Below are 55,694 nucleotides of genomic sequence, written 5' to 3' on the forward strand. Positions count from 1 at the left end.
TCGGTCTGGAAGCGCTTCGACCGGCTGAGCAAGGCCGGCGTGTTCGAGGCCTTTTTGAAACCTTGGCCTCCATGAGCGCATCGGCGCACCTGATCCAGATGTTCGATTCGACCATCGTTCGCGCGCATGTCTCGGCGGCCGGCGCAAAAGGGGCAAAAAGGTCAGGCGCTCGGACGCTCACGCGGCGGTTTCACAACCAAAATCCACGCCAAATCGGATCGTTCCGGGGACATCATCGCCTTCGACCTGACCGGCGGCGAAGCATCAGATGCACCCATTTCCAGACCCTGCTCGACATCGGGCCGGACATCACACCGCGCGTTGCGATTGGCGACAAGGGCTATTCCAGCAAGGCGAAGCGAAGCGGTAAACAATGCCACCGAAGGTCAGGAACACCATGCCGGCTGAGAATACCCGAATCCAGGGGTGCGCTCCTGCGAGCGCCATTGATGTCCAGGCCGACGATGCGCGACAGACCCATACAGACCATCAATTTGCCAAGGGTAGTTCGGCGGCGACCAGGTGCTGTGGAGATGGGACACGAAGTCGAAATGAAATGGCCGATCTGGGTCAAGTGGCGGGCATCCTCACTGGTGGCAAGAGCCGGCAGAGATCGAAAAGGGCGGTGGTGCCCGCTATTGCGGCGCGTAGACAGCCGTGCGGCCCGGGCGCAGCGCAGGGATATTGACGCGGGAGTTCCCGCCCCACCGATGCGAGAAATCATAGAACAAGCGAAACCCGGCCGCAGGACGACCGGGTTCGGGGAGCTGGTTGTGGTCGGCGGCTCAGTAGCCGTAGCTGTTATAGCTGTTGTAGCTCTTCTTGACGAAGTAGTGCTTCTTGTGGCCGTAGCCATGGCTCTTGTAGCCGTACTGCTTGTGACCGTAGCTCTGCTTGTAGCCGTAGGACTTGTGGCCGTAGCTCTTGGAGTAGCCGTAGGACTTGTAGCCATAACCACCAGCTTGCGAAGGGGCGGCGAACGAGACGGCGGCGACAGCGGCGACGATGGCGGAGATGATGAACTTGCGCATGGTGTTTATCCTTTGATCCGGGTTGCGGATGAGTTCGTCTCATCCAGTGACCCGACAATGCCATGTGCTTCACAACCGCGCTGTTTCCCATGGAACAGGCTGCATTTTATCCAGGAGCTGAGAGAGCGGCCGCCCCCGCTCTCTTAGCGGTTTAAGCAATGAAACGTTTTATCGCCTCGACTTCAGTCGGGCGGATGTCGTGTCCGCCGCTGTGCCATTCGAGATCGACGTTTGCCTTCTGTGCCGTGAAATAGTCGGCCAGGCTCTGCGTCAGCGGCGCCGGGCAGATCGGGTCGCGCTGGCCGGCGGTGATCAGGATTTTCCGGCCGGCAAGCGCCGGATTGCCCTTCGGTCGAAAAGGAATGAGCGGATGCAGCAGCATGGCCTTGTCGAACAGCCCTTTCTCGATCAGTAGATTGGCGAGGATGTTGGCGCCGTTCGAAAAGCCTAGACCGATTATCTCGGAAGCCTTGTGTGCCGACGCGAGCGCCTCGACGAAGCCTGCCATCTTGTCCGTCGCCCGGGCGAGATCGGCCATATCGTAAACCCCTCCCCAGTGCGGCGGAAGAAACGCGCCGCTCCATGTTCGGAAACATCGCCCCGCGGCGAGACGATCGTCGCGTCAGGCAACAGGTCGCCGGCGAAATCGAAGAACTGCCGCTCGTCGCCGCCCGTTCCGTGAAACACGAAGAAGATCGGGCGGGTCGGCGCACCGGCCTTCAATCGATGCACATATCCCTTGTCGATAGTGTTATTGGTCATTGTCGTGCTCCCTCAGCCATCCAGCTTCTGCAGGTTCTGTTCGAGGATCGGCCGCAGATGCTTGTGCTGCTGCGGCAGTTTCAGGGCCTCGCCGAGATGTGCGGTGTCTTCGTCGCGGTCGAAACCAGGCTCGTTGGTGGCAATTTCGAACAACACGCCGCCCGGCGTGCGGAAGTAGATCGCCCAGAAATAATCGCGGTCGATCACTGGCGTCACCTGATAACCCGTATCCATGAGCGCCCTGCGCACTTCGAGTTGCTTTTCGCGATTTTCTACGGCGAAGGCGACGTGATGTACCGAGCCTGCACCCTGCTGGCCGCGGGCGATATTCGGCATGGTTTCGAGATCGATCACACCAGCATTCCCCGGAACGAGAAGACGGGTGGTGCCGTCGCGGATCTCCATTATTTCATAGCCCATGAAGGCCAGAAGCTCGCGTGTTGCCCCTTCATCGCGCAATCGCATGGCGACTGAATGGAAGCCACGGATCGCATGGTCGGCATCGACGCCGTTGCCGGTCCAGGGCGCGCGGGGATCGTCCTTGACGCCCACGAGTGCGAAACCATCACCATCAGGACCGGCAAAATTCAGCCGGCTTTCCCCAAATGTGGTGTCAGCCTTCAGCCCCGTGACACCCCGCGTGGAAAGCCGGTCGGACCAGTAGCCGAGTGCGCTTTCCGGAACCGAAAAGACCGTCGTGCCGACTTCGCCGGTGCCTGGACGGCCGCGGCCGATATTCGGGAACGGAAAGTAGGTCATGACCGAGCCCGGCGCCCCGGTCTCGTCGCCATAATAGAGGTGGTAAACATCAGGTGCGTCGAAATTGACTGTCTTCTTGACGCGCCGCAGGCCGAGCGTATCCGTAAAGAAACGGTTGTTGGTGCGGGCATCAGCCGCCATCGAGGTGACGTGGTGCAGCCCCTTGATCTGGGTGAGCATGTTTTTGACCTTTCGTGCCCGCTTGGCGCGGGCTGTTATCGATGGAGCTTAGATGAACCTGCTGTGGCGTTTTCGATAGATCATGCTTGCAAAACGGACTGTCCATCAAAGTTGAACGAAACAGCCATGTCGTTCAGTCAACCGCCGATTTTTCGCGGTAAACCGACACGACCAAAAGTCGATTCAGAGGGCCATGAAAAACTAAAAGTTGACAGGAAGCCAGAGAAGGTCTATTTCTGCGTCATCGATAGTTGTTTGACTGATATTTGTTTTTGCCAGCGCTTTGCGCCTCTGACGAACTTCCCCGTTCAAAAATCGAGATACCACCCACCGTGCGTCGCACGGCGGTAATTTTATTGCTATGAAAGGGTTCGTTATGACCACTGGCACAGTTAAATGGTTCAACGCCACCAAGGGCTTCGGCTTCATTCAGCCTGACGACGGCGGCGCCGACGTTTTCGTTCACATCTCTGCTGTCGAACGCGCTGGCATGCGCGAAATCGTCGAAGGCCAGAAGCTTGGCTTCGAGATGGAGCGCGACAACAAGTCGGGCAAGATGTCTGCTGGCAAGCTTCAGGCTGCCTAATCGGAATTTGTCTCTCCGGTGACCACGGATGTACTGGCACTGTCGATGAGACATTTTCCAAACGGAGGTCAGGCAAATTGCCTGGCCTTTTTTCACGGTCGTTCCCGGCCGTAAGGAGCGCACCCGTCGAATGGACGCGGTGCCCGTCTCCCAAAGAATGTTTCGCATGCGTTTCTAGAGTTCATCGGACCTGGACATGACATGCCCCTGATCCAGGATACGAGATTGACCGAGAATTCCACCAAGACACGCGATCAGGCTGAATCGGCTTTCAGCAAGACGCAGACGCAATTCATGGCCCGCAGCCGTACAATTTCCGAAATCGATGCTGTAACGCTTGAGCGCGATGCAAAGACTTTGAGACTGCGTGAACTTCGCCTCGAAAGAGAGGCCAATGCCGTGCCTGTCACAAGCAAGCCGACAAAACGCAAGTAAGCTCCTGATAGACACAGTCTGTGAAAATGATCGGCAACGCTGGCCGAATTGCTTCTGATCTGTGTATAATAGCTCTATTCCGGCCGGATTCCGCATGGCGGCCCCCGGGAACAAGCGTCACCGAACGACCTGATACCGACCCCGATACCGACAAGGACGACCTAGGTTTGAGACACCCGAACGAAAATGGCTTTGCCGATAGACGCAAAGCAGCGGACGAAGCCAAAAAGCAATTGTTGAAAAAATTTGCGACAGCACCAAAGCCGGATGATCCGGAAATGGTCGCAAAGCGCCTGGAGCGCGAAGCCATCGCGGCTGCCCGCGAAGCGCGCCGTGCTGAACGCGAGCTTTTGAAGCAGCAGGAAAACGAGCGTCAACTTGCCGAAGCCGCAGCTCGCACCGCAGCGGCTGATGCCGAGGCGCGTGCAGACGCCGAAGCCCGCGAAACCGCTGACCGGGATCGCATTTCCCGCGTCATTGCCGACGAAGCAGAGCGCAAGGCTGAACGCGACAGGCGTTATGCCGCCCGCAAGGCACGCCAGCGCTAACCCGTCGTCACACTGTTCAGAACACCCGCTTCGGCGGGTGTTTTGCGTTATGACGCTTTGCGGTTCCCCGGCTCGCCGTTCTACTCTAGATTAGGACCAAGAACATTCGGGGAAGGAGCCCGCGCATCTCGTGAGGAACCGGTTTCTCTTGGCGCTCTGCGTTTTGCCAATCGTTGTGATCGTTTTCGCCTATCAGGGCGGCGTTCTGGCGACGCGCAGCTTTATGGATGAGGCATCGCTTCAGGCGGGAACAACGCTCCGGCTCGCCGTTTCGGCACTGGGCGGCCATCTCAGCCGCTATGAACCGCTTCCTGCCCTGATCTCGGATCACGAGGGCATCGAGACCCTGATCAGCCAACCGGCGGATCAACGTTTGCGTAACGAGGCCAATGTCTACCTGAAGTCGATCAATACGCTGCTGGGCTCTTCCGATATCTACGTGATGACACTGGATGGCAATACGATTGCAGCGAGCAATTTTGACGGAGCCGCAAGCTTTGTCGGCCAGAATTTCAGCTACCGGCCCTATTTCCAGGAAGCAGCCAAGGGTATGCAATCACGCTTCTATGCGCTCGGCACGACGTCCTCGAAACGAGGCTATTATTTCGCTTCACCGATTCGTGTCGGATCGGAGATCAGGGGCGTCATCGTCTTCAAGGTGGATATTGACTCGATAGAGGCCTCCTGGCGCGGCGGCGAATACAAGATTTTTGTGTCTGATCCCGAAGGCATTATCTTCATGACCGGCAGCGCTGAATGGCTCTATTCGGGCATCCTGCCTTTGACGCCTGAGCGGCGGGCACGCACCGAGGCGTCGCGCCGATATTCCGACGCCAGTTTAACGGCATTGCCGATCGAGCGCAGTACCTCCGGTGACCATGAATTGATGACCGTCACGCAAGGGGGCGAGAGGCGGGAATATCTCGTCCTGTCGCAATATGTGCCGCAGGCGGACTGGACAGTGAACGTTCTGCTCGACACGAGTTCGGTGCGGACACAGGCTCGGACGATTGTCGCTGCCGGCATCCTACTGCTTTGCCTGGCCGGTCTTGCCGTTGCCATTCTCGTCCAGCGGCGGGCCCGACTTGCCGAGCGCATGCAGATGCAAATGGAGGCACAGAACGAACTGGAGCACCGCGTCGAGGAGCGCACCGCCGATCTCGCTCGTGTCAACCGGCGCATTGAAGAAGAGATCGCCGAAAAGCGTTTGACGGAACAGCAGTTGCGGCAGACCCAGGCCGATCTCATCCAGGCCGGCAAGCTGGCGGGCCTCGGTCAGATGTCGGCCGCCTTGTCGCACGAACTCAATCAGCCTTTGGCCGCTGCCAAAACCTATGCGGACAGTGCTGCGGTCCTGATCGACCGCAACCGCACCGACGAGGCGCGCGACAACATCCGGCGGATCTCGGCGCTGATCGACCGCATGGCATCGATCAGCCGCCACCTGCGCAATTTCGCACGCAAGCCGAATGAAGAACTCGCGGCCGTGCCACTCGACGAAGCCATCCGCGATACCGCAGAAATTGTTGCCGCGCGACTTGCTGCCGCCGATGCCCATCTGGAACTTGATCTTGGCGAGACGCCGCCGATCGTGCGGGCAGGCCCCGTGCGATTGCAGCAGGTTCTGGTCAATGTCATTTCCAATGCGGCTGACGCGATCGAGGGGCTGCCCGACCGGCGTATCCTCGTCTGGGCCCGGCGGGAAGGCGACAGGGTGGCGATCATTGTCCGTGATCATGGCCCGGGGTTTCACCATCGATAACCGAGCGCATCTTCGATCCCTTCTTCACCACCAAGGGCGTCGGCAAGGGCCTTGGTCTCGGGCTATCGATTTCCTACAATATCATCAAGGACTTCGACGGCAGTCTTTCCGTGACCAATCATCCAGACGGTGGTGCCGTATTTCGCATCGATCTTGACGCGGTCGCGCCTGCGCGCGAGGCCGCGGAATGAGCGAGCCGCGTATCCTGCTTGTCGATGATGAGGAAGAGCTGCGCCGTTCAACTGCGCAGGCACTGGAACTCTCCGGTTTCGAAGTCGATACCTTTGCAAGTGGAGACCAGGTGCTGGAACTGATCGGTTACAGCTTTTCCGGCGTCGTTGTCAGTGACATCCGCATGCCGGGGATGGACGGAATGACGCTTCTGGAGAAAATCCGTGAGATCGATGCGGAAGTGCCTGTCATTTTGGTCACAGGCCACGGCGACGTCCAGCTGGCGGTCAAAGCGATGCGCGAGGGGGCCTATGACTTCCTCGAAAAACCGTTCACCGCCCAACATCTCGCCGGGATCGTGCGACGCGCGATGGACCGGCGCAATCTCGTTCTCGAAAATCGCCGCCTGCGCGCCGTTGCTGGCAAGCGTGATGATATCGAAGCTCGCCTGCCTGGCCGAACGCAGATCATGGTCGATCTGCGCTATCGCCTGCGAGCCATAGGCGCGACCGACGCCGATACGTTGATCATCGGTGAGACAGGTGCCGGCAAGGAGGTGGTTGCCCGCGCCGTGCACGATATCAGCGCCCGCGCCAACCGACCTTTCATCGCCATCAATTGCGCGGCCCTTCCGGAAACGCTGATTGAGAGCGAACTGTTCGGCCACGAGGCGGGCGCTTTCCCAGGTGCCATTCGCTCCCGCTACGGCAAGTTCGAGCATGGCCGTGGAGGCACGATCCTGCTTGATGAAATTGGTTCGATGCCGGTGGACCTTCAGGCGAAGTTCCTGCGGGTGCTGCAGGAACGGGTCATTACCCGACTGGGATCAAACGAAACCGTCGAACTTGACGTGCGCTTTTTGGCTACCAGCAAAGTCGATCTCGGAGCCGAAGTCGCGGCCGGCCGGTTCCGGGCTGATCTTTTCTATCGGCTGAACGTCGCCACGCTCCACGTTCCATCGCTTGCCCAACGGCGCGCCGATATTCCGCTGCTGTTCCTCCAACTGGTACGGGAGGCATCCGCCCGTTATGGACGCGACGATATCGTCGTTCCGCCGGGTCTGACGTCTCAGATCGCGCAGCGCGATTGGCCGGGCAATGTGCGCGAATTGCGCAATGCCGCTGATCGGCTGGTTCTCGGTCTTGACCTCAGGCCGGGCGACGGAGCGGACGGCGTCGAACGGGAAACACCGCGCCTGGCTGACAAGGTGGCCGCTTTCGAGAAAAGCGTGATCGAAAGTATGCTGAATGCCCATGGGGGCAGCCTGCGTCCCGTCTACGAATCCCTGTCGATTTCCCGCAAGACGCTTTACGAGAAGATGCAGAAATACGGGCTGGACCGGAAAATTGCCTCCGGCGAAGCCTTGGACGATATTGAGGACAGCCGCCGCGGATGAGCATCTGTCTTCGTGTTCAGCGATTATGGGTGGATTTCCACCCATCAGTTCAGGGCATTGTTTCTGTATCCACCCATGGTGCAGCGCACGCTTTAAGGAAATCATAACTTCCGGGCCCGGAACGATTGCACGGGTGAATCACAACCGCGCAAATGCGTCATCCACGATCAGTGCGGGAGGAGCCGCGCTGGCTGGCCCATCTTCATCCGGGAGGACTTCGATGAAAATCCTGAACGCCATGCTTGGCATGACAGCACTTGCCGCAATTTCCCTATTCTCCACGACAGCGTCGGCGCAGACCTATCCGGATCGCACCATCACCATGGTCGTCCCCTTCGCCGCCGGTGGCCCCACCGACACAGTGGCCCGTCTCGTCGCCGAATCCATGTCGAAGGATCTCGGCCAGCAGATCGTCGTCGAAAATGTTGGCGGCGCAGGCGGCACGCTGGGTGCCGGCCGTGTTGCCGGCGCTGAAGCAGACGGATACACCGTGCTGCTTCATCATATCGGTATGGCGACCAGCGCCACGCTCTATCGCAAGCTCGCCTATGATACGCTGAACGCCTTCGAATATGTCGGCCTCGTCACCGACGTGCCGATGACCATCGTTGCCCGCAAGGACTTCGAACCGACCGACCTCAAGGGTCTGATCGACTACGTCAAGGCCAACAAGGATAAGGTCACGGTTGCCAATGCCGGCATTGGTGCGGCCTCGCATCTTTGTGGCATGATGTTCATGAGTGCGATCGAAACACCGCTGGTCACCGTTCCGTATAAGGGCACCGGCCCGGCGATGACTGACCTGCTCGGTGCCCAGGTCGATATCATGTGCGACCAGACGACAAACACGACGAAGCAGATCCTCGGCGGCACCATCAAGGCCTATGCCGTAACCTCGGCCACCAAGCTGCCGGTTCTGCCGGATGTACCGACTGCCATGGAAAGCGGACTGGCGGACTTCCAGGTCGGTATCTGGCACGGCATCTACGCCCCGAAGGGCACGCCTGCCGAAGTGACCGAGCGCCTGTCCAAGTCGCTGCAGGGCGCTCTCAAGGACCCGAACATCGTCGCACGTTTCGCCGAACTGGGCACCGTTCCCTCCTCTGAAGCCGATGCGACACCGGCAGCGCTGAAAGCCAAGCTCGAAAGCGAAATCGGCCGGTGGAAACCGGTTATCGAGGCCGCCGGCCAGTACGCCGACTAAGTATGTGCAATCGATCGATGCCGCCGACACCCGTCGGCGGCGTTCGTTGGAGCTTGCACGCGTTCTGCGCTTGCCGCCCTGTCCCTTTGCGGATGTGGGCAATGCGCGGGCAGACCTTTGGGGGTATCATGAAATCCGTTTCCTTCGATTCCACGAACGCAGCCTGCGGTGCGATCTTTGTCGCGCTCGGGCTGTTTTTCGCCTACCAATCCTTCAATCTCGACCTCGGCACGACGTTTCGCATGGGGCCGGGATATTTCCCGCTTGCGCTGGCTGTCGTCTTGACTTTGCTGGGCGTCGTCATCCTGGTTCAATCGACACAGATCGAAGGCGAGCCGATCGGGCCTATCGCCTGGCGGGGCGTACTGTTCATCCTGCCGGCGCCGATCTTCTTCGGCCTCACCGTACGCGGGCTGGGTTTCGTTGTCGCACTGTTCTTCACTGCGCTCATTGCCTGCTTCGCCTCGCAGAAAATGCGCCCGCTGATAGCGGTGGCCCTTTCGTTCGGCATCACCGTCTTTTCGGTCGCCGTGTTCAGCTATGCGCTGGGCCTGCCCTTCCAGCGCTTCGGCCCCTGGCTGCGATTCTAGGAAGACAGATATGGAACTCTATGACAATCTCGCACTCGGCTTCGCAACCGCCGGCAGTCTCGAAAACCTGCTTTTCTGCCTGATCGGCGTGTTGCTCGGTACGTTGATCGGCGTGCTTCCCGGCATCGGCGCCACGGCGACGATCGCCATGCTCCTGCCGATCACCTTTCAACTCGAGCCCGTCTCCTCGCTGATCATGCTGGCCGGTATCTACTACGGCGCGCAGTATGGCGGCTCGACCACGGCCATTCTGATCAACATGCCGGGTGAATCCTCGTCCGCTGTGACCGCGATCGACGGCTACCAGATGGCCCGAAAGGGTCGTGCGGGGGCAGCGCTCGCCATCGCGGCGCTCGGCTCGTTCTTTGCCGGCACGGTCTCGACCTTCCTCGTCGCCATCTTCGCTCTGCCCCTGACCACTATTGCGCTCAAATTTGGTGCGGCGGAGTATTTCTCGTTGATGATCGTCGGTCTCGTGGCCTCAGTCGCGCTGGCCCACGGCTCGATCATCAAGGCGTTGGCCATGCTGGCGCTCGGCCTGCTGCTCGGGCTTGTCGGGACTGATATCTATACCGGCACGCCGCGCTTTACGCTGGGTATTCGCGAATATGCCGACGGGCTGAACTTCGTGGCCGTCGCTGTCGGCGTCTTCGGCGTCGCTGAAATCCTGCGCAACCTAGAAGGCGAAAAGACCCGGACCGTGCTGATGGCCAAGGTCAGCGGCCTGATGCCGACACGACAGGATTTCAAGGAGATGATGTGGCCGGTCATTCGTGGCACGGGCATCGGTTCGGTGCTTGGCATCCTGCCCGGCGGCGGCGCAATCCTGGCGGCCTTTGCCTCCTACACCATCGAAAAGCGTCTATCCAAAACACCGGAAGAATTCGGCCATGGCGCCATCGCGGGGGTCGCCGGTCCGGAATCCGCCAACAATGCCGGCGCCCAGACCTCGTTTATCCCGCTTCTGACGCTGGGCATTCCCGCCAATCCCGTCATGGCACTGATGATCGGAGCGATGATCATCAAGGGCATCGTGCCCGGTCCCAATGTGGCGGTGGAACAGCCGGCCTTGTTCTGGGGCATCATCGCCTCGATGTGGATCGGCAATCTGATGCTTGTCGTGCTCAACCTGCCGCTGATCGGGCTCTGGGTAAAGCTCTTGACCATCCCCTATTACGTGCTTTTCCCGATCATCATGGCCTTCTGCTCGATCGGGGTCTACAGCGTCAACTCCAATGTGTACGACCTCTATGCCGTCGCCTTCTTCGGCCTCATCGGCTATACGCTGGTGAAGCTGCGCTGCGAGCCGGCGCCGCTCCTGCTCGGTTTCGTGCTCGGGCCGCTATTGGAGGAAAATCTGCGGCGGGCGATGATCCTATCGCGCGGCGATCCGTCAACCTTCGTGACACGGCCGATCAGCGCCGGTCTCCTATTCCTCGCAGCCGTCGTCCTCATCGTCGTCTTCCTGCCGAGCGTCAAGAAAAAGCGCGAGGCCGTGTTCACAGAAGAGGATTGAAGCCAGACCTCGTCTGCACCGGCTGAAACGACAAACGCCCGGCGAAAGTGCCGGGCGTTCTTATGAAAAGCAGTCATTGCAACAGTCTGATACTACTTGGCGCTATCCAACCGATTGATGGCCTCGACATTGCCGGCCGACGAACCGTTTGGATCAAATTCCGATTCCAGCCATTTGTCGACGATTGCCTTGGCCAGTTCCGAACCGATCACACGCGCACCCATGGTGATGATCTGGGCATTGTTGGATTTGGCGGCGCGCTCGGCCGAATAGGTGTCATGCGTCAGTGCCGCGCGGATGCCGGGCACCTTGTTGGCGGATATGGAAACGCCGATGCCTGTACCGCAGATCAGGATGCCGCGCTCGTTTTCGCCCGAGACGATCGTCTCTGCCAGTCCCCTGGACAGATCGGCGTAGAAACCCGACTGGCTGAGATTGGAAACTTCGATCCCCGGTTTTGTCGCGAGATGAGCCTCGATGATATCGAGGAGCGGTTTGCCCGCGCTGTCTGCGCCGATTGCGATCTTCATGACGGATGTCCTTTATGTTTGGGATAGTGTGGAGCTAGACGCGGATTGCCGCGGAGACTTTGGAAAGAATGTCGAGATAGCCCGCGACATCCCAGGCGGACCGGCCGATAAACAGGCCGTCGATATGGGGCTTGGTGACCAGTTCCTCGCAATTTCCGGGATTGACGCTCCCGCCGTAGAGTACGGGAACCGAAACGCCGAGCAGGGCTTTCGCCCATTCGGCAATTCGCGCATGGCGTTCATCGGCATAATCGGCCGAGGCCGGAATGCCATTGACGCCGATTGCCCAGACCGGCTCGTAGGCCAAGAGCACGGGTTTCCGCTTCACCTCGTCGTCAAGCAGGCCCAGCGCGCCCTCGACCTGGCGCCTGAGAACGGCATCGGCCTGACCGGCTTCCCGCTCGGCCAGTGTCTCGCCGATGCAGATCAAGGGTACGAGGCCATGTCTGACGGCAGAGGCCGTCTTCAGCCCGACGGTGCGATCCGTCTCGCCGAAATGCTCCCGGCGCTCGCTGTGGCCGAGTTCGACCAGATCGAGATTGCAGTCCTTCAGCATCAACGGAGAGATTTCACCGGTCCAGGCGCCAGCGTCGTCCCAGTGCATGTTCTGCGCACCGACCTTGACGCTGGTGGAGGACAGCGCGTCCTTGACCTGCCGCACAGCTGTAAAAGGCGGGATGACGAAGCGCTGCACGCGGGCATCGCGGGTGGCGTCAGCGCTCGCAAGACCCTCGGCAAAAGCCATGGCCTCAGCCAGCGTCTTGTTCATCTTCCAGCTGGTCCCGACCCAGACCGTATTCTTGCTCATAGAGCTTCCTCCTCGGCATTCGCCGCTACCTTGATGAGATTGATACCGGCTTCCCTCAGGGATGCTTCATGTGCCATGTCGATCTCTGCGCCGGTGAGCACGACATCGAAGCCATCAAGCGCCGTCAGGAAATGCAGTGCGGACTTGCCGAATTTTTGTGGTCGACCAGGAGATGGGTGCGCGCCGCAGACCGCATCATCTGCCGCTTGGTCTGGACCACCTCTTGATCCTGATGGAAGGCGGAAGCTCCGTGGATGGCCGAACTCGACAGGAAGGCGATATCCGCCCGCACCGCCCGCAACGCCTCTTCTGTGATGATGCCGAAGAAGCCGTTGAAGCGTTTGTTGTATTGACCCCCGAGCGAGATTAGCGTGATGCCGTTGACGCCGGAAAGCTTGCCGATGACGCCTAGATTGTTGGTGATGACCGTCAACGGCCGGATGGCGCTCAAATAATCGGCCAACGCCCCTGCCGTCGAGCTATCGTCGATGATGATGATCTGGCCCGGCTCAATGAAGCCTGCCGCGTGGGCAGCGATCCGATGCTTCTCGGCGGTGGCGATCTTTTCGCGGTAACGGAAATCGCTTTCGAATTGCGGGCTCGACTGGATCGACGCGCCGCCATGGGTTTTTCGCAGAAGCCCCGCCTGCTCGAGCTCATCGAGATCGCGATGGATCGTCATCCGGCTGACGTCGAAACGGCTCGCCATATCATCGACCGATGCCGACCCTGCATCCATCAGCAGATCCATGATCGCTTGCCGTCTGGCCTGTGGTTTCATCACGGCACCTTGTCGAACCTGCACAGCACCATAGCGCCGCGTGGAGGTGACTATCACAGATTTGCGATGAAAATAAACATAAATATGAGATAATGTGACTTTCTAGTGTGACATTTGGGCGTAAGTTGCTCGGGTAAGGAGCCCTGTTCAAAGTCGCCAGACCGGCAGTCATCTGTTAGGACGGTTGCACAGCAACTTTTCTCGGGAAATTAGTTGCTCAGGACTTCACAGTCGCCGAATTGCACGTCTTGTTCTTCCCCCATTGGAATACCCTATGCTCCTCGAGATTCTGAAGCCCGGAAAACGCCAAGATCGTTGGAAACGTCCGCGTCGCTTCGATCGTAATCTGATCGTGATTGGGGGCGGTTCCGCAGGTCTGGTTTCAGCCTATATTGCGGCGGCAACGAAAGCCAAAGTGACCTTGGTCGAGGCGCACAAAATGGGTGGCGATTGCCTCAACACCGGTTGTGTCCCGTCCAAGGCGCTGATCCGGAGCGCCAGGCTTGCCCATCAGATGCGCCACGCCGACCAATACGGACTGACGCCGCACCAGCCGCAGGTTCCGTTCGCGGATGTGATCGCCCGCGTGCACCGTGTCATCGCCGAGATCGAGCCCCATGACAGCATTGAGCGCTATACGTCGCTGGGTGTCGAGGTCCTGCAAGGCTATGCCAGGTTGGTCGATCCCTGGACGGTCGAAATTGCCCTTAACAACGGTGTGACACAGCGCCTGACCACGCGCTCGGTCATCATTGCCACGGGCGCGCAACCCTTCGTGCCGCCTCTTCCGGGCATTGAAGACGTCGGCTACCTCACGTCGGATACGCTCTGGGAGCATATGAAGGCCCGCGCGGAAGCGCCACGCCGGCTGATCGTGCTTGGCGGCGGGCCGATCGGCTGTGAGCTGGCACAGAGCTTCGCCCGGCTGGGATCGGCGGTCACTCAGATCGAGATGGCGCCGCGCATCATGATACGCGAGGACGAGGACGCATCCGAACTGGTGCGAAACGCACTGGAAGCGAACGGCGTGCGCGTCCTGACCAACCACAAGGCGCGCGCTTGCGGTGTCACGGACGGTCGGAAATGGATTGAAGTGGAGCAGGCAGGTGAGATGCGTCGGATCGAGTTCGATGATCTGATCGTCGCTGTCGGCCGCGCGCCGCGGCTGAAGGGCTTCGGGCTGGAGGAGATCGGCATCAATGTCGATCGCGTCGTCGAAACGAATGCCTATCTCCAGACAACCCATCCGCATATCCTTGCGGCCGGCGACGTCGCCGGCCCCTATCAGTTCACCCATGTCGCTTCGCATCAGGCCTGGTTTGCAACGGTGAATGCGCTGTTTGGCGATCTCAAGCGCTTTAAGGCGGATTACCGGGTCATTCCCTGGGCGACGTTTACGGATCCCGAGGTGGCGCGCGTCGGGTTGTCCGAAGCCGAGGCGAAAGAGAATAATGTTTCCTATGAAGTAACGCGCTACGGATTGGACGATCTCGACCGGGCGATAACCGACGGCTCTACCCGAGGCTTCGTCAAGGTCCTGACCGTACCGGGCAAGGACAGGATCCTCGGGGTAACCATCGTTGGCGAACATGCCGGCGATCTCATCGCGGAATTCGTGCTGGCGATGAAACAGGGGCTTGGGCTCAACAAGATCCTTGGCACGATCCACATCTACCCGACGCTGACCGAGGCCAACAAGATGGCGGCCGGGCTGTGGCGACGCAACCATATAAGCCCGCGCCTGTTGGCACTCGTCGAACGATTCCACAGCTGGAGACGCGGATGATAGACGCTCGCATCCTCCCCTGCAACGCGCAGCCCTTCAGCCCGTTGCCCGGATGCTCTCGCGCATGGGCATTTCAGCCGATGCGATAAGCCTTACGGGCTTCCTGGTGGGGCTGCTGGCCTTTGCAGCGCTTGCCACTGGCCATTGGACGGCTGGCCTTGCGTTGATCCTGGCAAACAGACTTTTTGATGGGCTCGATGGGGCGGTGGCGCGGCTCAATGGCCCGACGGACAGAGGAGCATTTCTCGATATCACACTCGATTTTGTCTTCTACGCGCTCGTGCCACTCGGCTTTGCCGTGCAGGATCAAGCCGTGTTTGCCCTGCCCGCGGCGGTCCTGATTGTCTCTTTTGTCGGAACCGGATCGTCCTTTCTGGCCTTTGCCGTCATCGCGGCCAAACAGGGAAAGCAGGCGGACGCCTTTCCCATGAAAGGCATTTACTATGCCGGTGGCTTGGCGGAGGGTTTCGAGACGATCGCTGTCTTCGTCTTCATGTGCCTGTTCCCACAGAACTTTCCCGTCATCGCACTTGTTTTCGCAGCAATCTGCGGCATGACCACCCTCCTTCGCTGGCACCAGGGCTGGGTGGTTTTTCCGGACCGTCTGGCCGCTCGTAAACGTCCGACACCTGAGTTCAGCGGCATGACAGCGTACATGGTGGAACTGCAATCGGTCGCGCACGTTGCTGCTCATCTGCGTGGTGAAGCAAGCCTCTCGCTTTGCAGGGAAGAATTTCTAACATCACGCTTGGACAGACATGCCGTTCACCCGGATTTGAGTTGCCGGTGATGCAATTTTTCGTTCTTGCTTGCATTGGCAGGGGTACTGCAATGGGCTCGGCCAAAGGGGATTTATCCATTGAACACGATAGAATTGGCGCTTTCACGGCGTGGCCGGAACGCAGGCAACTGGTATGTGCTCGCATCCCATAAAGACTGGTCGTGGACCATTGTCTGAAAACAACAACCACAGCAGCAGCCTCATTCGGCGCTACGGCCCCGTTGCGCTTGTCGTCCTTGGTCTTTTTCTCGCCTATGCATTTGGTCTCCAGGACTGTTTCAGCCTCGGCTTCCTCACGGACAAGCGTGATGAACTGCGGGCTTTCGTGGATCAGCGCTATGCACTTTCGGCGGCACTCTTCCTTGCAATATACATTCTGGCCGTGGCGGTTTCCTTTCCGGCTGCGTCCATCCTGACGATTTTTGGCGGGTTTCTGTTCGGCTGGATCTTTGGCGGCGCCTTGGTTGCGGTGGGCGCAACCATCGGCTCTGCGATTGTGTTTCTGGCAACCCGATCGGCCTTTGGCGGGTTCTTGCGCAACCGGGTTGACGGCATTGTTAAAAAGCTCGCAGACGGGTTTCGCAAAAATGCCTTCGGATATCTATTTGCCATACGGCTCGCTCCGGTCTTTCCGTTCTTCGTCGTAAATATTGCCGCAGCGCTGTTCGACATAAGCCTTGGCCGCTTCGTTGCCGCGACCTTCTTTGGTATCCTTCCCGGGACATTTGCCTATGCCTATCTCGGTCAAGGCGTCGATAGCGTGCTCGTTGCGGCAAAGGCTGCTGGCCGGGAAGCGACGATCTCCGATCTGGCAACGCAGGACATTACGCTTGCCTTTCTCATGCTCGCCGTCGTCGCCGCAATTCCCCCGATTGTTTCGCAGCTGCGGCAACGAAGCGGCAAAGCGTGAAGTGCGATGCGTAGTGAGAAACAATCTTTGAACCAAAATACAATGACACCTGCAGCGCCCTTTGGCGTTTCGAAATATCCGGGAGAAAGACACTTCATGCGTTCGATCACCAAATTCCTCGCGGCAACCCTTGTCGCCGGTCTGGCAGCCACTGCACAGGCATCCGATCTCGACGTCTCCGACTGGACGAAGATTGAAAAGGCGGCAGCCGGGCAAACGGTCTATTTCAATGCCTGGGGTGGCTCTGAAAACATCAATGCCTACCTGGAATGGGTCGGCGAGGAAATGAAGGCACGCTACGACGTGACAGTCACCCAGGTGAAGCTGGAGGATACGGCAAGCGCCGTCAGCAAGGTGGTTGCGGAAAAGGCAGCCGGCAAGACCGAAGGCGGCTCCGTCGATCTGATCTGGATCAATGGCGAAAACTTCGCTTCGATGAAGCGCCAGGGCCTGCTGTTGACGCCGGGATGGGCGACATCACTGCCCAACTGGGCGTATGTCGATACGGAGAACCAGCCGACAACCCTGACCGACTTCACCGAGCCCACCGACGGGCTCGAAAGCCCTTGGGGCGGCGCAAAGATGGTGTTTTTCTACGACGGCGCGCGGACCGACAAGGCTGGTTTGCCGGACAATGCAGCGCAGCTTTTGGACTGGGCAAAGCGCAACCCAGGACGTTTTTCCTACCCTGCACCGCCGGATTTCATCGGCTCGTCCTTCCTCAAGCAGGTCTTGAGCGAAACCATCGATGACCGCGCAAAACTGCGGGAGCCTGTTGACGAAGCGAGTTTTGAACGGACTGTCGAACCGCTCTTTGCCTATCTGGATCAACTCCACAAGGTCGCCTGGCGGTCTGGCAAGGCCTTTCCGCAAAACTATCCCGACATGAAGCAGAAGCTCGGGGATGGCGAGTTGGACATCATCTTTGCCTTCAACCCGGCGGAGGCGTCTTCGGCGATTGCGGCCGGCGAGCTGTCCGATACTGTCAGATCCTTCACCTTCTCCGGCGGCACGCTTGGCAATACCCATTTTGTTGCCATCCCCTACAATGCCAATGCAAGGGAGGGCGCACTTCTCACAGCCAATTTCCTGCTTTCGCCCGAGGCGCAGCTGCGCAAGCAGAATCCGCAATACTGGGGAGATCCGACGGTGCTTTCGATGTCGAAGCTTGCCGATGCGGACCGCGCAGCCTTCCAGGCGCTCGATCTCGGTGTTGCAACCCTGACGCCCGATAAGCTCGGCCCCGTCATTGCCGAACCACATGCAAGCTGGATGGAGCGCATCGAGACCGAATGGCGCCGGCGTTATGCCAGCGGAAATTGATCGGTGACCCACGTCCGGCCGAGTGCGCTCAAGGAAGCCGTGCCGTTGCGGTCTATGCGAGATCCGCGACCCTGTTGACGGTGGCATTGCTGACCTTGCCGTTGTCGTTCGGCCTGCTGGGCACGGTGCTTCCCGCACTCGGCTACCTGCCGGCGCTTGGCGGGCATGAATTTGGCCTGGCTCATTTCAAGGCGCTGCTTGCCGTTCCGGGGTTAGAGGCTTCCGTTCTGCTCAGCCTGGCAAGCGGCTTTGCAGCGACAGCCCTCTCAGTCGTGGTGACAGCCGTGTTCCTGGCAGCCTTTGCCGGAACACGCATGCTCAGCCGTCTGCAGCACGCGCTTTCTCCGCTGCTTGCCATTCCGCACGCCGCCGCCGCCTTCGGTCTGGCTTTCCTGATCGCCCCATCCGGCTACCTGATCCGGCTTGCCGCACCCTTTGCGGGGATCGACCGGCCGCCGGACCTCTTGATCCTGCACGATCCGCTTGGGCTATCCATGACGGCGGGTCTTGTCTTGAAGGAAATGCCGTTTCTCTTCCTTGTGTCGCTCGCAGCCTTGCCGCAGGTCGACCTTTTGCTTCGCGGCAGCTTTCTGCCTCGCTCGGCTATGGCCGCATCGCCGGCTTCCTCTTTCTGGTGTGGCCTGGCATCTACCGCCAGATCCGTTTTGCCGTCTATGCCGTCCTTGCCTATTCCAGTTCCGTGGTCGATGTCGCCCTGATCCTTGGTCCGAATCTTCCCGGAACGCTCGCCACCCGGCTGCTGGAATGGATGAACGACCCCGACCTTTCCAATCGCTTTCTTGCATCCGCCGGCGCGATCCTTCAGCTTGGAGTGACCGCGACGGCGCTTGTGTCCTGGTATGCTGTGGAACGGCTCGGCGGGGCAACACTTGCCGCGCTTCGAGGCCGCGGCCATCGCTTTCGCAACGACCGCGGCTTGAGAGTTGCCGCCGCAGGCGTGGTGGTTTTCATCTGCGCCACCGTCTTTAGCGGCATTGGTCTCTTGGCTGCCTGGTCGGTGGCGGGGCCCTGGCAGTTTCCGGATCTGCTGCCGCAGGAACTGACACTGCGAACCTGGCAGAATGCGCTGCCGCGCATGGGGACAGCGCTCACCACCACATTGGCGGCTGGCATCCTTTCGACGATGATTGCCGTGTTCTTGACGATCGGCTGCCTTGAGCGCGAGACGCAGACTGGACGAAACGGCGGACAAAATGCGCTCCTGCTGCTCTACCTTCCGCTAATGGTGCCGCAGATCGCCTTTCTCTTCGGCCTGCAGCTCCTGTTCATTGGCAGTGGGTCGTCCGACCGGTTCGCCGCCCTAGTTCTGGTGCATCTCGTCTTTGTCCTGCCCTACGTGTTCCTGTCCCTGTCGGATGCGTGGCGACATCTGGACAGACGCTACGACCTTCTTTCAGCAGCGCTCGGGCGTTCGCGCCTATCGGCGCTTCTCGCCATCCGCTTGCCGATGCTGACACGGGCGATCCTGACGGCCTTTGCCGTGGGCTTTGCTGTTTCCGTCGGCCAATATCTGCCGACCGTCCTGATCGGCGAAGGTCGGCTGCAAACGATCACCACCGAAGCCGTAGCGCTGGCGTCCGGCGGCAACCGCCGGGTGATCGGTGTTTATGCTCTTCTTCAGACCCTGTTGCCGTTCATCGCTTTTGCAGTTGCGTCTTTCGTGCCTGCCCTCTTCTATCGAAACCGCCGTGCCATGCAGGTCTGAACAATGACGAATGAAAGCAGCGCAACCGGGCTCATGCTGACCGGCATTGAGATCCGGCTTCACGACCGACAGCTCATTACCCTCTCGTCGCATGTGCCGCCTGCCCGTGTGCTGACCGTGATGGGACCATCGGGGTCGGGGAAGTCGACCCTGCTTGCTTATATCGGCGGATTTCTCGATCCGGTGTTTCAAGCGCAGGGACGCATCACCATTGGAGGAGATGACCTGACAGGCATTGCGCCCGAGGAGCGGCGGACCGGTATTCTCTTCCAGGACCCTCTGCTTTTTCCCCATATGTCGGTGGGCGCCAATGTGGCCTTTGCGGTTCCAGCAGGGATATCCGGCCGCAAGGAAAGGCAGCGCATCGCAGCGGAAGCGCTGACTGAGGTGGAGTTGGACGGCTTTGCCGACCGGGATCCCGCAACCCTCTCCGGCGGGCAGAAGGCGCGCGTCGCATTGACCCGCGTGCTCGTTTCGCGCCCGCGGCTGCTTCTGCTTGACGAACCGTTCTCCAAGCTGGACATGGCCCTTCGCCAACAGATGCGCCAGCTCGTCTTCGCAAAAGCCCGGAACGCCAACCTTCCGGTCATTCTGGTGACCCATGACGAGGCGGACGCAGAGGCTGCCGGCGGGGAGACCCACCGGATAGAAGGCAGTTTGGGATAGAGTTCGTGAACGCCAAGAATAACGGTATGTCCACGCGGATGAAAGCCAACGCCCAAAAGCGTGTCGTTCTTTTGGGTGGCGGGCATGCCCATGTCGAAGTCGTCCGTCGGCTGGGCCGCCTTGCCCTATCGGCACAGATCACCCTTGTTTCGCCTTCACGCTACGCACCTTATTCCGGCATGTTGCCGGGCTATATCGCCGGGGAATATGCGTTCGAGGACTTCAACATCGACTTGCAGGCGCTCTGCCAGCGCTCCGGCATCGCGTTTCGTGAAGGTCTGGCAACCGGACTGGATCCGGACGCGTACCGGGTGCAGCTCGAGGACGGGTCCTGGCTCGACTATGACATTCTCTCCTCGACATAGGTTCGACGCCAAGCCTTCCAAACGGAATTTCGGTCGGCGTCTGCGTCAAGCCGATCGCAAGCTTTACCGAGCGCCTCGGCGGGTTGGACGCCATGGCCGGGAGTGCGCAGTCTCCACTTCGCCTTGCCATCGTCGGACAGGGGGTCGCGGGCGTCGAAGTCGCCTTGGCGCTCAAAAAGCGGCTCGACGGGCTGGTGTCGGCGGGCGCGCGCGCCGGTGGAGGCGTCAAAATCCATCTTGTCGGTCGCTCGAGCGCGCTTGTTCCGGAGCGTGGCAAGATGGCCCGAATACTGGTGGAAAAGGTGCTTTCGCGACAGGGTATCACGCATCATTCCGCATTCGACGTCGTTGCCGTGGCAGACAAGGAACTTGTCGCCACGGATGGCAGAACGGCTCGACGTCGATGAGGTTGTCTGGACGACGTCGAGCGGCGCTCCGCCCTGGCTGCGACAAACCGGGCTGGCACTTGATCTCGACGGTTTCGTTCGCGTCGATGCCGAATTGCGGTCGCTATCGCATCCGAACGTCTTCGCCGCCGGCGATGTCGCGGCCTTGGGCGATCCCCGCCCGAAGGCCGGCGTCTTTGCCGTGCGCGCCGGTCCTGTGCTGGCTGAGAATATTCGCCGCGCGCTCTCGGGCAAGGCTTTGACGGCATTCCGGCCCCAGCGTTCCTGGCTGGTGCTGATCTCGCTTGCCGACGGGCGGGCGATCGCTGACAAATGGGGGCTTTCCGTTTCCGGCCGCTGGGTAAACGCCTGGAAACGATCGATCGACGCCCGATTCATTCGTCGTTTCCAGCGATGATCTGGTCTTCATCTGCTGGTGCGCAGCCTACCAACGGGCAATGCGGGGGCCAAGAATTGCACCAAGGAACATGAGGCCAGCGATGGCGATCGAATACCATGTGGCAACGAACAGCGGCGAATCATCCGTGCAGTGGGCTGCATAGAAGGTCGCGGCGACACTTCCGGCAAGCAGGCCGGCCACAGCACCGGCAAGACCGGGCCGTGAGGGTGCGCCGTGGCGCAGAGCAGCCAGAATGACACCGAGCGGGACGAGCCCAATCACTGGAATAAAGGTCAGGCAGATATAGACATTGCTGCCCCACCAAACCGTTCCCCACTGCCCAGACGGCACGGCAAGCAACTCGGCAAACACTGAAGCGCCGACAAGAACGGGAATCAGAACGAGCCACTGCGCGATGTGGCGCACATTGATGCCTGGGCGTGACAGCGCCCGCAAAACCATGAACGCGATAGCGGCCAATGTTAGCGTGATGACGAATTTGAACAGGAAGCGGAGCGTGTGGGCGGCCGCTACAATGTCTGGGCGCGGGCCGATCAACAGGAGGAAGGCAATGGCTGCAGCGATCGTCGCGCCGATGATCGCAATCCACCATGCACGGCCAATCGGCATCGATGGCTTTGCAGCATCGGCCTTCAGTGCTTTGATGAGGTCATTGGTCTGCATCTCAAATCCGTCCAAACTTCTTTGCAATCGAGCGCAATCCACGATGTAGCGCGACGCGGACTGCTATCTCCGTCATACCGAACTTCTGCGCCGTCTCGCCAATCGAGTGCCCCTCGATCGAAATTGCGGCGACGACGGACCGCTGGCCCGGTGCCAACCCATCGAGCACACGACCGATTTCGCGATCGCTGACTGTTTCGGGCTCCGGCTGCGCAAACGTCTCGGCGATGTCTCCGATCTCGATTTCGACGCGGCGACCACGCTTTCGAAAGGCGTCGATCAGCTTGAACCGCGCAATCGCGTAAATCCACGGCAGAACCGGCGCATCGCTGATCCATGTATGCCGCTTGGTATGGATCGCCAGAAGCGTTTCCTGCACGATGTCTTCCGGATCGACCCCACCCTGCACGATTTTCTGACGCGCAAAACCGCGGACAATCGCAGCGGTCCCCTCCAGGAACGTGGCGTAAGCTCTTTCGTCTCCCGCAATCGCGGCGCGGAGCAATCTTGCAAGCTCGTTTTCATCTCCGCCTTTCAACCCTTGTCTCTCCCATACGTGCGCGAAGGCCCTCTTGTTACGCGGCAGCTGAAATATTGTCCAATCCGGCCAAGCGGCGGATCACGCATTCGTGTTTTTGGGTGAGCGTAACAACACTGTGCCTTGGGGCGAAGACAGAGATACGCAGCCGATGACCGGCATGCGGCTATTCGAAGAGGAGAACACTCATGAACCGTTCCACACTCAGCCTCGCCCTTGCCGGCTCGCTCGCCACCGCAATCGCCTCCGCTGCCTTTGCCGCACCGCTTCCCGCAGAAAAGATGGTCGGCAACGAGAAATGCTACGGCATCTCGCTCAAGGGCCAGAACGATTGCGCCGCCGGCGCCGGCACCACATGCGCTGGCACCTCGACGATGGATTACCAGGGCAATGCCTGGAAAGCTGTACCGGCCGGCACCTGCACGACGATGAACGTTGATGGCCACATGGGCACGCTTGAGCCGATGAACGGCTGATCCCGCAAACGGAGGCCCGGAAAACGGGCCTCCACACCTCTCTGAAATAACCCGGAGAAGCAAAAATGATGGTTCCAGACGCGAGATTCAAAGCCCTGCCCGCACGCGCCGGGCTTGGCCTCAAGGCAGAACACTATGAAACGATACTCGCCACCCGTCCGGATGTGGGTTTCTTCGAGGTGCATGCCGAGAACTACATGGGTGCCGGGGACCCCCACATCGCTACCTCGAAGCCATCACGGAACGTTACCCCCTGTCGCTGCACGGTGTCGGCCTGTCGATTGGCGCGGCCCGCGGGCTCGACAAGACACATCTGAAACGGCTGCGCATGTTGGTCGATCGGTATCGCCCGCAGAGTTTCTCGGAACATCTCGCCTGGTCGACGCACGAGACGGGCTTCCTCAACGATCTCCTACCCCTGCCCTATACGCAGGAAACCCTGGCACGCGTCTGTGATCACGTGGACGAGACGCAGCAGGCGCTCGGCCGGAAACTGCTGCTTGAAAACCCGTCGACCTACATATTGTTTGCCGACAGCACGATCGAAGAGGTCGATTTTCTGGCCGAGATCGCGCAGCGTACCTCCTGCGGCCTTCTGCTCGATGTCAACAATGTGATGGTCTCCGCGGTCAACCACCGGCTTGATCCGATCACCTATATCGACCGGTTTCCGGTCAACCTGGTCGGCGAGATTCACCTAGCGGGCTATGACGAGACCACCGATGACGCCGGCGACCGACTGCTGATCGATGCCCACGGGACCGCTGTGAAAAATGATGTCCTGGCGCTCTACCAGCACACACTCACGCAGCGGGCCGCTCCCGACCCTGATCGAATGGGACAATGACGTGCCGGATTTTGCCACCTTGAACGCGGAAGCGATCCGCGCCGACGCGATGCTCGTGGCAGTAAGTGTAACCCGCAACGCACACCGGGCGGCGTGATCATGGATTTTGCAGCCAGCCAGTCCGCCTTTGCCCACGCTTTGCAGCATCCGGATCATCCGGTTCCGCAAGGCATCACCACTGCGCGGGGTGACGCGGATGCGGCGCGGTTTTCCGTCTATCGCAACAATGTTTTCGTCGGGCTGACAAAGGCGCTGGCGCAGCGTTTTCCCGTGACGGAGCGGCTGGTGGGTTCAGAATTCTTCCTCGCCATGGCACGGTCCTATGCCCAGGATCACAAGCCAGCCTCGCCGCTGATCATCGACTACGGTGACGACTTCCCGGATTTCATTGGCGCGTTTCCGCCGGCGAAATCGCTTGTCTATCTGGCTGATGTCGCTCGGATCGAGGTGGCCTGGACGAAAGCTTATCACGCGTCGGACACGGCAGCGCTCGACCTTGGTACACTCGCAGGAATGGCGCCCGAAGCGCTCCCGAATTTGCAGCTCATCCCCCATCCATCCGTGAGCTTGATACGGTCGGACCATCCTGTGGGCTCTATCTGGGGTGCGCATCAGCAGGACATCGTTGCGCCGGTCGAGGATTGGCAGCCACAGACGATCCTGATCGTGCGACCTCAAATGACCGTCGATGTCCACATCATGCCGCCGCAGGACGTGGCTTTTGCAACCCTGCTGTTCGACGGAGCGTGCCTTGGAGAGGCAGCGCAGACCGCATTCGCCGCGTCCTCGACGTTCGATTTCGGGACAGCCGTGACGGGCCTTATTGGTCTCGGCGCGTTCACGACCCTTCAACAGTACAAGAAAGAAAGTCCATGAAGACCGAAGCCGCGTCCGATCGTTCAGACAAGCGTCTAACCTCCCTTGTTTCACATGCCGAATGCCTGCTTGCCTCCGTGCCGCGATCCCTGCCTCTCTTGGCGCTTCGTCTTGCACTTGCAATACCCTTTTTCAAATCGGGATTGACGAAGTGGGATGGGTTTCTAACGCTTTCGACGGGTGCACGATATCTCTTCGAGCAGGAATTCAAACTCCATATTCTCGGCAGAGAATTCCCCTACCCCTTTCCGGTGGCCATGGCGAGCGCCGCCGGGCTCGCAGAACTTGTCCTGCCTGTCTTGTTGATCCTTGGCCTGGCAACCCGCTTTTCCGCCCTTGGCCTGCTGCTGATGACGGCAGTCATCCAACTGACCATTCCAGACGGCTGGGCGAACTTCCATTTGCCCTGGGCGGCAATGGCGCTCGCCTTGGTCGTGTTCGGGGGCGGACGGATCGCACTTGATCCACTTGTCATGCCACACCGCCGATAACTGCCTTTGCGGCAAACAGGTCTTCTGGCAATCTTATCCCTGCCGCAAAACAAGCTCGGCGATCCGGCTGCGGAAACGCTGGCTCCCCTGATGGATCCGGTCGAGAATCGCATCCAGCGCCCAATAGCGGTCCTCGATATCGAAGCTGATCGTCCGGCTGTGATCGCTGGCGAAGGTTCCCAGGCGGAGATGGTAGCGCTTGGCAAGCTTCGGATAACCCATGGGCTCGCACATGGCGGCCAGAACGAGAAAGGTGGCGAGCTCTTCTGCGAGGTCCGGGTGTTCGGCGCCATGATCCTGCAGCCAGCGGTAGAGGTCGGGGTGGAAGTTGCTCATCACACCACAGAAGCCGCTGGCGCCCGCCTGCATCGCCGGCCAGGCGATTGCAGCATTGGCATTGTTGATGCCGAGCGGCGTGCCACGGGTGATTTCGAGACGACGCTTGACGATTTCGAGGTCGCAGGTGACGTCCTTGAGAAAAGTGAAACGACCTGAGCCTGCGCAATAGGCGACTTCCGCATCACTGAGCAGGCGGCGGAACGGCGCCGGGCACTCGTAGAGGCCGAGCGGCAGGTCCGATGGCAGCGCCGTCAGCAGGTCCTCGACCCGAGCGCGAAACGTCTCGGTCCCCTCGTCAAGGCTCGCCAGCCTGTTGGTGACGAGGACGAGCCCGTCGATCCCGGTGCCAGCGACCGCCGCAAGTTCCTCACGCTGGCCCGCTCTCGTGTCGGACACGTGACCGGAGGCGACGACAGGGATACGGCCCGCGACCCGCTCTACGGTGAAGCGGGCGAGGTCGCGCCGCTCATCGAGCGACAGATGCTGCATTTCCGACGACTGGCAGACGGCGAACAGAGCCTCCGACCCGTTGTCGATATACCATTCGATCAGAGCCTCGTAGCCTTTCCAGTCGATCTTATTGTCTGGCGTGAAGGGCGTGATCATCACCGGTATGATGCCGTCGATCTTGGTCTGCATAGGGTAGACGTCCAGTTCAGCTGCGTGGTTGAGTTTCATCCCTGATAGCCGAACTGCCGCGGCAGCCAGAGGACGAGTTCCGGAAACAGGATCAGCGCGATCAAAGCGGCGACAAGCGCAAACAGGAAGGGCATGCCTTCGCGCACCATGGCACTGATGCGGATACCCGTGGCGCCGCTGATAACGAACAGCAGCATGCCATAGGGCGGCGTGATCAGGCCGATCATGCAGTTGACGACGGTAACCACACCAAAATGCACCAGATCAATACCGAGCGCCCGGCAGACGGGCACGAAGAGCGGCACGATGACGAGAATGATCGTCGTGGCGTCCAGCACGCAGCCGAGCAGCAGGAAGATGAGATTGGCGAGCAACAAGAAACCGAGCGGCGGCAGGTCGAGACCGGTGATCAGCGCAGCCATCTGGTTCGGCACGTTTTCGGAGGCGACGATATAATTGAAGATCAGCGCACTGCCGATGACGAGACCGATCGAGGCCGAGGAGCGTGCGCTTTCGGAAAAGATCGATCGCAACGAGGATAACGAGACCGAGCGATAGAGCACGGCGGCAATCAGCAGGGCATAGGCTGCGGCCACGGCTGCCGCCTCTGTCGGCGTCGTCGCACCACCGTAAATGCCGGCGAGCAGGATGGCGGGCATCAAGAGCACCGGCAACGCGCGAAAGGTGATACGGGGCAATTCGCGCAGCGGCGGAACCTCCTCCGGCGGAATGTCGCGCTTGTGCGCGATCCAGCTGGTCATGATCATGAGGCCCGCCGTCATGATCAGGCCTGGCACCACGCCGCCGAGAAACAGGTAGCCGATCGAGGCATCGGAGACGAGCGCATACATGACCATCGGGATCGATGGCGGGATGATGGGGCCGATCGTGGCCGAAGCCGCCACAACCGCACCGGCAAAACCCGGCGTGTAGTGGCCGCTCTTGATCATCATGTTGATCGTGACTTTTCCAACGCCTGCGGCATCGGCGATGGCCGAGCCCGACATGCCGGAAAAGATGAGGCTGACGAGAATATCGACCTGCGCCAGCCCGCCCCTGAAGCGGCCGACCACGGCCTTGCAGAAATCGAGCAGCCTGTCGCTGATCGAACCCTCGTTCATGATGCTGGCCGCGACGATGAAGAGCGGCACGGCGAGGATGATGAAGCTGTCATAGATGCCCTGGATGATCTGTTCAGCAGCCAGCCCGAGGTCCTGGCCGGAAATTGCCAGATAGACGACGGCGGAGAGGATCATCGAATGGGCGATCGGCGTACCGATGGCGGCCAGCAGAAAAAGCGCCATGAGGCAGACGGAAAAGGCCAGGCTCATGCGTCTCTCGCCTCCGCCGCTTCCTCGATCGCGCCGCCGCGCAGAATGTGCACGACCTGCAGGGCGCCGCGCATGATGACCGCCAGCGCAAAGATCGCATAGACGCTGAAGACGACGTCGAGCCGGATCCCGAGCATGGCGCTTTTCTTGATCTTGTAGAACATGATGTAATCCAGCGAGGCCGGGAAAGACGCCGCGAACCCTGCGGTGAGCGCCACGGCGGAGACGAGCGCGAACTTGCGGCGCATACCGGCCGAAACCGAGTGGTAAAGCAAATCGAAGCGGACCTCGTCGCGGTCCCGCACAGAGAAGGCCGAGCCCCAGAAGACCAGCCAGAGCCAGGTGGTGAGGCACACCTCCTGGGTCCAGCCGAGGGGATTGTTGAAGACATAGCGCGTCACGATCTGCAGGAGGAAGGCGATGAACATGGCGGCGAGCAACGCCGCCGCCACGTCGTCTGCCCGCGCTTTCAACCAGTCTATTATGGCGCGTGCCGTCATCGAACGGGCCTAAAGCGCGTTGATCTTGTCGACCATGCCTTCCGGCCAGGTCTTGGCATAGTCGGATTCGAGGTAGGCCTTCTGCACCTGGGTGCGGAAAGCATCGACATCCGGCGTATAGACGTTGAGACCCTTGTCCTTGAAGAACTGTTCAAGTTCGACTTCGAGTGCAAGCTGCTTCTGGCGCCCGCTTTCAGCGGCATCGTCGGCAGCCTTCTGGACCGTCGCCTGCTGTTCGGGCGAGAGGCCGTCCCAGACCTTTTTCGAAAAGGCGATATAGTTGAGGTCCACCAGATGGCTGGTCAGCACGATCTGCTTGGTGACTTCGTAGAACTTGGAATCGCGGTTGGTGGGCAGGGGATTGTCTTGGCCATCGATCGCGCCGGTCTGGAGTGCCGTGTAGATCTCGGTAAAGGCGACGGGGACCGGGCTTGCGCCCAGCGCCGTGCCAAGGAACTGCCAGGCCTCGGAGCCGGGCATGCGCAGCTTGACGCCCGCAAGGTCGGCCGGGGTTTTGATTTCATTGTCCGTGCGCAGATTGAGCTGGCGGCGGCCGAGATACATGACGGCCAGCAGTTTCACGCCGAGTTCGTCTTCAACCTTCTGCTTGAGGGGTGCCATGAAGTCAGCGGCGAACACCTTCTTCTGGTGTTCGGCATCACGGTGCAGGTATCCTGCGGTGAAAATTGAAAATTCCGGAAAGATCGTCGCGAGCTCCTGCGCCGATGCGATCGCCATTTCGAGATTTCCGCGCGCGATCGCCTCAAGTTCGGTACCCTGCTTGAACAGGGCGGCATTGTAGTGAGGTTCGTAGGCGGCGAAGTCGGCAACGGCGGGGCCAAACACCGTGGCGAGCGCGACGGCCCGCTGATCGGTGTCGGTCGCAGGCGTTGACAGGCGAATGGTAATCTTGTCGGCGGCCTGGGCCGAACGGGCTGCCAGGCCCAGAGCGATCAAAGCAGCAGCGCCGACCATCAGGCTACGGCGAGTGGTTGTCATCGTCATTTTGTTTTCCTCCCATATGACGTCAAGCGATGCTGCGTGCCTCCCAGCACGTTCCTCCCTGTCCGGAACGCCTCCTGTAAATATCCCGGATAGGACGCGAAATCGCCGCTTACCTCGGGACCACTAACATGTTAGTGTACTGTTAGCAAGTATGAACGACGCGGACAGGAAAATGACGATAGGCGGGCGGGTGGAATCAGGAGACGCGCGGCGTGGGGAGATCCCACTTCGCCAAGCGGCCTATGAGCGGATCGAGGATCTGTTCAAGGCTGGACTTTTGCGCCCCGGCGAGATCGTCACCCAACGCGCACTAGTCGAAAAGACCGGCGCTACGCTGGGCGCGATCCGCGAGGCGGTGCCGCGGCTGGAGGCGGAAGGGCTATTGGTGACCGTGCCGCAGCGCGGTCTGATGGTGCCGAGCCTCGATATCGGCTTCGTGCGTGACGCCTATCAGCTCCGGCGTCTGATCGAGCTTGCGGCGGTGCCCACCGTCATCGATCGCCTGCCGCATTCCGTTGTCCAGGAACTGCTCGACTGGCATAGCAATATGCGGACGCGTCTCGTTGAGGCCGACGGCCCAGAGGGCGCGCGCATCGCCGACGAAGTTCAGGCCCGCGACTGGAGTATGCATGAGGGCTTCGTCGCGACGATGGGCAATAAACTGGTGATCAACGTCTTCCGGGTCACGGCAATCAAGATCCGCATGGCTGTGCAGTCGCGTATCCAGGTCACGCCGTACAATGCGCTCAGGGTGATCGAGGAACATCTGGCGATTCTCGAGCCTCTGGCAGCGCGAAATGTCGCTGCAATGTCCGGCGCCCTTGCGCTGCATATCGACAATTCGCTGAAGCTGGCACTCGGGGAGGCCATAAATGGCAGTTCCGGGCAAGCAGCGATGCCTGAAATTTGAACGCAAAGATCAGACGAGATGGAAACACCTGCTCCACTCAGTGGTTTTAGGGCACGCTTGGGCGCGGTATCGTCCTCCAAGGCGTCTTGATTGAATACAATCGGCCCATTTGGAAACGGCCCGAGACTTGGCTAGTTTGCTTTCGGTGCGACAAGTCGGGGGATCAGATCGTTCAAGCCACGCGGCATCCCTTCGCCGGGTGAAATCAGCCCTCTTCTTTGGAGCTCCCTCGACAGGCGATATATGACCGGCAGCCGCAGGCTGCTGCGCTCGCAGAAGTCTTCAGCCCCGAAAACCTCGTCCGGCGTGCCTTCGATCAAAATTCGGCCAGCTTCAAAGACAGCGATCCGATCGGCCCAGGCGTAGGCCATATCCATATCATGCGTGGCAACCACGACGGCCACGCCTCGTGCTGCCAGATCGTGGAGCGTCTGCGTGAGATCCTCGACGCCCTTGGGATCGAGACCGGCGGTCGGCTCATCAAGGAGCAGCACCGACGGAGACATGGCGAGAACCCCGGCAATGGCGACGCGCTTGCGCTGCCCGAAGCTCAATAGATGCGTTGGTCGATGCGAAAGCGCTTCGATGCCCATGGCGTCCAGTGCCTGCGCCACCCGAACACGCGCCTCGCTCTTGGACAGGTCGAGATTGAGCGGACCGAAGGACACGTCCTCGAACACACTGGCGGCGAACAGCTGATCATCCGGATCCTGCAGGACCAACCCAACCTGCGACCTCAGTTCCGTTAGGCCCTTGCGATTGTAGCTGACGGGCTTTCCATGAAGCAGGATGTTTCCGGACGATGGCTTGAAGGAGCCATTGAGCGTCGACAGCAGGGTCGACTTTCCAGCGCCGTTAGCGCCGAGAATCGCCAGCTTTTCCTGCCGACGGACAACAAGCGACGCCTGATCAAGGGCAATCATTCCATCTTCATAGGAGAAGGTTACATCGCGGGCCTCAAGGATCATCCCAGCCACCGCATGAAGAAAAACATGCCGCAAAGCACAGTTCCAATCGCCAGCAATCGCGCTCTCGACGCCGGCGTTTCCACGGAGATGAAATTGAGCCTGCCAGTGTAGCCCCTTGCGGCCAGTCCTGCTTCCATTCGCTTTGCACGACCCAGCACCCTTGGCAGCAGCGATGCGAGCAGCAAACCGCTGGATCTCAGCATTCGACGCTTGCCGGCAAACCCCAGACGAGCCCCAAGTGACCGTTGCCCGGCCTCCAGACAGTCGAGCAACAGCCAAATGATCCGAAACATAACCATTGCGATATCGGAAATCTCGGCATTCAGCCCCATACGTTGAAGCAATTGGAGAACGCTGGAGAGGGTGTCGTCAAGGCCAGAAAAAGCAAGGCGGCGACACAGGTGCTGCTTCTGAGCGCCACGAACAGGGCTTTTTCCACTCCCGCACCAGAGACCAGTGAGAAGGTCGGCACGGCGTTCACCGTGGTAACCGAAATGAGTTGCGCCAAAGTGCCCGTTACGATGAACAGGAGGGGATGCGGGCCGACCGCAAAATATCGCGCCACGAGATACCGGCCCCAGCCTTCGTCAGCGCCAGCATGGCAAGAAGAATGAAAACTTGGCCGGTCCATCCCGCCGCCAAAAGCGACACGACCATGGCTCCAAATGCGATCAGGAGTTTTTCACCGGCGGCGTGGTGTCGCCACCGGTTCGTCTGGGCGCAGCGATCAATTGCCCGCATCGGCTATTTCGGATCCATGGTTTTTGCAGGAGACGTCCTGCGCCCGAAATAAAACCCGACAAGGCCAGCGCCGATCGCAGCCTGAAGCGCAAACAGCAGGCTTTCGATCTCGCCGCTTGGCGGTTCCCAAAGCGGCGAAGCCCAGGGCTTGTAGTCAGGCTGAATTTCGGTGATTACCGCTTCGGCAAGGCCATCGGCACCGGTGAATTCAGCGTCGCCGCCATGGTGGATGACGAGCGGCAGGATCGCCAGGGCGATGACGGCAAACAATATCCAGAGGTTACGTTTCAGCATGATCAGGCCTTCGCGGAAAAGATGTTGAGAGCGTTGAGTTCACCGCGGCTGTAACGCTGCAAAAGATTGAACACGATCACGGTCAGCAAGCCTTCGCTGATGGCCAGAGGCACCTGCGTGAACGCAAAAATTCCGAGGAATTTTGCCGCAGCACCTGTCAAGCCGGAGACCGGGTCGGGGAAAGCCAGCGCCAGTTGCAGGGAGGTCGTGACATAGGTTGCGAGGTCGCCGAGCGTTGCTGCGAAGAAGATCGCGACTGCGCCGCTGAAGCCTGCCCCGCTGAGGCCCTTGAACAGCCCATAGGCAACGAAGGGTCCGACGATGGCCATCGAAAAGACATTGGCGCCGAGTGTCGTCAGTCCACCATGGGCGAGCAACAGTGCCTGAAACAAAAGCACGATAGTGCCAAGCACGGTTGTCACCGTTGGCCCGAACAGGGATGCAGCAAGGCCTGTTCCCGTCGGATGCGAGCAGCTTCCGGTAACGGACGGGATCTTCAAGGCGGAGAGGACGAAAACGTAGGCACCAGAGGCTGCCATCAGCAGTTTCACCTCGGGCTTTTCCCGAACCAGCGTCACAATGCGCCGGGCTCCATAAATCACGAATGGCGCGGAAACCACGCACCAGCCAACCGCATGAGCGGCCGGCAGATAGCCTTCCATAATATGCATCGTACACCCTCTGCCACGCCCGCCGCGTGGCCCGAAAAGCCGCCACGGATGTCGTGGCCCAGCGATGGCAGGTCTCCTGGCTCGCGGGTCATGGCTCGGTCCGCCTTATCAGCCGAAATCGGCCAATGGCATTGCTGGACGTCGCTCACCGCTTACAGTTGCGGGGGCAGCCACGGTTTTGGCCCCTGATGGGTAGTCCTCACCGTGTTCCTTTTCATCCGCCATCCCTTGGTCAGGCGGAACCATCGAATAGAACTATTAGGCCCGGCATCCCCAAATGACAACGGAGCGACACACAGATTTCTCAGGTTGCACAATGTGCCGCATTGCGAATATTTGAAAGAACGTCTAGTCAGCGAGGTGAAGGGGACAATTGGAATGGCGGCAATCGCGTCAGACATGGCAAAACTGGTGCGCATTTTATGCGCCATTGCTCTGTTGTGCGTCGGTTTCGCCCACAAGATTCCAGCTGTCGAACCGTCGGTCCCGCTTTCTGAGATCGCAGCCTACACCATGCCGGACGGAACGCTTCCGGTGCTTTGCCTTCCCAGCCAGGACAACCACCAAGAGCAGCCATTGCATGCTCTCGGTTCTGGTTGCGAAGCCTGCCGGATAACAGCCTCCGTGGTCTTACCCACGCCTGCCGATACAATCGGACAAGCAATCCTTGTGGGAACCGAAGTCCAGCAGCCGATCCGTCGCGAAGCCTTCTATCGGCAACTCTTCCCACCAAATGCGACCCCGCGCGGTCCCCCTGCCGGCTTGACCGCCTGAAACCGCTCTTGCGCACCCGCAAGAGCCCTTCAGTCATTGCCGGTCAAATCGCTCCGCACGGACGGACGCGTTGACCGGCGAAGCGCCGGACAACATCTCATGTTCAACAGGACCACCTTGGGCGATGCATCGTCCGTTCTACCGATCGATCCTCTCCTCCCCTGCGCAAACAGCAGGGCGCCACAGGCGTTGAGGCTGATTGCGCCACGCACGCGGAGTGACGAGACGGGGAAAAACTACCATGAGCTCGATAACCACAATACCCGACGGTCGAGCCGAACAGACATCGTCCCGATCCTTCTACCTCGTTGCCTGGCGCTGGCATTTTTATGCCGGCCTCTATGTCGCGCCCTTCCTGGTCATGCTCGCCACGACAGGTTTGATGATGCTTTGGACAAGCGTTCTCTTCGGCCGCGACGGTGAAAAATATTACACCATCACCCCAGCGCAGACGCAGGTCGCCGTGTCGGTTCAAGCAGGCGCCGCTCGCGCCGCCATCCCCGATGGCAGGGTGGTCCAGTATATTGCTCCGCGTACCGCAGACGGCGCGGCAATCTTTCGCGTCAACCGGGGCGAAGCCTCGTCCATGGTTGCAGTCGATCCCTACAGCGGTAGCGTCCTGGCGGACTGGGAACGGCGCGACGGTCTCTACGATCTCGCCAACAAGATCCACGGCACGCTGATGATCGGTGATCCTGGCGACCGGTTGATCGAGGTGGCCGCCGGCTTCGGCATCGTCCTTGTCATCACGGGGCTCTATCTCTGGTGGCCGCGCGACGAAAGAGGCCTTAAAACCGTGCTGGTGCCGCAGTTTGCGGCCCGTGGCCGCCAGCTCTGGAAGTCCCTGCACATCACCATCGGCTTCTACATCTCCGTCATCCTCGTTCTGTTTCTCGTATCTGGCCTGTCCTGGACCGGCATCTGGGGTGAAAAATTCACCCAGGCCTGGAGCACATTTCCAGCGGCGAAGTGGGACAATGTGCCCCTGTCGGACGCAACCCATGCCAACATGAACCATGGCGGCATCAAGGAGGTGCCGTGGGCGCTGGAACAGACGCCGATGCCGATGTCAGGTTCGGACGCCGGCAAATCAGGCCTTCCCGAAGGCGAACCGGTCAATCTCGACGGCGTCGTGGCTTTCGCTCGTTCGATTGGCTTCACCAACCGCTTCCAGCTCGGCTTTCCAACCAGCCAAACGGGTGTCTGGACGGTTTCGCGAGACACGATGAGCAATGACAGCGCCAACCCGCTTTCAGACCGCACGGTGCATATAGACCAACATAGCGGCAAGGTGCTTGCCGATATCGGCTTTAAAGATTACGGCGCGCCTGCCAAGGCGATGGCCATCGGCATTGCCTTCCATGAGGGCGACATGGGCATCTGGAATGTTGCTCTGGTCACTGTCTTCTGTGTGGCAATCCTCTTCATGTCGGTTAGCGGCATCGTCCTGTGGTGGAAACGCCGCCCTCGCGGCGCGGCGCGCCTCGTGGCGCCTGCAGCACCGACCGACATGAAACTGTGGAGGGGCGGCGCCCTTATCATGATCACCGTTTCCCTACTCTTCCCGCTGACTGGCGCCGTCTTGCTGACGGTAGTCGCTCTCGACCATCTCATCATCAGTCGTGTTAAGCCGCTCAGGCGCGTGCTCAACTGATCTTTTCGCCCCATGACAGGTAGGCGCTTGAGCGCCCGCCACCACTTTAAGGAACCACAATGAAAAAGCTCAACGCAAATATCGCCATCATCACCCTGGCAGTCTTCAGCTTCGTCTCGACGTCCCTCGCGCACGAATTCAAGATCGGCGATATGGAGATCGGTCATCCCTACGCCCGCGCCATGTTACCCGGCGCGAAGGTGGGTGGCGGATATCTGAAGCTCACCAATGAAGGCAGTGCCGACGACAGGCTGCTAAGCGCAACCTCAGAAAGGGCCGGATCGGTCCAGCTTCATGAAATGAAGATCGAGAATGACGTCATGACAATGCGCGCGCTCGACGGCGGCATCGCCGTCCCGAAAGGCCAGACTGTGGAACTGAAGCCAGGTGGCTACCACGTCATGTTCGTGGATGTGAAGCAGCCGTTTAAGGAGGGGAAACGATCAAAGCCACACTCACCTTCGAAAAGGCGGGATCGGTGGACGTCGGATTTGTCGTTGGCGCACCGGCCGGCGGTACGCCGGAAATCAAGCACGACGATCACTCGAAACATGGCGATCATTAACGCCGTTCGCTTCATGCGACCCAGTCCCCGCGGTCATCACCCAACCACGGTAAAAGTGAAAGCCCACGTCGCGACGAGCATTGAGCCGCTCCCGGACGCTGCAGTGTCGTGACGGCGGCTGGGCTATCGCGGGATCTATTATTGAACGACGCAGTGCTGAAAAAAGCCGCGGCCCGAGCACGTGCCGTTGCCGCGGCTCCCAACGGCACGTCGGCGATCACTTCACAAGCCGGAACAACCGCGCAGCCTGCCTTAAAATCGTATGGCTACAACCATATCCGATTATAAACGATGACAGGAATCTGTTGTGATTGTGGGCGGTAGGCCCTTCACATCGGCGTGTGGGAATGGTGGCCGAAAACTGGGGGTAACGGGTCAGCGCGCAGATGTTAGGCTCTGCCATACTCATCATCGAGACGGATAATGTCATCTTCGCCGAGATATGAGCCCGTTCTGACCTCGATAAGTTCGAGGACGATTTTCCCAGGATTGCCGAGCCGATGGATTTCCCTTGAGGAATATAGACTGACTGATTTTCCACGACGGATACCGTACGGTCACCGACGGTCACTTCCGCCGTTCCTTTCACGACAATCCAATGCTCTGCTCGGTGATGGTGTTTCTGCAGCGATATCTTCTTTCCCGGCTGCACCGAAAGCCGCTTCACTTCAAACCGATCGCCTGACAGCGCTGCGGTTTGCACACCCCATGGACGATGCGCCGTCGGGTGAACCTGTGTCATATGAACCGTGCTCTCAGATGATCTGAGCCGCTTGACGATATCACCCACCTTCTGGCTGTCTTCAAGACGACCGACATAGACGGCATCTTCGCTGGCAATCACTGCAACATTGTCGAGACCGCGAACGGCGAGATGCAAGCCTTGAGAGATCACGAGCGAATTGGTTGTCTCAAGCAGCGTCGTATTGGCGCTGTGAACATTCCCATTTTCATCCTTCTCCCCGAGTTGCCATACGGAGTCCCAGCTGCCGAGATCCGACCAGAGGAACGACGAGGGAACGACTGCGGCATTCGCCGTCTTCTCCATCACTGCGTAGTCGATCGATATGTTGGGACTTTCGGCAAATGCTGCTGCATCCAGACGCATGAAGTCGAGATCCTTGACAGACCTTGCTACCGCCTCGGACACGGCCGTGACCACCTGGGGGCTAAGAGCGCGCATTTCCTCCAGGAGAACACCGACGGGGAACATAAACAAACCAGAGTTCCAAAGAAACCGACCATCGGCCAGCATCTCCTCTGCACGCTGGCGATCCGGTTTCTCAACGAATTTTTTGACTGCGAAACAGCCGCTGGGGAGAGGTTCCCCCATCTCGATATAGCCGTAACCGGTGGCCGCCTCGGTTGCCTTGATTCCAAATGTCGTGAGCTTTCCGGACCGTGCGGCGTCCCGAGCAGCCTTGACGCAGTCAAAGTAAACGCGGTCAGCCTTGATGTCATGATCGGAGGCCAGAACGTGAATGAGCGCATCGTCGCCGAAATGCTCTGAAACCACCAAGGCGGCCGCTGCGATAGCGGCGGCAGTGTTTCGAGCAGTAGGCTCGAGTATGATCGCTGAGAGCGGTGCGCCGATCTCGCGTGCCTGTTCTGCTGCGAGAAAACGTGAATCTTCGTTTGTAACGATGACTGCGGGCTCGTAAAGATCCGGGTCGGAGACACGCCGCAACGTCGATTGAAACAGGGTTTCATCACTCAGAAACCGAATAAACTGCTTCGGTGCGGAGCTTCTTGACAGCGGCCAAAGGCGCGTGCCGCTCCCCCAGACATGATCACCGGAACGATCCTATTTGACATTGCATTCATCCGATTCGATGGGGCAACTGGTGTGAAGCGCTAAAATCCAGTTCTGCTTGCACGCCGAAATTCACCACTTTTACAGTATGTTAACGCCTAGAAAGCAGCCTGATCAAAAGAAACCACGGTCGTTTTACCAGAAAAACCGTTACCGACAACCGTGCAAGCGAAACATTAGCTCAACCGGTTTCTGAACCGGCATCTCGGCATTTCGGGCATCCTGAAGTCCGACGCAGCAGCAATGGCAGCGATTACACACGAAGCTGTTGAAGGCAGGCGATGGAAATTCGGCTTGGGAGAGAGGTCATTTGGGGCCAAGGGAAACGCGTTTACGCCTCTCAAGCGTGCGCAACCCCCGCACACGCGACCAGCGAGCCGGTGGCTCACCTATTGTGTAGCCTGCGCCAAACTTGGCGAGGCGGCCGCGCAGATCATGCCATGGTTCGATAGTATGCCATGATCCAGAATTGAGTGACATCTCCCGCCATCTCAAGATTGACGATACTGCGAACCCCATCAGCGGCGGCCGTCGCAAATGCGGCGGGCTCCAGCCCGGTCAGATAATGAGCAGCCTCCAGCTCCTTGAAGATCCGCGTCATCTCCCCGTCAATGTATTCCGGGTAACAAAACCAGTTGCCACCACTGCCGATGCGGACCGATCGGGCCTCCCCGGCCCAGCTGTAAACGTCCTGAAAAAGGTGGCGGTGAATCGCCAGATAGTGGGCGTAGTCCAGCTTGCCGGTTGGCCACGCTTCTTCGACTCGGGTCAGGAACATCGCCAGCTCGAACTCGTCGAGTTCATCCTGGGAGACAAGATCCATGCGATTGCGAAGGACGGTCGTGCCCTGGTAGCAAAGCGGGTCGATTCGGCCGTATAGACCAAGGCTTATGCGGATTTCTGGGAGAACTGCGCGCGGATCAGGCGGCGGCGTTCCTCGCCGGGCTTGTCCTTGGTGGTGTCGAGCAGGGCCCGCATCCTTGGGTTGAGCTGCAAACCTTCGACGGCACTGATCTTTTCCCCGCGTTTGCGGGTTGGACGGCTGATTTTCAGGTCAGCAAGGGCGGCGGGCTTTTTGCTCATCAATCAAATCTATCACAACCTTATGAAACTCCGCAAAAGGATTTGATCTTGGCAAAAACTGACTGCTGAAGCAGGTGGCCGTAAACGGATAGGGTCACCAACAGATTTCAGCGGCTCACTCTTCCTTAGCCAGGCCCGGCCGCACACGCCTTGGGCGGCGAGCTATCTTTCGCCAGGGACGTCCGTCGCCTCAGCGTAGCTTTTACGTCCCTTAGTTCCAGCCGTTGATCAAGCGAGCCTAAAAGACCTTCAAGCAGTCATCGTTATCGCACGACGCGGTAACGCTCGCCTCGCCTCCCATCAGCAATGTCGCAAGCGCTACCAAAAGCCGGAAGTGGTGGTCACACCCGAAACATCGAGAGGTGAGTAACGACCGTTCCTCCGCTTGACATGACGTCTGTGGCAGACGCCTTATCCTATCCGACAACCCTGTTTCGGCCGAGAGCTTTGCCTGATAGAGGTTTTGATCCGCCGCTTTCAGGGAGCCCGACGGATCAAACCCTGGCTGGCAATAACACGCCCCGATACTCGTGGAGATTCTTACCTGTGCGCCAGAAGGCGCTTTCAGGACAATATCGGCGATTTCTTCACGGATCTCCTCGCAGCGGTCGCGCATCTGATTGAACGGCAGATTACTCTGAAACAGACCGAATTCCTCACCTCCCAGACGTCCCGCAAAATCGGATTGGCTCTGGTAGCGGGCGAGGATACGTCCGGCGCGGCGAAGAGCTTCATCGCCGGTTGCATGACCATAGCGATCGTTGATCGCCTTGAAATGGTCGAGGTCGAGGAACAATAGAGCTCCGACCCCACCTTGTTGGCTGGTCATCGCTAGATCTTCCATGAACGCACTTCGTGTGAGAATGCCGGTAAGTCCGTCGGTGCGAGACTGAAGGAAAAGGGTGTGATAAGCATCTGCAAGCTCGTTCAGAGCTTCTTTCGTGGCCGCCTCTGCCCGTCGCACTCTTTCCGACTGCGTGAAATGCAGCGCCGAGGCAGGGATCGATATCGCCAGTGGACAAAAAATGGTCATGAACAGGCCGGCACCCGCCACCTGCCCTCCCAACAATGGCACGATGCTGAACGAGAGCACCAGCGAGGCCAACACCGAAAGCAGGCCAGTTAAGATCGACTTCTCGACAATTCGACGCATCAATACCACCGTCACGACATAAGAATTCTTATGAGCGCTATGAATTTAAATTTTGCTGAAGCGCGCCGGTAAAGGTTGAGCCAAGTGTCTCGTTACCGAAAAATCACCGCCAAATCTGTACCTCTGCTAAGGACGACTGTCTGTGGACCTGTCCGTCCCCTTTATGATGCGGATTGCAGCTACCAAGCCCTTCGCTTGCCAGCGTTGCGACGAGGCACATCGCTCCAACCTCAGCGCAGCAATGCATCAAATGAAAACGTGGATTGCTCTGCCCCTGAGGCGACCACACACACTGCCCAATCTTGTGGGAAACGCTGTCAGGTGGGGCCGGATGAACCAGATCGCGATGATGGCATTAACCGCCGCATCAACCATTCCAGACCGGCCTCAAGAGAGCGGCAGCAAAGTGGCGGGCATTGGACTGGCGACAGACAATGCTTTGCTCCAGACCGAGAAGAGACAATTACGGCTCCCGAAAATGTTCGCGACAAGCCAAAGAAGAAGCAACTCCATGTCGGATGGTATGAAAAGGGGCCGTCTGGAAATGCCGGCCCCCTTCTCCGATGGATGCTCCTATTTGAAGTCAGCCATGTTTTGTACGGTGACGAGCGCCGCGCCTGAGTCGATAAGCTTGGGAACATCTTCCCCCGCGATTGCGCGGACAAGCGCATCGACGCCCAGTTCGGCCATTTTGGCAGGGAACTGGGCGACTGTGGCGTCCTCGATCCCGGCGGTCAACGCCTCTTCTTCGCCACAGCAAAAATCAAATCCGACCAGGACGATCTTGTCAGAGGCGATGCCGGCATTCTTGATGGCGCGCGCAGCGCCGGCGGCCGGTGGGCCGCAGGCCGCATAGATAGCCTTGAGGTCCGGATTGGCCGTCAGAAGATCCTCGGCCACCGAGATGCCGAGTTCTTCGGTGCAATTGGTGCCATTGCGCCCGACGACGTTCACCGCGAGACCGTCCAGCCCATCCAGCATGCCCTTCACGCGGTCATCGAGTGCCGGGACGCCGGGTACTCCTCCAGGATACCGAGCGTATCGCCGGCCGATAGCACCGACTTCAGATAGGCGCCGGCAATCTTGCCGGCATTATAGTTGTCGGTGGTCGCAAGCGCCGCTGCATTCTCCCAACCGGGGATGGAGTTGTCCATGAGCACCACTTTCACGCCACCGGCGATGGCCTTGTCGAGAGCCGACGTGACTGTCGGGTCCACGGGGGTGATGGCGATGCCCTTGACACCTTGGGTAACCATCGATTCGATCAGGGCGATCTGCCCTTCGATATCGGTGGCCGAAGCGCCCTGGCCATAGATGATTTCAACACCCGGATGGGCCTCTGCATAGGCCTTGGCTGCATTTTCCATGGTGGCGAAGAACGGCACTGGAAACTTGGTGATGAAGCCCAGTTTCACGTCTGCGGCAATTGCCGGGAAGGCCATGGAGCTCGTAAGCGCCAGCCATCCCAATAGTCGTATGAGTTTCATGATAGTCCTCCCGTTGACGAATGCCTCTTGCATGCAACCGCTCCACCGCCGGAGGCCCGGCAGGCGAACCGTCTCATTCAGCCCCGACGATCATCGCCACCAGATCCTGCTGATTGGACCGGTTGGGCTTTTCGATTTCGCCGACCTTGTGCCCCTGCCGCAGCACCACGGCGCGGTCGGCCAATTCAACGACATGTTCCATATTGTGGGTAATCAGGATCACTGCATTCCCTTCATCCCTGAGCTGGACGATGAGATTGAGAACCTTGCGGCTTTCACGCAGGCCGAGAGCCGCCGTTGGCTCATCGAGAATGACGACCTTTCGGGCAAACACGGCAGCACGGGCAACCGCGATGGCCTGCCGCTGCCCACCTGACATCAGGGCCACCTGCGCGTCGAATTTGGGTAGCTTGACCTTCAGCCGGTCGATGACGGCGGCCGCTTCATGGTTCATTTTACGGCTGGCAAGAAGCCGCAAGCCGCGCGGCAGCCAGCGCGGAAACGAGAGTTCCCGCCCACAGTAGAAATTTTCGGCCGGCGTCAGGTTGTCGAAAAGCGCAAGATCCTGATAGACCGTTTCGATCCCGGCACTGCGAGCGGCGGCGGGAGTGCGGATAGCGACTTTTTCGCCTTCAATCAGGATATCGCCTTCATCGAGCCCATGCACCCCGCTGACGCATTTGATCAGCGTGGACTTGCCTGCGCCGTTATCTCCGAGCAGAGCGAGCACCTCGCCCCGACGGGCTACGAACCCGACGCCCTTGAGAGCATGGACCGCACCGAAACGCTTATGCGCGCCGCGCACTTCCAGAACGGGTTTGCTCATCCCAACGCTCCTGCTTGTTTCACCCGCATGCGCGATTCAAGATGATTGCGCAGCACATCCGACTCGACCGCCAAAACGATGATCACGCCGATGGCGATCAACTGGAAATAGAGGTTGACGTTAAGCAGGTTGAGGGCATTGCGAATGACGCCAATCATCACCGCACCGACCAGCGCATGACCAAGATGTCCACGGCCGCCGAGAAAACTGGCGCCGCCGATAATCACGGCCGCGATCGTGTCGAGTTCAAGCAGGTTGCCATAAAGAGGCGAACCCGCTTCGGTGCGTCCGGACAGAAGAATGGCGCCCACCCCACAGCAGAGGCCGGACATCAGATACGTGGAGACGATGACCTGATTGACCGGGATGCCCATGCGCCGTGCAGCGTCTGGTTGGCCACCCACCGCATAGATCCAGCGCCCCCATACCACGTAGCGAGCCACGACGAAGATGAGCGCGGCGACGGAAAGAACCACGAAAAATGAGTTCGGAACCCCGAAGCTGGCCCCTCCCCCAGGGTCGTAATCATCTCGGGCATACCGCGCATGGTCGTGTGGCCGATGGACAGCTCAAGCGCCAGGCCGCGCGCGATGGAGAGTGTCGCCAGTGTTATGATGAACGGATGCGGCAGGCGGCCGTAGACATAGACCAGCCCGTTCACCGCCCCCACCACAGCCCCCGCCAGCAGCATGGTGCCCATGACAATGAATGGATTGCCGGTGACGCGGAACATCAGCGCCCCAAGGACCGTCGCCAGCGCCAGATTGGCACCCACGGACAGATCAATACCGCGGGTCAAAATGACGAGGTGTTGACCAAGTGCAACGACTGCGATGACGGCAATCTGCGCCAAAATGTTGGAGATGTTGCGGGGCGAGAAGAAGTTGGGAACGGTCAGCGTTAGGATCACCAACAAGGCGATGAGAATGACCACCGGTCCGGCACTCAGCAGCTTGAGCGCGACAGACAGCCCGGTTGCACGCTCCTGCTCCGTACCTGGCGGCACGGATGGGCTCTTTCCCAAGACCTTCGCCTCCACCTCGTCCTCCACCGTGGCCTTCGCGACCTTGTGTTAAATATTTGCTAATATCAGCAACATGCTTTTGCAAAGTCAATTGATTTTTGGTTTAATATTATCAAAGAGGCTGTATGAAGATGCTGGGCAACGGAAACATTGAACCCGCGGCGTTGAATTTCTCAAAGCCGCATGGCAGATGTCTTTTTCTACGGGGAAATGATCGGCTTATGTCCAAATCAAAGAGACAAGTGAGCGTGGGGCAACCCACCATGATGGATGTTGCTGCCGCAGCGGGAGTTTCCCAGGCCACAGTCTCATTGGTCCTCAGCGGGACAAAGGGCGCGCGGCTCGCCGATACGACACGGGCTCGGGTGCTGGAAGCGGCACAGGCGCTTGGCTACCGGTTTGTTCGCCGGGGAACCAAGGCGCCACCGGGCGGTCAGTCCACCATCGTTTTCGTCGCCGATGAAACTTCCACGGACCCTTGGATGTCTATGGCCTTCGAAGGCGCCCGGGACAAGGCGCTGGAATACGGCATCAACATGTTGATGGTGGTGAGCCACGGCGATGCGGACCTTGAGAGCAGCATAATTGGAGGGCTGAAGAAGCTGCCAATTCTCGGCCTGATCTACGGGACGATCCTGACCCGGCTGGTGCAGATTCCTTCTGCCCTTGCCGATCTGAGCATCGTTCTGGTGAATTGCTACGACGAGCATCGCGAACATCACTCCGTTCTTCCCGGCGACCTCCTGGGTGGCCGCACGGCAACCGAACACCTGTTGCTGACCGGCCGCCGGCGGATCGGCTTCATCAATGGCCAACAGGGCGTGGACGCAGCCCGCGACCGCCTCAAGGGATACAAGCAGGCACTGGCAAGCAACGATATCGCCTTTGATCCAGCTCTCGTGCGCCCGGGCAACTGGGAGCCATCGGCGGGTTATGAAATGACGCTTGAGCTGATGGCACTGGACAACCCGCCCGATGCCATCTTCTGCGCCAACGACATGATGGCCGTCGGCTGCTTCGACGCGTTAAAGCAGCTCGGTGTCAGAATACCGGACGATGTCGCCGTGATCGGCTTCGATGACCGCAACATCGCGCAGTATACGCATCCGCCGCTTTCGACCCTCGTGTTGCCGCTCTATGAGATGGGCCGCACGGCTGCGGAATTGCTGATCGACGCGGCCGGCGGCCTGCACACCAATCCAAGCCGCATCAAGATCGAGTGTGAACTGATCGCCCGGCAATCAACAGCCACGTCGCCTTTCGCAGATGTTGAAGCCCCTGTGGCGGCGCAATAACGGCCTGAGGGCATGACGCGCGGCATCGTCATCAACCCTGGCGGACGCTACGAAATCGGTCGAAAGCAACAGCGATAACAATGAACGACCCGACGAAAGCGCCTTGCCAGAAGGTGCTGATACCAAGCAATATCAGACTGTTGCGAATGACCTCAATGAGAAGCGCACCCACCACCGCGCCGAACGCCGTGCCCACGCCGCCTGCAAGATTGGCTCCACCGATAACGGCCGCCGCGATCACCGAAAGTTCCATTCCCTGGCCGAGATTCGTTGTGACGCCGCCCAGCCAGCCCACTTCCAGCACCCCGGTGATCCCGGCCGTCAGCGCCGAAAAAACATAGACGGAAACCTTCAATTGCCGCACGGGAATCCCGGTAAGCTTGACGGCGTTCTCGTTGCCACCCATCGCGAAGAGGTGCTGGCCCCAGCGGGTCCATTTGAAGATAAACCCTGTTATCCCAGCCAGCAGAGCCATGACGATGAGAGGATTTGGCAGGCCCATGGTGGAACCGCCGCCCAGCGCCAGCAGCAGATCATGATCTGGACCGAACTGGTAGATCATCTTGTTGTTGGACAAAACCATGGCGAGCGAACGAGCCACCGACAGCATGCCCAGCGTGACGACGAAAGGCGGCATGCCCGCATAGGCGATCAATATGCCATTCACTGCACCCATAAGGACGGCGACGCCCAGCGCCGCCGGAATACCGATCCAGAAAGGCATGCCCGCCGACATCAAAACGGCCACGGTCATGGACGAAAGCACGACCGCAGACCCCACGGAGAGATCTATGCCTCCAGAGGCGATCACGGCGGTCATGCCGAGTGCAATAATGGCCACGAATGCGAAGTTGCGTGAAACATTGAACAGGTTGCGCTCGGTGGCGAATGTGTCGGTCAACAGGGACAGCGCCAGGCAGGCCAGCATTGCAGCCATGAATACCCAGAAGGTCTGCTGGTTGGTAAGACGCGAAAGCAGGCCCCGATGTTCCGATTGATCGATGACGTCAGCCAGTGAATGGGCGGTCGACGCGGAATTTCTCTTTCCTGGTCACTCATGCGAATTCAATTGCTCCCGTAATAAGGCCGGTGACTTCTTCAGGCGACGATTCCGATGCCCTCTTGCTGGCCACCAGACGGCCTCGCCGTAGGACGGCGATCCTGTCGGCAACCTGAAACACGTCCGGCATGCGGTGGCTGACCAGCACCACGGCAATGCCGTGATCGCTCAGATAACGTATGAGATTGAGCACCTCGGCGACCTGCCGGACGGAAATTGCAGCGGTCGGTTCATCCATCAGGATGATCTTTGCATCGCTGAGAAGGGCGCGGGCGATGGCCACAGCCTGGCGTTGGCCGCCCGACATGCGCCTGACCAAATCTCGCGGCCGGGTTTCGGACTTGAGCCGGGCGAACAGTTCGCCAGCCCTGATCCGCATGCGCGCATAGTCGAGTATCTGGATCGGCCCGACCCGCCGGGTCAGTTCGCGTCCCAGGAAGACGTTTGCGGCCGCCGAGAGGTTGTCGCAAATGGCAAGGTCCTGATAAACAACCTCGATCCCAGCCCGCTGGGCATCCAGCGGTTTGTGGAACTCGACCTTCGCGTCCGAGATGAAAATCTCGCCTGCGCTCGGCGCAAAATTTCCGGCTATGACCTTTACCAAAGTGGACTTGCCCGCTCCGTTATCGCCCATCAGGCCGATGACTTCTCCCGGTTCAATTGATAGCGATACATCGCTCAAGGCATGGATTGCCCCGAAGTGCTTGCTTACCCCTCAAGTCTCAGCGCACTCATATTCCTCCCTCTCCGCCCGCCTGGCGTTCCGAATCGGGCGCGGCGGCGTTGCTTCCCCGCTCTGCAATCCCAACGAAATTCCTGCTTGACGGCTCCAGTAATTAAGTGCTGTTATTAGCACATAATATGATCAAATCTGCAACTGCAATGAATGTCAATATTGGCATGAACTGAGTTCGGTTCGAGCCTTATATGTGGGCCGCAAGGAGGAACAGAGCGGCAAACAGTGCTGGCGGGGCGTTCAGGCAAAGCGTTGCCTGTCCGGCCAGATAACTCAAACGGAGGAGTGCATTAATTGAGGTACGTAAATCAGATTGTCGCCGCTGCCCTAGTTGTTTTGTCAGCCGGTGCAGCAGAGGCGCAGGAGAAGAAGACCCTGGCGATCGTCGTCAAGGGACTGGACAACCCGTTCTTCGAGCAGATCAACCTGGGCTGCCAGGACTGGGCGAAGAACAATCCCGATTCGGAATATGAGTGCCTGTACACCGGCCCGGCATCGAGCGCCGACGAGGCCGGCCAGGTGCAGCTTGTCGATGACCTTATCGCCAAAGGCGTGGCCGCGATCGCCATTTCACCATCCAATGCCGCGGCCATGGCCAACCGCCTCAAGGAAATTGCACCGAAGATGCCGGTCATGACGGTCGATGCGGATCTCTCGGAAGCAGACCGTGCGCTGCGCTCGGCCTATCTGGGGACCGACAATTATCTGATGGGCGTGAAGATGGCCGAACAGGCTACGCGGCTGAAGCCGAAAGGCGGTACGGTCTGCCTGCAGTTGGGGAACGTCGCTGCCGACAATATCAATGCTCGGGCAGCCGGATTCCGCGATACCATCGCGGGTACCAAGGGCATCGACCGCCTGACGGGGCAAAGCGGCTGGAGCGAAGTCGAAGGTTGCCCGGTCTTTACCAATGACCAGATCGACCTTGCCAATCAGCAGATGGCCGATGTCTTCACATCCAAGCCAGACCTCGACGCCTTCATTCTGATTGGCGGCTGGGCCCAGTTTGCCCCGCAAGCCTATGCCCAGGTCACTGACCAGGTCATGGACCGCCTGAAGAGCAATGATCTGATCATCGTGGCTGGCGATACCCTGCCACCGCAGGTACAGGCCTTCAACGAAGGACGCAGCCACGCCCAGGTGGGCCAGCGCCCCTTCGAAATGGGACAACGTTCACCGGACGTCATGATCCAGTTGATCAAGGGTGAGAAGGTCGAAGACACCATCTACACCGGGCTGGATGTCTGCACGCGAGAAGAGCCAGGCTTCTGCGCGCCAAAGTAAGGTGATTTCAACGCAATCGCGTCATGGCGTTCCGGCGCCATGACGCTCTCGGCTGCCTGCAAGGGCTACGGCCGCACCCTCGATTTGAAAGTGCCTGTTGAGCTTTTAGGGGAAGCAAATTGAAACTTTTGGTCACTGGACTAGCAGGAAAGGTAGGAACTAATTTCCTGCCGGAATTTTTGGCCGCCGAAAAATTCTCCGGTTGGTCGCTACGCGCACTTTGCAACAACCGCATTATCGATCATCCAGCCGTGGAGACAGTGCGGGGTTCCTTGTCGGATGCGGACGCCGTCCATGCTGCGATGGATGGGGTGACCCATGTGCTGCACATGGCTGCGGTTAAAGAATCGCCCGACTTGGCGATCGACGTCGGCATCAAGGGCATGTTCAACCTCCTTGAAGCCTTCCGCACTTCGACGACGGCAAGGCAGTTTGTCCTGATCGGCGGGGACTGTTCGGTGGGCCACATTTTCCACCAATACGATGCTCCGATTACCGAGAGTTCGCCCCGACGCGCCTATCCCGGCTGCTACGCGCTCACCAAGGTGATCGAGGAAGTCATGCTCGAACAGTACCAGATCCAGTACGGCATCAATGCCTGCTGCCTGCGCGCGCCCTGGATCATGGAAAAGGACGATTTCAAGCATGTTCTGAGTTTCCGCAATCAGTTCGGCGGACCGGCCTGGGGTGAATTCCTGACGGAGGATGAAATTGCCCGCCACGCAAACGCCGGCGCAGTCCCGTTGCTGCGCGATGCCACGGGCGCTTCGCTCAAGCGAAATTTCATCCACGTCAGCGACCTTGTCGGCGCGATTCTGCTGGCGCTCGACAATCCAGCCACCGGTGGCGAAACTTTCAACGTCGCCATGGATATTCCGGTGGACTATGCCAGCGTCGCAACGCAACTCAACGCCACGCGTGGTCTGCCGCTCGTAGAGATTCCGACGCCCTATCACAGCAACTGGCTCGACAACACAAAGGCACGCATGCGGCTCGGCTGGCGTCCGGCCGTCGACCTCAAGCTTCTGATCGAGCAAGCCTGGTCCTATGTCCGGGCACCCGATGATCCTCGCCTCGTCTGGTACCCGGGGTAAGGCAAGCAATATCCGACGCCGGCACCGGGCGACGCCCGAGCCAAAGGATATCGACCGCCCTTACGCAAGCGCATTGCTGCAGGGCATTTCGTAACGCTGGAGCATGGCCGTGACCATGCTCTCAAAAAGGGAGGATGAACAATGAAACTGAACTTTGCTGTCTCCATCGCCATAGCGGCTATCGGCCTGGCCGGTCCCGTTGCCGCGCAGGACAAACCCCAGCTTGCTTTCGTCGTGAATGCCGCTTCGGATTTCTGGAAACTGGCCGAAGCCGGCGTCAAGAAAGCCCAGGGGAGTTGACGGGCTATGAGTTGCAGTTCCGCTATCCGGCACAAGGCACCGCTGCCCTGCAGAACGCCCTGATGGATGACCTTGTTGCCGCAGGCACCGATGCCATCATGATCTCGTCAGCCGATCCGAAGAACTCCATCGATGCTTTCAATCGCATTGCAGGACAGGTGCCGCTGTTCACCACTGACAGTGACGCGCCTGCCAGCAAGCGCATCGCCTACCTCGGCTCTTCCAACACTCTGGCAGGCGTCCAAGCAGGCGAAATTGCCGTTGCGGCAATGCCTGAGGGAGGAAAGTGCATGGGCTTCGTCGGCTTCCTGGGCGCCGACAACGCCATCGAGCGGATCGCCGGGTTCCGAAAAGCGGTAGAGGGTTCTAGTATCGAGCTTGTCGACGTCCGCGGCGACGACGTGGATTTTGCCCGTGCCCGATCAAACGTCGATGATGTGCTTGCCGCAAATCCGGACATCACGTGCATGGTCGGGTTCTATTCCTACAACCCACCCAAGATCTACGAAGCCCTTCAGGCTGCGGGCAAGCTCGGCGCGATCAAGGTTATTGCCTTTGACGAGGATCCGATCACACTTGGCGCGGTGCGCGAAGGCAGCTTTGCCGGCACTGTCGTGCAGGATCCCTACCAGTGGGGTTATCAGGGCATGCACCTGATGGCGAAATACCTTGAAGGCGACAAGTCGGGTGTTCCGGCGGATGGCCTGATCATTGTTCCGACCAAAGTTATCGACAAGGCCAATGTTGATGCCTTTGAGAAGGAACTCAAGGAGCGCATTGGCGGGTAAGCTCCTCCCCGGTCAACGCAGCCGCATCGGGCTCGGACCATTTGCCCGGCCCGATGCGCGCTTGTTGATGTGAGGAAATCGTCCAACACCGAGGTATTGCCGTTGCGACAAGATCAGATGGCCGACACATGATGCCTAAAGAGGATCAGAAACGCCCCCTACTGGCGCTCGAGAACATATCAAAGGCCTATACCGGCGTGGTAGCTCTCTCCAATGTGTCCATGACCGTCATGCCTGGGGAGGTTTTGGCTTTGATTGGAGAAAATGGCGCCGGAAAGTCCACGCTGATGAAGATCCTGGGCGGCGTCATCCAACCCAGTTCGGGCTATATCCTCATTGATGAGGTGCGATACGACCGTTTTTCAGTGACCGAATCCCAGTCCGCCGGGATCGCCTTCGTGCATCAGGAACTCAACGTCTTCGACAATCTCGATGTGGCAGCCAACATGTTCCTGGGGCGTGAAAAACGTGCGGGCTTCCTCAGGCTGCTGGATGTGAAGGCGATGGGCGCCGCAGCCGAACCTCTTCTGCGCCGCGTCGGGGCCACCTTCAGGCCCGAGACGCCGGTCGCTGATCTGTCGCTCGCCGAACGACAATTGCTTGAAATTGCCAAAGCGCTCTCCATCCAGGCCCGTCTCATCATCATGGATGAACCAACGTCGTCTCTTACCCTTTCGGAAACGAAAACGCTGATGACTGTCATCGCCGGCCTCAAAGCCGAGGGAATTGCCGTGATCTACATTTCGCACCGTCTAAGCGAGATCGAGGAATGCGCCGATCGGGTCTTCGTCCTGCGTGATGGCAAAGCAGCCGGCGAACTTGCCAAGGGAGAGATAAACCATGACGCCATGATCCGCATGATGATCGGTCGCGACCTCAATTCCCTCTATGCGCCGCCGGCTCGTGCTCCCGGCGGACCGATACTGTCCTTAAGAGCGGTCAGAACCCGTGCCAAGCCACGGGCCAGGGTCGAGTTCGATGTTCATGATGGCGAAATCCTGGGCGTAGCCGGGCTGGTCGGTGCGGGACGGACGGAACTGGCCGAGGCCATTTTCGGCATCGACACCATTCTGGAGGGCGAGGTCATGCTGGCGGGCAAGCCGTTCCTGGCCACCAGCCCGCGTGATGCCATCAAGGCCGGCGTCTACCTGGTGCCTGAGGACCGCAAGCGAACCGGCCTCGTCCTGGAAAGCCCTGTCTGCGAGAACATCTGCCTTGCCGATCTCGGTTCGGTGTCTTCCCGCGGCTTCGTCTCGAAGAGCCTCATCAAGGCGCGCGCCGAAGAACAGCGCACAAAACTTGGCATCAGAACCACCGATGTCATGCGCAACGCCGCCGAGCTTTCCGGTGGCAATCAGCAAAAGGTGGTTCTCGGCAAATGGCTATCCATGCGACCGGCACTGATCATCTTCGACGAACCCACCCGCGGCATCGACGTCGCCTCCAAGGTCGAGATTTACCGGCTGATGCGCGCTCTGGCGGACGCAGGCGTCGGTGTGATGATGATCTCCAGCGACATGGAAGAAGTCATCGGCGTGTCGGACCGTATCGTTGTGCTGCGGGAAGGCGAAATCGCCGGATCGCTGTCACGGCCCGAGTTCTCCGAGCACAACGTGCTCAGGCTTGCCGTCGGCGCAAACTAGGAAAAGACCAATGCACAAAAAAGACCTCGGCCTGGCTGTCCTGATCATCGTTGTGGGAGCGGTGGTCTATCTGCAAAATCCGCTTTTCCTCTCGCCGATCAATCTGGGCAACACCGCCAATCTGATCGGTCTGTTCGGTCTCTTTGCCATCGGCCAAGGTTTTGTCATCATGACCGGGGGTATCGACCTGTCCGTCGGTTCGATGATTGCGTTGCTCGGGGTTCTTTTCGTCGATATGGTGGGCAAGTTCGGCGTGCCGTGGCCGGTGGCAATTCTGGTTGTTTTGGTCATCGGAGCGTTGCTTGGATTGGCGCATGGGCTGCTGATCACCAGGCTCAGAATGCAGCCCTTCGTGGTCACGCTATGCGGCCTGCTGATCTATCGCGGTATAGCGCGCGGCTATACGGGCGAAGCCACGGCCGGCTTTCCCTTCGGTGCAAACTATCCGGCGCTTGAATGGCTGACCATTGGGCGTTCCTTTGGCGTGCCGCACTCCTTCTTTGCCATGATCATCATCGGCGTCATCTGTTGGTTCGTCCTGCACCGCTCCGTCTTTGGCCGCCATTTGCAGGCGGTGGGTAAGAATGAGGACGCGGCCTGTTATTCAGGCATCCGCACCGGTTTTGTCATCGCCGCCGCCTATGTCATTTGCGCCGCGCTGACCGCTGTTGCCGCAGTGTACTTCGCCATGTTCACCCGATCGGTACAGCCCTCGTCGCATGGCAATTTCTACGAGCTCTATGCCATCGCGGCAGCCGTCCTGGGCGGCTTCTCGTTGCGGGGCGGAGAAGGCTCGATCATCGGCGTGGTGCTGGGCGCGGTCCTGCTTCAGGAGCTGCAGAACCTGGTCAATCTTCTCGGCATCCCGTCCTCGCTCAATTTCGCGGTCATGGGGGCGGTGATCCTGGCCGGGGTTCTTGCCGACCAGCAGTTCAACCTCTACAGGGCAAGGAGAAGGGCTGCGGCTGCGCTGGGCGCCGTCAACACGTCAGGCTCAGCACTGCATCACAGACCGGCTACGACCAACGAGCTCTCGCCATAGCGTCGCGTTTTGCCGAGTGGGAGATCGCCCGAAGACGACACAGTCCCGATTGCCCGACCTCCGCCATCGCATGATGCACTGTGGGCTCGTGTGTCCGACAATACGGATCCAGAGAAAATTGTGACATGTTTTCCTGTGTCAGCGTTCTATGATGAGATCGCTCAAGGGCTTAGAGCAGCAAGGCAAGAAGAACCCCGCGTCGATCTCCCGCTGACGAATGCCGCCGTCGTGCTTCATATCGACACTGCCGCTGACCAGTTTCGACTTGCAGGCCCCGCAGATACCGCTTGCGCAAGATGACGGAATGCGCACACCGGCCTTCTTTGCACATGACAGCACTGTCTGGTCCATACTGACCTCGACCGACTTGCCCTGCTTTGAGAATTGAACGGTGAATGTCTTGGCTTCGACTGCCTCCATTGTGGGTGCTGGAGCGTCTTCGATGACAAGGGCATCGAAGCTTTCCTCATGATAATTCTGCGCGGGAACGCCGAGTTCACAAGTCAGGCGTTTGGCGGCCCGCATGAAGGGCGCCGGACCACAGCACATGACGATCCGCTCAGCGATATCGGGGACGGCCATCCCTAGCACTTCCTTCGAAATCCTTCCTGAGAGACCGGGCCAGGAACGCTCATTCGATATGTCTTCGGGAAGCAGGAAAAGTCTCAATCCTTTCATTCTTTCGGCGAGATTGGCCAGATCCGACCGGAAGATGAAGTCCTTTGGCGTCCTGCCTGCATGAATGAACACGACGTCGACCGGCGGAGCGGTGTCGGCCATTTCGCGGACCATCGACATGACGGGCGTGATGCCCGATCCGCCTGAAAGGAAGAGATATTTCGGCGCCGCAGGGCGCATGAACTTGCCCAGTGGTCCTGAAGCCTTGACGGCCATGTCGGGTTTGAGATTGTCGTGCAACCAGTTGGAAACCTTGCCGCCCGGCACCCGCTTCACAGTGATGGTGATCGCATTGCGGCGATGCGGCGACGAGGAAATACTGTAGCAGCGGCCGTCGATTTCGCGATCCAGGCCAAGCTCGAACATGAAGTATTGGCCGGCGTCAAACGCAATATGTTTACGGTCGGGAGACACGAACGTGAAACTTTTCACGTCATTGGTCTCATCATGGACGTCGACACACAAAAGCGTGTCGTCCGTTTCCGCATTCCACCGAGATTGGCTGGCCTCGCCGCTTGCGAGCAGATCAGTACCCATTGGCGCGCATCCGATCGACATACCAAGTCGCGAAATCATTCAATGCGCCCTCGGTGAACCTTGAGTATGGGCCTGGCTCGTAGGCAGAATCGAGTATTCCTGCATGGGAGCGCGCGACGAGCTTGGCATCCTGTTCGGTTGTTTCGATCCACACATGCGTCAGCTTGTCGAGATCGTAGTCGACGCCTTCGACGGCATCCTTGTGCACCAGCCACTTCGTCCGAACGAGCGTTGTATCAGCCGAGAGCGGAATAGCGAACGACGTCACGGCGTGGTCGCCCATGAAGTGGCTCCAGCTGTTATGGCCCCACAAGTGCATGTCGCCGAGGTCTTTCCGGGTCATATGGCCCATCAACTTGGACGATGCGGCTGTCGCGTCCTCTGTCTGCGATTCGCCGGCTCCAGAAATGATGAGGCGCTGACTGCGGAAATTGGTGACAACGTTCTTGGTTCGCTCGACAGTCGCAGAGGGAAATCCTTCCGCTTCCCAGTTCTTCGTGCGCTCCTGGTACATGGCGAAATGCGCTTCCGCCTCTTCGCGGTCTTCGGGGCTTAGGCTTTCTGGGTCGTATCCGAAGTCCAGATCGATGAACGACACGCAAAGCTCAGGATGGTTTGCCGAGCAATGATAGCATTCCCGATTGTTTTCAATCGTAAGCTTCCAGTTTCCTTTTTCGATTACATCAACCTGATGGGCCACTTTTGCGTTCCGGACATCGTAAGGCGCGAGACGCTCATGCATCACCTTTTCGAGATCCTCGATATCTTCCGGCGGATTGTCTGAAAGACAGACATAGATGAGGCCACCAATCGACTTGAAGTTTACGGCCTTCAGGTTCTTGCAGCTTTTATCAAAGTCCTTGCCCATGTGCGGGGCATAGCTGAGTTCACCGGACAATTCGTATGTCCATTGGTGATAGGGACAGACAAGTTTCGAGACAACGGTCGCCCCTCGGGGAGAAGACGCGAGCCGCGATGGCGGCAGACGTTCCGAACCACGCGGATTTCGTTGTCGTCGTCGCGCAAAATGATCAAGCTGTTGTTACCGATGTCGACGACAAACGCATCACCCGGTTCCGGAACATCGCACTCTAGCCCGATGTAAATCCAGTGCTTGGCAAAAAATATCAAGATCCGCCTGGAAGACGTCTTCCCTCGTGTACAGACCAGAGGGAAGTGAATGGCCCTCGAGCCGGGCATCGAGCAGCGTCGTGATTGAGGAAGGAAACGTGTTGAGCATCATCTCACCGCATCTGTTTGTGTGCGCCGACAATGGGGGCAAACTCAAAGTCGCTCAACCTCACAAATAGTTTTCGTTGCCATAATTGAATGTAATGCTAGGATGTTTACTCGGGGAGATAGGCATAAGTGGATCGCACTTGGGAATGAGACGCAAGCTTCCGCCATTAACGGCTTTGACCGCATTTGAATCCGCTGCGCGCCTTCTCAGTTTCACTAAAGCTGCCAACGAGTTGGGTGTAACCCAGGCGGCTGTCAGCCGGCAGATTCATCTGCTTGAGAGCTATTTTGGCTTTCCACTTTTCATCCGAGGCCACCGCAGTATCGAGATCACCGCAAGGGGAGATTGCTCGCATCGGCCAGTCATGATGCGTTTGACATAATCGCGTCGTCAGTCTCGGACATCACAAGGGATGCTCGGGACGTCGATTTGACGATCGCCGCAACTGTCGCTTTCTCCCACTTCTGGTTACTTCCGAAGATCTCCGAGTTTTCGCGAAATCATCCGGGTATCAATCTGAGAATCCTGACCCAGGACAATGTTCCGAACATCGAGTCGGGTGATATCGACATTGCTATCCGTTTCGGAAGCGGGATGTGGGCCGATGGGCAGGCCAGCGTACTTTTCGAAGACGAGATTTTCCCGGTATGCAGTCCGACTTTCGCGCAGAATGCGGGAAGTGTCGCGTTTCCCCGCGATCTCCTCGCGCATCCGCTCATATCTTACACGGCGGATGACCCCACTTGGACGGGGTGGAGCGAATGGCTGGCTGCGTTCGCTGTCGAATTGCCAAAAGGAAATCCGGCCTGCGGTGCAGTTTCTATACGGAGGCTATCTACGCGACACTCAACGGACAGGGCGTAACGCTTGGGTGGCGGCGCCTCGTTGATGACCTGCTCGTTCAAG

At 59.2% G+C, this 55,694-nt stretch carries 55 protein-coding genes, 9 pseudogenes and 1 riboswitch (2 of these 65 cut by a window edge); of the genes and pseudogenes, 36 read left to right on the top strand and 28 right to left on the bottom strand.

Going from position 1 to position 55,694, the window contains the following annotated elements:
- Positions 1–75, top strand: the final stretch of a protein-coding gene (locus P6U16_RS23200) for a transposase (RefSeq protein ID WP_277704649.1). 177 nt of this gene lie to the left of the window's left edge; 75 of the gene's 252 nt are visible here — the last part of the coding sequence; the start codon falls outside the window, past its left edge; it ends in the stop codon at positions 73–75.
- 710 nt (positions 76–785) lie between these two features.
- Here the strand turns inward: P6U16_RS23200 and P6U16_RS23205 are convergent.
- From P6U16_RS23205 to P6U16_RS23215, 3 genes and pseudogenes are all read right to left on the bottom strand, one after another.
- The gene (locus P6U16_RS23205; protein ID WP_277704650.1) at positions 786–1,031 is read right to left on the bottom strand and encodes a hypothetical protein; all 246 of its coding nucleotides are present in this window, start codon (positions 1,029–1,031) and stop codon (positions 786–788) included.
- Between the two features lie 151 nt (positions 1,032–1,182).
- Positions 1,183–1,793: pseudogene (locus tag P6U16_RS23210) on the bottom strand (alpha/beta hydrolase).
- A gap of 12 nt (positions 1,794–1,805) precedes the next feature.
- Positions 1,806–2,732 (bottom strand): VOC family protein, encoded by a 927-nt coding sequence (locus P6U16_RS23215; protein ID WP_277704651.1) that lies wholly within the window; start codon positions 2,730–2,732, stop codon positions 1,806–1,808.
- A 361-nt stretch (positions 2,733–3,093) separates the two neighbouring features.
- On the opposite strand from P6U16_RS23215, the gene P6U16_RS23220 reads away from it, so the two are divergent.
- The 8 genes and pseudogenes from P6U16_RS23220 (at position 3,094) to P6U16_RS23255 (ending at position 10,940) form a co-directional block, all read left to right on the top strand.
- Complete coding sequence (locus P6U16_RS23220; protein ID WP_083531264.1) at positions 3,094–3,318, top strand: cold-shock protein; 225 nt, start codon at positions 3,094–3,096, stop codon at positions 3,316–3,318.
- Between the two features lie 225 nt (positions 3,319–3,543).
- Positions 3,544–3,753, top strand: coding sequence for a hypothetical protein (locus P6U16_RS23225; protein ID WP_277704874.1), 210 nt, complete (start codon positions 3,544–3,546; stop codon positions 3,751–3,753).
- 167 nt (positions 3,754–3,920) lie between these two features.
- Positions 3,921–4,301 carry a DUF6481 family protein gene (locus P6U16_RS23230; protein ID WP_277704652.1) on the top strand — a complete coding sequence of 127 codons (381 nt, stop codon included), beginning with the start codon at positions 3,921–3,923 and terminating at the stop codon, positions 4,299–4,301.
- Between the two features lie 130 nt (positions 4,302–4,431).
- A pseudogene (locus P6U16_RS23235) lies at positions 4,432–6,254 on the top strand (sensor histidine kinase).
- Complete coding sequence (locus P6U16_RS23240) at positions 6,251–7,630, top strand: sigma-54 dependent transcriptional regulator (protein ID WP_277704653.1); 1,380 nt, start codon at positions 6,251–6,253, stop codon at positions 7,628–7,630. Before P6U16_RS23235 ends, P6U16_RS23240 begins: the two are co-directional and overlap by 4 nt.
- A gap of 220 nt (positions 7,631–7,850) precedes the next feature.
- The gene (locus P6U16_RS23245) at positions 7,851–8,834 is read left to right on the top strand and encodes a tripartite tricarboxylate transporter substrate-binding protein (protein ID WP_277704654.1); all 984 of its coding nucleotides are present in this window, start codon (positions 7,851–7,853) and stop codon (positions 8,832–8,834) included.
- 128 nt (positions 8,835–8,962) lie between these two features.
- Positions 8,963–9,424 (top strand): tripartite tricarboxylate transporter TctB family protein, encoded by a 462-nt coding sequence (locus P6U16_RS23250; RefSeq protein WP_277704655.1) that lies wholly within the window; start codon positions 8,963–8,965, stop codon positions 9,422–9,424.
- 10 nt (positions 9,425–9,434) lie between these two features.
- Positions 9,435–10,940, top strand: coding sequence for a tripartite tricarboxylate transporter permease (locus P6U16_RS23255; protein WP_277704656.1), 1,506 nt, complete (start codon positions 9,435–9,437; stop codon positions 10,938–10,940).
- A gap of 92 nt (positions 10,941–11,032) precedes the next feature.
- Here the strand turns inward: P6U16_RS23255 and P6U16_RS23260 are convergent, their stop codons facing one another.
- The 3 genes and pseudogenes from P6U16_RS23260 to P6U16_RS23270 form a co-directional block, all read right to left on the bottom strand.
- Complete coding sequence (locus P6U16_RS23260) at positions 11,033–11,470, bottom strand: RpiB/LacA/LacB family sugar-phosphate isomerase (RefSeq protein WP_277704657.1); 438 nt, start codon at positions 11,468–11,470, stop codon at positions 11,033–11,035.
- 34 nt (positions 11,471–11,504) lie between these two features.
- Positions 11,505–12,278, bottom strand: coding sequence for a triose-phosphate isomerase (locus tag P6U16_RS23265; RefSeq protein ID WP_277704658.1), 774 nt, complete (start codon positions 12,276–12,278; stop codon positions 11,505–11,507).
- Positions 12,275–13,059, bottom strand: a pseudogene (locus tag P6U16_RS23270) (DeoR/GlpR family DNA-binding transcription regulator). Before P6U16_RS23270 ends, P6U16_RS23265 begins: the two are co-directional and overlap by 4 nt.
- A 274-nt stretch (positions 13,060–13,333) precedes the next feature.
- On the opposite strand from P6U16_RS23270, the gene P6U16_RS23275 reads away from it, so the two are divergent.
- From P6U16_RS23275 to P6U16_RS23315, 10 genes are all read left to right on the top strand, one after another.
- Complete coding sequence (locus P6U16_RS23275; RefSeq protein WP_277704659.1) at positions 13,334–14,845, top strand: FAD-dependent oxidoreductase; 1,512 nt, start codon at positions 13,334–13,336, stop codon at positions 14,843–14,845.
- 64 nt (positions 14,846–14,909) lie between these two features.
- Positions 14,910–15,635, top strand: a complete 726-nt coding sequence (locus P6U16_RS23280) for a CDP-alcohol phosphatidyltransferase family protein (protein ID WP_349017735.1) — start codon at positions 14,910–14,912, stop codon at positions 15,633–15,635.
- A 160-nt stretch (positions 15,636–15,795) separates the two neighbouring features.
- On the top strand, positions 15,796–16,536 hold the full coding sequence (locus tag P6U16_RS23285; RefSeq protein WP_277704660.1) for a TVP38/TMEM64 family protein: 741 nt from the start codon (positions 15,796–15,798) through the stop codon (positions 16,534–16,536).
- Positions 16,537–16,632: 96 nt separating this feature from the next.
- Entirely contained in the window at positions 16,633–17,859 is a 1,227-nt protein-coding gene (locus P6U16_RS23290; protein ID WP_277704661.1) for an ABC transporter substrate-binding protein, read from the top strand.
- Positions 17,860–17,933: 74 nt separating this feature from the next.
- Positions 17,934–18,578, top strand: a complete 645-nt coding sequence (locus tag P6U16_RS28490) for a hypothetical protein (RefSeq protein ID WP_349017736.1) — start codon at positions 17,934–17,936, stop codon at positions 18,576–18,578.
- Entirely contained in the window at positions 18,494–19,585 is a 1,092-nt protein-coding gene (locus P6U16_RS23295) for a hypothetical protein (protein WP_349017737.1), read from the top strand. Before P6U16_RS28490 ends, P6U16_RS23295 begins: the two co-directional genes overlap by 85 nt.
- A gap of 3 nt (positions 19,586–19,588) precedes the next feature.
- Positions 19,589–20,251, top strand: a complete 663-nt coding sequence (locus P6U16_RS23300) for an ATP-binding cassette domain-containing protein (protein ID WP_277704662.1) — start codon at positions 19,589–19,591, stop codon at positions 20,249–20,251.
- A gap of 5 nt (positions 20,252–20,256) precedes the next feature.
- Positions 20,257–20,616 (top strand): hypothetical protein, encoded by a 360-nt coding sequence (locus tag P6U16_RS23305; protein WP_277704663.1) that lies wholly within the window; start codon positions 20,257–20,259, stop codon positions 20,614–20,616.
- Between the two features lie 92 nt (positions 20,617–20,708).
- Positions 20,709–21,023, top strand: a complete 315-nt coding sequence (locus P6U16_RS23310; RefSeq protein WP_277704664.1) for an FAD-dependent oxidoreductase — start codon at positions 20,709–20,711, stop codon at positions 21,021–21,023.
- Positions 20,998–21,420 (top strand): FAD-dependent oxidoreductase, encoded by a 423-nt coding sequence (locus tag P6U16_RS23315; RefSeq protein WP_277704665.1) that lies wholly within the window; start codon positions 20,998–21,000, stop codon positions 21,418–21,420. Before P6U16_RS23310 ends, P6U16_RS23315 begins: the two co-directional genes overlap by 26 nt.
- A 27-nt stretch (positions 21,421–21,447) precedes the next feature.
- Here P6U16_RS23315 and P6U16_RS23320 read toward each other — a convergent pair whose 3' ends face one another.
- Together P6U16_RS23320 and P6U16_RS23325 are read right to left on the bottom strand one after the other, a co-directional pair.
- The gene (locus P6U16_RS23320; protein WP_277704666.1) at positions 21,448–22,086 is read right to left on the bottom strand and encodes an NrsF family protein; all 639 of its coding nucleotides are present in this window, start codon (positions 22,084–22,086) and stop codon (positions 21,448–21,450) included.
- A gap of 1 nt (position 22,087) precedes the next feature.
- Positions 22,088–22,624 (bottom strand): sigma-70 family RNA polymerase sigma factor, encoded by a 537-nt coding sequence (locus tag P6U16_RS23325; RefSeq protein WP_277704667.1) that lies wholly within the window; start codon positions 22,622–22,624, stop codon positions 22,088–22,090.
- Between the two features lie 188 nt (positions 22,625–22,812).
- Here P6U16_RS23325 and P6U16_RS23330 point away from each other — a divergent pair, with 188 nt between their 5' ends.
- The 4 genes and pseudogenes from P6U16_RS23330 to P6U16_RS23345 all read left to right on the top strand — a co-directional run bounded on the left by P6U16_RS23330 (position 22,813) and on the right by P6U16_RS23345 (position 25,314).
- Positions 22,813–23,100 (top strand): DUF2282 domain-containing protein, encoded by a 288-nt coding sequence (locus P6U16_RS23330; RefSeq protein ID WP_277704668.1) that lies wholly within the window; start codon positions 22,813–22,815, stop codon positions 23,098–23,100.
- Positions 23,101–23,168: 68 nt separating this feature from the next.
- A pseudogene (locus P6U16_RS23335) lies at positions 23,169–24,044 on the top strand (DUF692 domain-containing protein).
- Between the two features lie 2 nt (positions 24,045–24,046).
- Entirely contained in the window at positions 24,047–24,823 is a 777-nt protein-coding gene (locus P6U16_RS23340; RefSeq protein ID WP_277704669.1) for a DNA-binding domain-containing protein, read from the top strand.
- Positions 24,820–25,314: a DoxX family protein gene (locus P6U16_RS23345; protein ID WP_277704670.1), complete on the top strand. Its 495-nt coding sequence runs from the start codon at positions 24,820–24,822 to the stop codon at positions 25,312–25,314. The genes P6U16_RS23340 and P6U16_RS23345 overlap by 4 nt, the downstream gene beginning before the upstream one ends.
- A gap of 33 nt (positions 25,315–25,347) precedes the next feature.
- Here the strand turns inward: P6U16_RS23345 and P6U16_RS23350 are convergent, their stop codons facing one another.
- Genes P6U16_RS23350 through dctP form a run of 4 tightly spaced genes read right to left on the bottom strand, consistent with a single transcriptional unit; the run spans position 25,348 to position 29,128 of the window.
- On the bottom strand, positions 25,348–26,292 hold the full coding sequence (locus tag P6U16_RS23350) for a dihydrodipicolinate synthase family protein (protein WP_277704875.1): 945 nt from the start codon (positions 26,290–26,292) through the stop codon (positions 25,348–25,350).
- Between the two features lie 35 nt (positions 26,293–26,327).
- Entirely contained in the window at positions 26,328–27,623 is a 1,296-nt protein-coding gene (locus tag P6U16_RS23355) for a TRAP transporter large permease (protein WP_277704671.1), read from the bottom strand.
- Positions 27,620–28,123 (bottom strand): TRAP transporter small permease, encoded by a 504-nt coding sequence (locus P6U16_RS23360; protein WP_277704672.1) that lies wholly within the window; start codon positions 28,121–28,123, stop codon positions 27,620–27,622. The genes P6U16_RS23355 and P6U16_RS23360 overlap by 4 nt, the downstream gene beginning before the upstream one ends.
- 9 nt (positions 28,124–28,132) lie before the next feature.
- Complete coding sequence (gene dctP, locus P6U16_RS23365; protein WP_277704673.1) at positions 28,133–29,128, bottom strand: TRAP transporter substrate-binding protein DctP; 996 nt, start codon at positions 29,126–29,128, stop codon at positions 28,133–28,135.
- A gap of 172 nt (positions 29,129–29,300) precedes the next feature.
- Between dctP and P6U16_RS23370 the strand changes: the two genes are divergently transcribed.
- The gene (locus P6U16_RS23370) at positions 29,301–30,038 is read left to right on the top strand and encodes a GntR family transcriptional regulator (protein ID WP_277704674.1); all 738 of its coding nucleotides are present in this window, start codon (positions 29,301–29,303) and stop codon (positions 30,036–30,038) included.
- A gap of 131 nt (positions 30,039–30,169) precedes the next feature.
- Here P6U16_RS23370 and P6U16_RS23375 read toward each other — a convergent pair whose 3' ends face one another.
- From P6U16_RS23375 to P6U16_RS23395, 5 genes are all read right to left on the bottom strand, one after another.
- Positions 30,170–31,006, bottom strand: coding sequence for an ATP-binding cassette domain-containing protein (locus P6U16_RS23375; protein ID WP_277704675.1), 837 nt, complete (start codon positions 31,004–31,006; stop codon positions 30,170–30,172).
- A complete protein-coding gene (locus P6U16_RS23380; RefSeq protein ID WP_277704676.1) occupies positions 31,003–31,338 on the bottom strand; it encodes a CbiQ family ECF transporter T component in 336 nt (111 codons plus the stop codon). Before P6U16_RS23380 ends, P6U16_RS23375 begins: the two co-directional genes overlap by 4 nt.
- Positions 31,329–31,637 (bottom strand): CbiQ family ECF transporter T component, encoded by a 309-nt coding sequence (locus P6U16_RS23385; protein ID WP_277704677.1) that lies wholly within the window; start codon positions 31,635–31,637, stop codon positions 31,329–31,331. The genes P6U16_RS23380 and P6U16_RS23385 overlap by 10 nt, the downstream gene beginning before the upstream one ends.
- Positions 31,638–31,750: 113 nt before the next feature.
- Positions 31,751–32,041, bottom strand: a complete 291-nt coding sequence (locus tag P6U16_RS23390) for an energy-coupling factor ABC transporter substrate-binding protein (protein WP_277704678.1) — start codon at positions 32,039–32,041, stop codon at positions 31,751–31,753.
- A 2-nt stretch (positions 32,042–32,043) separates the two neighbouring features.
- Positions 32,044–32,712 (bottom strand): energy-coupling factor ABC transporter permease, encoded by a 669-nt coding sequence (locus tag P6U16_RS23395; RefSeq protein ID WP_277704679.1) that lies wholly within the window; start codon positions 32,710–32,712, stop codon positions 32,044–32,046.
- Positions 32,713–32,760: 48 nt separating this feature from the next.
- Positions 32,761–32,974: riboswitch (cobalamin riboswitch) on the bottom strand.
- A gap of 137 nt (positions 32,975–33,111) precedes the next feature.
- On the opposite strand from P6U16_RS23395, the gene P6U16_RS23400 reads away from it, so the two are divergent.
- The 3 genes from P6U16_RS23400 (at position 33,112) to P6U16_RS23410 (ending at position 35,817) form a co-directional block, all read left to right on the top strand.
- A complete protein-coding gene (locus P6U16_RS23400; RefSeq protein WP_277704681.1) occupies positions 33,112–33,486 on the top strand; it encodes a hypothetical protein in 375 nt (124 codons plus the stop codon).
- A gap of 241 nt (positions 33,487–33,727) precedes the next feature.
- Entirely contained in the window at positions 33,728–35,140 is a 1,413-nt protein-coding gene (locus P6U16_RS23405; protein WP_277704682.1) for a PepSY domain-containing protein, read from the top strand.
- A 59-nt stretch (positions 35,141–35,199) separates the two neighbouring features.
- Positions 35,200–35,817: a copper chaperone PCu(A)C gene (locus P6U16_RS23410; protein ID WP_349017738.1), complete on the top strand. Its 618-nt coding sequence runs from the start codon at positions 35,200–35,202 to the stop codon at positions 35,815–35,817.
- 277 nt (positions 35,818–36,094) lie between these two features.
- Here P6U16_RS23410 and P6U16_RS23415 read toward each other — a convergent pair.
- The 7 genes and pseudogenes from P6U16_RS23415 to P6U16_RS28500 all read right to left on the bottom strand — a co-directional run bounded on the left by P6U16_RS23415 (position 36,095) and on the right by P6U16_RS28500 (position 43,016).
- Positions 36,095–37,520, bottom strand: a pseudogene (locus tag P6U16_RS23415) (mannose-1-phosphate guanylyltransferase/mannose-6-phosphate isomerase).
- 431 nt (positions 37,521–37,951) lie between these two features.
- Positions 37,952–38,341 (bottom strand): Fic family protein, encoded by a 390-nt coding sequence (locus tag P6U16_RS23420; RefSeq protein ID WP_277704683.1) that lies wholly within the window; start codon positions 38,339–38,341, stop codon positions 37,952–37,954.
- Between the two features lie 65 nt (positions 38,342–38,406).
- The gene (locus P6U16_RS23425; protein WP_277704791.1) at positions 38,407–38,601 is read right to left on the bottom strand and encodes a hypothetical protein; all 195 of its coding nucleotides are present in this window, start codon (positions 38,599–38,601) and stop codon (positions 38,407–38,409) included.
- A 238-nt stretch (positions 38,602–38,839) separates the two neighbouring features.
- The gene (locus P6U16_RS23430; RefSeq protein ID WP_277704684.1) at positions 38,840–39,769 is read right to left on the bottom strand and encodes a GGDEF domain-containing protein; all 930 of its coding nucleotides are present in this window, start codon (positions 39,767–39,769) and stop codon (positions 38,840–38,842) included.
- 558 nt (positions 39,770–40,327) lie between these two features.
- Positions 40,328–41,241 (bottom strand): annotated as a pseudogene (locus P6U16_RS28495) (sugar ABC transporter substrate-binding protein).
- A gap of 73 nt (positions 41,242–41,314) precedes the next feature.
- Positions 41,315–42,067 carry an ATP-binding cassette domain-containing protein gene (locus P6U16_RS23445; RefSeq protein WP_277704686.1) on the bottom strand — a complete coding sequence of 251 codons (753 nt, stop codon included), beginning with the start codon at positions 42,065–42,067 and terminating at the stop codon, positions 41,315–41,317.
- Positions 42,064–43,016 (bottom strand): annotated as a pseudogene (locus tag P6U16_RS28500) (ABC transporter permease). Before P6U16_RS28500 ends, P6U16_RS23445 begins: the two are co-directional and overlap by 4 nt.
- 323 nt (positions 43,017–43,339) lie before the next feature.
- Between P6U16_RS28500 and P6U16_RS23460 the strand changes: the two are divergent.
- Positions 43,340–44,386 (top strand): LacI family DNA-binding transcriptional regulator, encoded by a 1,047-nt coding sequence (locus P6U16_RS23460; protein ID WP_349017739.1) that lies wholly within the window; start codon positions 43,340–43,342, stop codon positions 44,384–44,386.
- Between the two features lie 31 nt (positions 44,387–44,417).
- Here the strand turns inward: P6U16_RS23460 and P6U16_RS23465 are convergent, their stop codons facing one another.
- Entirely contained in the window at positions 44,418–45,323 is a 906-nt protein-coding gene (locus P6U16_RS23465; RefSeq protein WP_349017740.1) for an ABC transporter permease, read from the bottom strand.
- A gap of 118 nt (positions 45,324–45,441) precedes the next feature.
- Complete coding sequence (locus P6U16_RS23470) at positions 45,442–46,128, bottom strand: ATP-binding cassette domain-containing protein (RefSeq protein ID WP_349017741.1); 687 nt, start codon at positions 46,126–46,128, stop codon at positions 45,442–45,444.
- A gap of 348 nt (positions 46,129–46,476) precedes the next feature.
- Here P6U16_RS23470 and P6U16_RS23475 point away from each other — a divergent pair, with 348 nt between their 5' ends.
- The 5 genes and pseudogenes from P6U16_RS23475 (at position 46,477) to P6U16_RS23495 (ending at position 52,333) form a co-directional block, all read left to right on the top strand.
- Positions 46,477–47,466 (top strand): sugar-binding protein, encoded by a 990-nt coding sequence (locus tag P6U16_RS23475; protein ID WP_277704689.1) that lies wholly within the window; start codon positions 46,477–46,479, stop codon positions 47,464–47,466.
- A 119-nt stretch (positions 47,467–47,585) separates the two neighbouring features.
- Positions 47,586–48,560: an NAD(P)-dependent oxidoreductase gene (locus tag P6U16_RS23480; RefSeq protein WP_277704690.1), complete on the top strand. Its 975-nt coding sequence runs from the start codon at positions 47,586–47,588 to the stop codon at positions 48,558–48,560.
- Positions 48,561–48,701: 141 nt separating this feature from the next.
- Positions 48,702–49,648 (top strand): annotated as a pseudogene (locus P6U16_RS23485) (sugar-binding protein).
- A 128-nt stretch (positions 49,649–49,776) separates the two neighbouring features.
- Positions 49,777–51,291 carry a sugar ABC transporter ATP-binding protein gene (locus P6U16_RS23490; RefSeq protein WP_277704691.1) on the top strand — a complete coding sequence of 505 codons (1,515 nt, stop codon included), beginning with the start codon at positions 49,777–49,779 and terminating at the stop codon, positions 51,289–51,291.
- A 10-nt stretch (positions 51,292–51,301) separates the two neighbouring features.
- A complete protein-coding gene (locus tag P6U16_RS23495) occupies positions 51,302–52,333 on the top strand; it encodes an ABC transporter permease (protein WP_277704692.1) in 1,032 nt (343 codons plus the stop codon).
- 138 nt (positions 52,334–52,471) lie between these two features.
- Here the strand turns inward: P6U16_RS23495 and P6U16_RS23500 are convergent, their stop codons facing one another.
- Together P6U16_RS23500 and P6U16_RS23505 are read right to left on the bottom strand one after the other, a co-directional pair.
- Entirely contained in the window at positions 52,472–53,548 is a 1,077-nt protein-coding gene (locus tag P6U16_RS23500; RefSeq protein ID WP_277704693.1) for a hybrid-cluster NAD(P)-dependent oxidoreductase, read from the bottom strand.
- A pseudogene (locus P6U16_RS23505) lies at positions 53,538–54,788 on the bottom strand (aromatic ring-hydroxylating dioxygenase subunit alpha). Before P6U16_RS23505 ends, P6U16_RS23500 begins: the two are co-directional and overlap by 11 nt.
- Before the next feature lie 145 nt (positions 54,789–54,933).
- On the opposite strand from P6U16_RS23505, the gene P6U16_RS23510 reads away from it, so the two are divergent.
- The 3 genes in view from P6U16_RS23510 to P6U16_RS23520 are tightly spaced (at most 47 nt apart) and all read left to right on the top strand, a layout consistent with a single transcriptional unit that may run on beyond the window.
- Entirely contained in the window at positions 54,934–55,170 is a 237-nt protein-coding gene (locus P6U16_RS23510) for a LysR family transcriptional regulator (RefSeq protein ID WP_277704694.1), read from the top strand.
- A 47-nt stretch (positions 55,171–55,217) separates the two neighbouring features.
- The gene (locus tag P6U16_RS23515) at positions 55,218–55,652 is read left to right on the top strand and encodes a LysR substrate-binding domain-containing protein (protein WP_277704695.1); all 435 of its coding nucleotides are present in this window, start codon (positions 55,218–55,220) and stop codon (positions 55,650–55,652) included.
- Positions 55,550–55,694, top strand: partial view of a LysR substrate-binding domain-containing protein gene (locus tag P6U16_RS23520; protein ID WP_277704696.1) — the beginning only. Its footprint extends 164 nt past the window's final position; the window shows 145 of its 309 coding nt (coding positions 1–145); its start codon is at positions 55,550–55,552; its stop codon lies beyond the right edge, outside the window. Before P6U16_RS23515 ends, P6U16_RS23520 begins: the two co-directional genes overlap by 103 nt.

This window comes from Rhizobium sp. 32-5/1 (assembly GCF_029537235.1).
In the GTDB taxonomy this organism is placed as follows: Bacteria; Pseudomonadota; Alphaproteobacteria; order Rhizobiales; family Rhizobiaceae; genus Pararhizobium.

What these genes read in the sequence shown, in the direction of transcription:
- P6U16_RS23260 (WP_277704657.1), bottom strand. Translation starts at nt 11,470, where the DNA reads ATGAAGATCGCAATCGGCGCAGACAGCGCGGGCAAACCGCTCCTCGAT.
- P6U16_RS23340 (WP_277704669.1), top strand. Translation starts at nt 24,047, where the DNA reads ATGGATTTTGCAGCCAGCCAGTCCGCCTTTGCCCACGCTTTGCAGCAT.
- P6U16_RS23420 (WP_277704683.1), bottom strand. Translation starts at nt 38,341, where the DNA reads ATGGATCTTGTCTCCCAGGATGAACTCGACGAGTTCGAGCTGGCGATG.
- P6U16_RS23315 (WP_277704665.1), top strand. Translation starts at nt 20,998, where the DNA reads ATGGCAGAACGGCTCGACGTCGATGAGGTTGTCTGGACGACGTCGAGC.
- P6U16_RS23405 (WP_277704682.1), top strand. Translation starts at nt 33,728, where the DNA reads ATGAGCTCGATAACCACAATACCCGACGGTCGAGCCGAACAGACATCG.
- P6U16_RS23215 (WP_277704651.1), bottom strand. Translation starts at nt 2,732, where the DNA reads ATGCTCACCCAGATCAAGGGGCTGCACCACGTCACCTCGATGGCGGCT.
- P6U16_RS23425 (WP_277704791.1), bottom strand. Translation starts at nt 38,601, where the DNA reads ATGAGCAAAAAGCCCGCCGCCCTTGCTGACCTGAAAATCAGCCGTCCA.
- P6U16_RS23310 (WP_277704664.1), top strand. Translation starts at nt 20,709, where the DNA reads ATGGCCGGGAGTGCGCAGTCTCCACTTCGCCTTGCCATCGTCGGACAG.
- P6U16_RS23205 (WP_277704650.1), bottom strand. Translation starts at nt 1,031, where the DNA reads ATGCGCAAGTTCATCATCTCCGCCATCGTCGCCGCTGTCGCCGCCGTC.
- P6U16_RS23355 (WP_277704671.1), bottom strand. Translation starts at nt 27,623, where the DNA reads ATGAGCCTGGCCTTTTCCGTCTGCCTCATGGCGCTTTTTCTGCTGGCC.
- P6U16_RS23510 (WP_277704694.1), top strand. Translation starts at nt 54,934, where the DNA reads ATGAGACGCAAGCTTCCGCCATTAACGGCTTTGACCGCATTTGAATCC.
- P6U16_RS23490 (WP_277704691.1), top strand. Translation starts at nt 49,777, where the DNA reads ATGATGCCTAAAGAGGATCAGAAACGCCCCCTACTGGCGCTCGAGAAC.
- P6U16_RS23400 (WP_277704681.1), top strand. Translation starts at nt 33,112, where the DNA reads ATGGCAAAACTGGTGCGCATTTTATGCGCCATTGCTCTGTTGTGCGTC.
- P6U16_RS23255 (WP_277704656.1), top strand. Translation starts at nt 9,435, where the DNA reads ATGGAACTCTATGACAATCTCGCACTCGGCTTCGCAACCGCCGGCAGT.
- P6U16_RS23495 (WP_277704692.1), top strand. Translation starts at nt 51,302, where the DNA reads ATGCACAAAAAAGACCTCGGCCTGGCTGTCCTGATCATCGTTGTGGGA.
- P6U16_RS23320 (WP_277704666.1), bottom strand. Translation starts at nt 22,086, where the DNA reads ATGCAGACCAATGACCTCATCAAAGCACTGAAGGCCGATGCTGCAAAG.
- P6U16_RS23395 (WP_277704679.1), bottom strand. Translation starts at nt 32,712, where the DNA reads ATGCATATTATGGAAGGCTATCTGCCGGCCGCTCATGCGGTTGGCTGG.
- P6U16_RS23250 (WP_277704655.1), top strand. Translation starts at nt 8,963, where the DNA reads ATGAAATCCGTTTCCTTCGATTCCACGAACGCAGCCTGCGGTGCGATC.
- P6U16_RS23375 (WP_277704675.1), bottom strand. Translation starts at nt 31,006, where the DNA reads ATGATCCTTGAGGCCCGCGATGTAACCTTCTCCTATGAAGATGGAATG.
- P6U16_RS23290 (WP_277704661.1), top strand. Translation starts at nt 16,633, where the DNA reads ATGCGTTCGATCACCAAATTCCTCGCGGCAACCCTTGTCGCCGGTCTG.
- P6U16_RS23350 (WP_277704875.1), bottom strand. Translation starts at nt 26,292, where the DNA reads ATGCAGACCAAGATCGACGGCATCATACCGGTGATGATCACGCCCTTC.
- P6U16_RS23280 (WP_349017735.1), top strand. Translation starts at nt 14,910, where the DNA reads ATGGGCATTTCAGCCGATGCGATAAGCCTTACGGGCTTCCTGGTGGGG.
- P6U16_RS23410 (WP_349017738.1), top strand. Translation starts at nt 35,200, where the DNA reads ATGAAAAAGCTCAACGCAAATATCGCCATCATCACCCTGGCAGTCTTC.
- dctP (WP_277704673.1), bottom strand. Translation starts at nt 29,128, where the DNA reads ATGACGATGACAACCACTCGCCGTAGCCTGATGGTCGGCGCTGCTGCT.
- P6U16_RS23390 (WP_277704678.1), bottom strand. Translation starts at nt 32,041, where the DNA reads ATGCTGAAACGTAACCTCTGGATATTGTTTGCCGTCATCGCCCTGGCG.
- P6U16_RS23380 (WP_277704676.1), bottom strand. Translation starts at nt 31,338, where the DNA reads ATGGGGCTGAATGCCGAGATTTCCGATATCGCAATGGTTATGTTTCGG.
- P6U16_RS23465 (WP_349017740.1), bottom strand. Translation starts at nt 45,323, where the DNA reads ATGGCTGCAATGCTGGCCTGCCTGGCGCTGTCCCTGTTGACCGACACA.
- P6U16_RS23360 (WP_277704672.1), bottom strand. Translation starts at nt 28,123, where the DNA reads ATGACGGCACGCGCCATAATAGACTGGTTGAAAGCGCGGGCAGACGAC.
- P6U16_RS23245 (WP_277704654.1), top strand. Translation starts at nt 7,851, where the DNA reads ATGAAAATCCTGAACGCCATGCTTGGCATGACAGCACTTGCCGCAATT.
- P6U16_RS23265 (WP_277704658.1), bottom strand. Translation starts at nt 12,278, where the DNA reads ATGAGCAAGAATACGGTCTGGGTCGGGACCAGCTGGAAGATGAACAAG.
- P6U16_RS23330 (WP_277704668.1), top strand. Translation starts at nt 22,813, where the DNA reads ATGAACCGTTCCACACTCAGCCTCGCCCTTGCCGGCTCGCTCGCCACC.
- P6U16_RS23500 (WP_277704693.1), bottom strand. Translation starts at nt 53,548, where the DNA reads ATGGGTACTGATCTGCTCGCAAGCGGCGAGGCCAGCCAATCTCGGTGG.
- P6U16_RS23370 (WP_277704674.1), top strand. Translation starts at nt 29,301, where the DNA reads ATGACGATAGGCGGGCGGGTGGAATCAGGAGACGCGCGGCGTGGGGAG.
- P6U16_RS23240 (WP_277704653.1), top strand. Translation starts at nt 6,251, where the DNA reads ATGAGCGAGCCGCGTATCCTGCTTGTCGATGATGAGGAAGAGCTGCGC.
- P6U16_RS23300 (WP_277704662.1), top strand. Translation starts at nt 19,589, where the DNA reads ATGACGAATGAAAGCAGCGCAACCGGGCTCATGCTGACCGGCATTGAG.
- P6U16_RS23275 (WP_277704659.1), top strand. Translation starts at nt 13,334, where the DNA reads ATGCTCCTCGAGATTCTGAAGCCCGGAAAACGCCAAGATCGTTGGAAA.
- P6U16_RS23385 (WP_277704677.1), bottom strand. Translation starts at nt 31,637, where the DNA reads ATGGACCGGCCAAGTTTTCATTCTTCTTGCCATGCTGGCGCTGACGAA.
- P6U16_RS23345 (WP_277704670.1), top strand. Translation starts at nt 24,820, where the DNA reads ATGAAGACCGAAGCCGCGTCCGATCGTTCAGACAAGCGTCTAACCTCC.
- P6U16_RS23445 (WP_277704686.1), bottom strand. Translation starts at nt 42,067, where the DNA reads ATGAGCAAACCCGTTCTGGAAGTGCGCGGCGCGCATAAGCGTTTCGGT.
- P6U16_RS23220 (WP_083531264.1), top strand. Translation starts at nt 3,094, where the DNA reads ATGAAAGGGTTCGTTATGACCACTGGCACAGTTAAATGGTTCAACGCC.